Consider the following 57671-nt stretch of genomic DNA (forward strand, 5'->3'; position numbering starts at 1 on the left):
CGTTGCCAGGGAAGCCCCCGGAGAGCAGATCAGTCGTGACGCAGGTTGAGTGTACTCAGTGTGCGATCGCGGACAGTCTTGAGCAGCTCGGCATCGTCAATCAGGGACTGGCCGTAGGAGGGCACCAATTCCTTCATGCGGGCTTGCCATTGCGGGCTGGCCATGCGCTCCTTGAAGCAGCGCTGCAGGACATCGATCATTGCCTGTACCGCCGTCGACGCACCTGGAGAGGCGCCTAACAGTGCGGCCAGAGAACCGTCCTTGGCTGCGACGGTTTCGGTCCCGAATTCCAGTTTGCCGTGACCTTCAGCATCCTTCTTGATGATCTGTACCCGCATGCCGGCGTTCTGCAGAATCCAGTCTTCCTCTTTGGCATCGGGGAAGAAGTTGCGCAACGAAGCGACGCGGTCCTTGTGCGACTGAAAGGATTCGGCAATCAGATACTTTGTCAGATCCATATTGTCACGACCGACCGCCATCATCGGGGCGACGTTATATGGGCGCACCGAGGAAAACAGATCGAACACCGAGCCTTTTTTCAGGAACTTGGTGGTGAACCCGGCGAAGGGTCCGAACAGCAAGGCAGGTTCGCCGTTGATGATGCGCGTGTCCAGGTGCGGTACCGACATTGGCGGTGCACCAACCGGTGCCTTGCCATAGACCTTGGAGTGGTGCTGCTGGACGATCTCCGGCTTCTTGCACACCAACCATTGTCCACTGACCGGGAAGCCGCCGTAGCCCTGGCTCTCATCGATATGCGATTTCTGCAGCAGGGGCAGGGAACCGCCACCCGCGCCGAGAAACACGAAGCGGGCGTTGAGCTGCTTGTCTTCGCCGCTGTGTTCGTCTTTCAACGCCACGCGCCAATGGCCGCGCTTGCTTTTGCGCAGGCTCTTGACCGAATGGCTGAGCAGGAGCTCGAAGTTGTCCTGAGTCACCAGGTGCTTGATCATGCTGCGAGTCAGCGAGCCGAAATCGACATCGGAGCCGTGATCAACCCGGGTCGCGGCAACGGGCACGCCGTCTTTGCGATCGCGCATGACCAGAGGCATCCATTCTTTGAGCTGTTCCGGCGATTCGCTGTATTGCATCTCAGCGAAAAGAGGGTGTGCACTGAGCAGTTCATGACGTTTGCGCAGAAAGGCAACGTCTTCTTCGCCCCAGACAAAACTCTGATGTGCAGTGGGATTGATGAACTTGCCGGGCGCTGGCAGGATCTGCTGTTCGACCAGGTAGGACCAGAATTGCAGGGTCACCTCGAAGTTAGCATTGATCGACAGTGCGCGGTTGATCGTGATGTTGCCATCATCGGCTTGGGGAGTGTAGTTCAGCTCACAATAACCGGCGTGCCCCGTGCCAGCATTGTTCCAGCCATCCGTGCTCTCGTGAGCAACGTGATCCAGACGTTCGACCAGGGTAATAGTCATATTTGGATCGAGCTGTTTGAGCAACATTCCAAGCGTGGCGCTCATGACGCCACCACCGACCAGCAATACGTCTATATTTCTTGCTGTCATTTACATGTCGCCTCATACAAAAAACTGCGCGTATGATACCCGCTTTATCCGGCTTCGTGTCATAACCATTAGCATATGTAGTCGATGTGGCTGGGTAACTACCTGATGCTGGCGATGCAGCAGGCGTCAGTCTTCCAACCCCAGTTTCTTCAACCGGTAACGCAATGACCTGAAGGTCAGGCCCAGACGGCGGGCGGCGGCGGTCTTGTTCCAGCGGGTTTCTTCCAGCGCCTGAGTCAGCGCCTTGCGTTCGATGTCATCGAGGAAGTCTTCCAGCGAATCAATCTGCGTCAGCGCGGCTTCCTCGCCCGGGATCGGACTGGCGTTGAGCTGAATGTCGGCCGCGGTAATACTGTCGCCTTCGCACAGAGTGAAGGCGCGCTCCAGAATGTTCTCCAGTTCGCGAACGTTACCGGGAAAGCGGTAGTTGCTCAGGCGTTCCATGCAGTCCGGATCCACTGCGGGTCCCTTGACACCGGCGCGGTGGGCCAGTTGGCCGAGGATGCTCTGGGCTATCTGCGCGATATCCTCACGCCGCTCGCGCAGCGGAGGAACACGCAGTTCGATGACATTGATGCGGTAGAACAGATCCTGACGAAAACGCCCTTCAGCCACTTCCTGGGCGAGGTCCTTGTGGGTGGCGCAGAGTAGCCGAACATTCACGGGCTCTTCCTGCTGGGTGCCGACCGGGCGCACGGCTTTTTCCTGAATGGCGCGCAGCAGTTTGACCTGCATGCCCAGCGGCAGATCGGCAACTTCATCCAGGAACAGGGTGCCGCCGTTGGCGGCCTGGAACAGGCCGGGCTTATCGGCCACGGCGCCGGTGAAACTGCCCTTGCGGTGGCCGAAGAACTCGCTTTCCATCAGCTCTGAAGGAATCGCGCCGCAGTTCACCGGCACGAACGGATGGCGCGCCCGCGGCCCCAGCGCATGGATGCGCCGCGCGACCAGCTCCTTGCCACTGCCGGATTCGCCGCTGATATATAAAGGGGCTTCGCTGCGTGCGAGCTTGGCGATCTGACGACGCAATTGCTGGATCGGCGGCGATGCACCGAGAATCGGGTCATCGGTGTCATGCGCGGCCGGCTCCGCCGCGGGGCGATTGAGCAGCAGGGCACTATTGACCAGTTCGCGCAGACGCTGCAGGTCCACCGGTTTGGTGACGAAATCGAAGGCGCCGGATTTCAAGGCACTGATGGCGGTATCCAAGCTGCCGTAGGCCGTGATCATTGCAACCGGAGTGTTGGGGCAGTGCTGCTGGATATGACGCACCACGCTCAGCCCATCACCATCGGGCAGACGCATGTCGGTCAGGCATAGATCGAAGTGCTGCTGATTGAGCAGGTCCAGCGCCTGGCGCAGATTGCTCGCACTGCGGGTCTTGATATTCATCCGCCCCAACGTCATGTCGAGCAGCTCCAGTATATCGGGCTCGTCGTCGATGATCAGTGCCAACGGATTGTTCACGTGGTGCTCCATGCATGCGTGCAGCTCAGAAAAGACTAATCATACCAGCCGTTTGGGATGGGCGAAGATAATCCGCATACAGCTGCCGCGGGGTTCCAGTCGCTCGTACTCCAGCGTGGCTTGGTTGCTCTCACACAATTCACGGGAGATATACAGGCCCAGGCCGGTCCCGGCGGATTCAGTGGTATAGAAAGGCTCGAAAACCTGGCTCAGGTGCCGGTCATCAATCCCTGGTCCATGATCGATGACTTCCAGCGTCGGCAACCCGGTCTCGGTATTTTCATGCAATGTCAGCCATATGGTTCGATCACTACCTGAAGGGCCGCTGTAGCGAAAGGCATTCTGACACAGGTTGCCCAGCACCTGGCTGAGTTGGTTGGGGTCCATGCGAGTCAGAATGCCTTCTTTCTCAAAGGTGCATTCGATGGTGTCCGTGGCGGGATTGGCTTGCTTGTGATCGCGGATGAACTGAGCCAGCCACAGTGTCAGATCGACTAACTGGGGTTCACTCTGCCGTCGCCGTGACAGTTCCAGTACGGTTTCGATGACCTTGTTCATGCGTTTGGAGTGCTGCTGGATGATTTCAGTCAGGCGCCGATCTTCCGTGTGGATATGCTCCGACTCGATCAGTAGTTGCGCCGCATGACTGAGCGCGCCCAACGGGTTGCGGATCTCATGGGCAATACTCGCTGTGAGCCGTCCCAGGGATGCCAGCTTCAATTGTTGTACCTGTTGCGCCATCAATGCCTGATCATCCAGAAACACCAGGATCGACTCGCGGTTATCGGCGGGCAGGCGCTTGAAGTTGGCCATCAGCTCCGCGCCGCCTACGTGGTTGCGAAAGGGCTGGGCGCGGATTGACGGGTTGACCTGCCACTGACGTTGGCGCTGTCCCAATTCCGGAGCGAGACCGTCGAGCGTCATGCCGCGAATAATGGGTTTGCCCAGCATCTGCGCGGCGGCTTCGTTGGCCAGTAGTACTTGCAATGACTCGTCTATCACCATGATGCCGGTGCGCATGCGCTGGATGATCAGCTGGTTGAGCTTTTCCAGGCTGGCCAGGCTGGCGGCCTGTTGCTGAGCGAGATTTTCCGACAAACGAAGACGGCGGCTGAGTCGCTGTACGAACAGGGCAACAGCAAAATAGATGCAACCCAGCACGCCGACCTGCAGATAGCTCTGACTGATCGACGGGTGTGCCAGGCTGAGAAAGAATGTCAGATAAATCAAAGCCAGGCTGGCAAGTGCTGCCAGCAGCAGGCCGATGCGCCCATGCAGCAGAATATTGCCGGTTGCTACGGGAATGATCAGCAGGTTGCCCAGACCGCTGCTGGCGCCCCCGGCGGCATAAAACAGCACCGCCAGCAAAAATATGTCGATGAACGCTAGCACGAACAAGTGCAGATCCCGCTTGCCCTGGTGCAGCAGCAGCGTAATCAGCACGTTGGTGATCAGATAGATCCAGCTCGTGCTTTCGTATAGATCGGGGTTTTGCAGGTCGATCAGTCCGTCACGCAGGGCGGAGCTGGTGAGCAGGGTCAGGAAGAGCCCGAGAATTACCCGATAGACATTATAAATCCGCAGTATCTTGGGGCGTTGCGAATCAACCGTTTCAGTCTTGCTGATCCACATTGCGATGCTCACTGCAGCAATACCATTTGTCATCCTGACGTAGGGCCAGGTGTTCCGGCAGGTGTAGCTGGCACTGTGCGCAGCGGACCATTTTAGGGGGCTGCTGTGGTGGCGCCGCGCGGCGTTTATCCGCCTGGGCAGCTTTCATCTGTCGCCAGAAGACAAAAGCGATATATGCCAATACCAGCAGAATGAAAAGTTTGATCAGACCCATGACCGTTGCGATTCCCTGTGAAGTTGGAGCCAGTGTATCGCACATGGACAAGGTGCCAAACAAGTCCTTGGTGCTCGTTGCGGTGTCAGGGAGCTTGACCCACAATAAACACCTTTGAGACAGAGGATCGGCAATGACTCGCCGGCCCAGAAGAAGGGTAAGACCTGTACCGTGGAAGGGCCAGCGGTAGCGCTAACGGTCTGTACTGCTGCTGGGGCGGGACGCCGAGCGTCCCGGCAGGCGTTCCCACGCTGGAGCATGGGAACGATCGAAGTTGTTGATAGAGTAGCGTTTCAGATGGCTCCCATGCTCTGCGTGGGAGCCTGCGCAGTGGACGCTCTGCGTCCGAATTGGCCAGTCAGCTCAGTCAAACAGCCCGAAGCTCAGTCGACTCCAGATGGAGCGCTTGGCCTTCTGTTCCTGTTGCGGTGCCTTGATGTCGCGGGGCAAGGCGTTCAGAGCGTCCTGATACTGCTGCTCCATTTCCCGTTCCATCTGCGTGTCGCGGTTCATTGCAGGCGGCGTCATGACTTTGTCGAGCAGGCCGACCGTCATCGACTCGACCCAGCCAGTATCCTTTTGTGCGGGTTCAACATGATGCTGGAACTCGCCATCTTCCAAGCTCGGATGCTCGGGATAGTTGGTCTGCAGAGTCAGCAGCGCGTTGTTGGCCAGCTCATCCATGGCCAGTCGCTGATAACCTTCGACCATCAATGCCAGACCGTCGCCCACAGACGGCGTCTGCTGGAAGTTCTCGACGATATAGCGGCCACGGTTGACCGCTGCAACATAGGCGCCGCGCTTGAGGTAGTAATGGCCAACGTGGGCGTCGTACGCAGCCAGCAGATTACGCAGATAGACCATGCGCTGACGCGCGTCGGGCGCGTAGCGGCTGTCCGGATAGCGGCTGACTAGCTGAGCGAACTCATTGAAGGAATCACGTGCTGCGCCCGGATCACGACGGGTCATGTCCAGCGGCAGAAAACGCTCGAACAGGCCGCGGTCGCGGGTGAAGGAGGTCATGCCGCGCAGGTAGTAGGCATAATCCACATTGGGATGCTGCGGATGCAGACGGATGAAGCGGTCTGCGGAAGACTTGGCAGCCTCCAGTTCCATGTTCTGATAGTAAGCGTAGATCAGTTCCAGCTGGGCCTGCTCGGCGAAGCGCCCGAACGGATAGCGCGACTCCAGCGCCCGCAGAGAATCGATGGCCATGCCGTAGTTATTGGCGTCCAGATTCTTCTGGGCCAGGACATAAAGCTCAGACTCGCTGAGCGACTCATCCAGAACCGTTGCCTTGTTTGATGAACAGGCCGCCAGCAGACTCAGCAGACCGACCAGCAGGAGATGTTTAATCGACATGTTTGACATCCGGATGGACGACCCCGCGCTGTTGCCATGACAGCCGTCCTGTTATAGTTGAGCTCAGTTGCGCGGCACAGCTTGTGCCAGGCAAAGAAGCCGTATTTAACCACAGCGCCGGGCCGAAACCAAAAGGGATTGCGCGTTACCGGTGCGTTCCAGTGAGCCCTTGATGTCAGAACGAATTCGCTTGTCTGCAAAGGTTACCCCAGAGTGTGGTGGCCAACGCCTTGACCAGGTCGCCGCCCAATTGTTCCCCAGCCACTCGCGATCACGCCTGCAGGGCTGGATCAAGGACGGCTGTCTGACAGTTGATGGCAAACAGGTCCGCCCCCGCGACACCGTGTATGGTGACGAACTGCTGGAGTTGGACGCTGAACTTGAAATACAGGGTGACTGGCAACCCGAAGCCATCGACCTGGATATTGTCTACGAAGATCACGCTCTGCTGGTGATCAACAAGCCGGCCGGGTTGGTTGTTCATCCCGCGGCGGGGCATCAGGATGGCACCTTGCTCAATGCCCTGCTGCACCACGCCCCGGAACTGGCCAAGGTGCCACGTGCTGGTATCGTGCATCGTCTGGACAAGGACACCACCGGTCTCATGGTGGTTGCCAAGACACTGGAAGCTCAGACCGATCTGGTAATTCAGCTGCAGAATCGCAGTGTCACCCGTGAATACGAGTGCGTGGTAGTGGGAGTCATGACGGCTGGCGGCAAGGTCGACGAGCCGATCGCCCGCCACGGTAACAACCGGCAGAAGATGGCGGTAGTGGCCGGCGGCAAGCAGGCCATCAGTCATTATCGAGTGATCAGCCGTTTTCGCGCTCACACCCACGTCAAGGTCAAGCTGGAAACCGGCCGCACGCATCAGATTCGCGTGCATATGAGTCATATCAATTTTCCGCTGGTGGGTGATCAGACGTACGGCGGCCGGCTGCGCATTCCGCCGGGCGCGACGCAGGAAATGATCGCCATGTTGCGCGGCTTCCCGCGTCAGGCGCTGCACGCCAGACGACTGGAGCTGGAGCACCCGGACGATAATCGCCCGATGCGTTGGGAAGCGCCATTGCCGGCCGATATGCAGGAACTGCTGGCGCTGTTGCGCCACGACGGTGAGCTGGAAGAATGAAAGAGCATTGGCTGCAGGCCGACTGGCCAGCCCCCGAGTGGGTCAGAACCTGCGTGACAACACGCCAGGATGGTTGCAGCCAGGGTGTATTCAAGGGCTTCAATCTGGGAACCCACGTCGGTGACGATCCGAATAACGTGCTGGCCAATCGGGCGGAGCTCGGGCGCATGCTCGGCTGCCGCCTGGCCTGGCTGGAACAGACCCACAGTACCGATGTGATTGACGCTGCGCCCGGGTTGGTAGAAGAGGCTGACGCCAGCTGGACGCAGGAATCGGATGTGGCCTGCGTGATCATGACCGCCGATTGCCTGCCGGTGCTGTTCTGTGATCGGTCTGGCACCCGGGTGGCCGCAGCCCATGCCGGCTGGCGCGGACTGGCCGCAGGCATTCTCGAGAACACCATCAGTGCGCTCGGGGTGCCGCCGGAAGAGCTGCTGGTCTGGTTGGGGCCGGCTATCGGTCCCGACGCCTTCGAAGTCGGTCCCGAGGTGCGCGAGATATTCAGCAGCGTCGCGGCTGCAGAATGTTTCAAGCCGTCCGAACGTGCCGGTCATTATCTGGCAGATATTTATCAGCTGGCCAAGCTGCGCTTGAATGCTGCGGGCGTTACAGCGGTCTACGGCGGTGGGCTGTGCACGGTCAGCGACCCCATCCGTTTCTTTTCTTATCGTCGTGACGGGCAGACCGGGCGCTTCGCTTCGATGGTCTGGCTGGACTCTGCGACAAAAAATTGACACGAGTCAGTGTCGTCCCCTTGAAAGCGTAGTAATAATCCTCATCTATCATTCATCTAAGTGAATGTTGCTGGAGCTCCGGTTCCGGCCTGCCGATAAGGATTGCTACTCATGCGTATTGACCGCTTAACCAGCAAGTTGCAAATGGCCCTGTCCGACGCGCAGTCGTTGGCGGTCGGCCGTGACCACAACCAGATCGAACCGCTGCATTTGATGCTGGCGCTCATTGATCAGCAGCAGGGCTCCATCAAACCGTTATTGCTGCAGGTCGGTTTCGACCTCAATAGCCTGCGTAAGCAGATCAGCGATTCCGTTGATCAATTGCCGACCATCTCCAGCCCCACCGGCGATATGAACCTGTCGACTGATCTGGCTCGTCTGCTGAACAAGGCCGACGGGCTGTCGCAGAAGCGCGGGGATCAGTTCATCTCCAGTGAGCTGGTATTGCTTGCGGCGATGGATGATAACACCCGACTGGGCAAGATCCTGCTGGCGCAGGGCGTATCGAAAAAGGCTCTGGAAACCGCTATCGACAACCTGCGCGGCGGCGAGAGCGTGAACGACGCCAATGCCGAGGAGTCCCGTCAGGCGCTGGACAAATACACCGTGGATATGACCAGGAAGGCCGAGGACGGCAGGCTGGACCCGGTGATCGGTCGCGATGATGAAATCCGCCGCACCATACAGGTACTGCAGCGCCGCACGAAAAATAACCCGGTACTGATCGGCGAGCCCGGTGTGGGCAAGACCGCCATTGTCGAAGGGCTGGCGCAGCGCATCATCAATGGTGAAGTACCCGATGGGCTGAAAGGCAAGCGCCTGCTGTCGCTGGATATGGGCTCGCTGATCGCTGGCGCCAAGTTCCGCGGTGAGTTCGAGGAGCGTCTGAAAGCCGTACTCAACGAGCTGGGCAAGCAGGAAGGCCAGATCATCCTGTTCATCGACGAGCTGCATACCATGGTCGGTGCCGGCAAGGCCGAAGGCTCCATGGATGCGGGTAACATGCTCAAGCCCGCTCTGGCCCGCGGTGAGCTGCACTGCGTGGGTGCCACCACCCTGGATGAGTACCGGCAGTACATCGAGAAGGACGCGGCGCTGGAACGACGCTTCCAGAAGGTGCAGGTGGATGAGCCCAGCGAGGAAGACACCATCGCCATCCTGCGTGGCCTGAAAGAGCGCTATGAGGTGCACCACAAGGTGGCGATCACCGACGGCGCGATTATCGCCGCGGCCAAGCTGTCGCATCGCTACATCACCGACCGCCAGCTGCCGGATAAGGCTATTGACCTGATCGACGAAGCGGCCAGCCGCATCCGCATGGAAATCGACTCCAAACCCGAAGAGCTGGACCGTCTGGATCGCCGACTGATTCAGCTCAAGGTCGAGCGTGAAGCGCTGAAGAAAGAAGATGACGAGGCGACCATCAAGCGCCTGGAAAAACTGCAGGAAGAGATTGTTCGGCTCGAGCGTGAGTACGCTGATCTCGAGGATATCTGGAAGGCGGAAAAGGCCGAAGTGCAGGGTGCTGGGCAGTTGCAGGAAAAGATCGAGCAGTCTCGGACCGAGTTGGAAGCTGCTCGCCGGAAGGGTGACTTGGCACGCATGGCCGAGCTGCAATACGGGATCATCCCGGATCTTGAGCGCAGCTTGCAGATGGTTGATCAGCACGCCAAGACTGAGAACCAACTGCTGCGCACCAAGGTTACCGACGAGGAAATCGCCGAAGTTGTATCCAAGTGGACCGGCATTCCGGTGTCCAAGATGCTGGAAGGCGAGCGTGACAAGCTGCTGCGCATGGAAGATGAACTGCACAAGCGGGTGATCGGACAGCACGAAGCAGTGGTTGCTGTCTCCAACGCGGTGCGTCGCTCCCGTGCCGGGTTATCGGACCCGAACCGCCCGAGCGGTTCCTTCCTGTTCCTCGGCCCGACCGGGGTGGGCAAGACCGAGTTGTGCAAGGCACTGGCCGAGTTCCTGTTCGATACCGAAGAGGCGATGGTGCGAATCGACATGTCCGAGTTCATGGAGAAGCACTCGGTGGCCCGACTGATCGGGGCGCCTCCGGGCTATGTCGGCTATGAGGAGGGCGGTTACCTGACCGAAGCGGTACGCCGCAAGCCGTACTCGGTGATCCTCATGGACGAAGTTGAAAAGGCGCACCCAGACGTGTTCAACATCCTGTTGCAGGTGCTGGAAGATGGCCGCCTGACTGACAGTCAGGGGCGTACCGTGGACTTCCGCAATACGGTGATCGTCATGACCTCGAACCTGGGGTCGGCGCAGATTCAGGAGCTGGTCGGCGACCCGGAAGCGCAGCGTGCGGCGGTGATGGATGCGGTCGGCCAGCACTTCCGCCCGGAATTCGTCAACCGGATTGATGAGGTGGTGGTGTTCGAGCCGCTGGGTAAAGAGCAGATCGGCGGCATTGCCGAGATTCAGATAGATCGTCTGCGTCAGCGCCTGGCCGAACGCGAGCTGAACCTGGAGTTGACCGACGAAGCGCTGGAGAAACTCGTTGCTGTTGGTTACGACCCGGTCTATGGCGCGCGCCCGCTCAAGCGTGCAATCCAGCGTTGGATCGAAAACCCGCTGGCACAGCGTATCCTTGCCGGCGATTTCGAGCCGGGAGTCACCATCAAGACCAGTGTGGAAGGCGAAGACTTCATCTTCACTCGGTAAGTGCAGCGCAAAGCCCCGGCCATTGGTCGGGGCTTTGCGTTTGGTTGCGTGCTGCCGAGCGGTTGTCGACCTGTGTTAAACTCGCCAATCTTTGCACCTGTGTCATCACCCTCCGTTATAGGCGGAGATCCACTGGCGGGCCATCCACGGGCCTTGCCATTCAGCAAGACCGACAACGAGAGTCCTGATGCAACTGGCCTTTCTGCTCTACAAATATTTTCCCTTCGGTGGTCTGCAGCGGGACTTTCTGCGCATTGCGCGGGTCTGCGAGCAGCGCGGTCATGCTGTGCGTGTCTATACCGTGGAGTGGGAGGGAGAACGGCCGAGCGGGTGGGATATACGGCTGGTGCCAGTCAAGGCCTTGTCGAACCATAGCCGCAACGAGAAATTTTCCAAATGGGTGCAGTCCGATCTGGCCCGTGACCCGGTTGACCGCGTAGTCGGCTTCAACAAGATGCCGGGCCTGGACGTCTACTATGCCGCCGATGGCTGTTATGAAGACAGGGCACAAAATCAGCGCAGCTGGCTCTACCGGTTCGGTCCGCGCTATCGGCATTTCTCCGCCGCTGAGCGTGCGGTGTTTGCACCGGAAGGGCGCACCGAGATTCTGATGATCTCCGAAGTACAGCTACCGCTATTCATGCAGCACTACCGCACACCGATCGAACGCTTTCACCTGTTGCCGCCGGGCATCACCACTGATCGCCGTGCACCGGCCAATGCCGCCGCGATTCGTGCCGACCTGCGGAAAGAATTCAGCCTGACCGACGATGAACTACTGCTGGTACAGATAGGTTCCGGCTTCAAGACCAAGGGCCTGGATCGGACCCTGGAAGCCGTTGCTGCGCTGCCGCCAGCGCTGCGTCAGCGTACCCGGTTGATCATAATCGGCGCCGATAACCCGGCGCCGTTCCAGCGCCAGATTCGTACTCTGAATCTGGAGGACCGGGTGCAGATATTGGCAGGGCGCGATGACGTGCCGCGCTTTCTGCTGGGCGCCGATCTGCTGATCCATCCTGCCTACAATGAAAATACCGGTACCGTCCTGCTCGAAGCGCTGGTCGCCGGCTTGCCGGTACTGACGACCGAAGCATGCGGCTACGCCCACTATATTGAAGAGGCCGATTGCGGCCTGGTGGTGCCGCATCCTTTTGAGCAGAAGACCTTGAATGAATGGCTGGCGCGCATTCTGGATGATCCGGAAACACGTCAGGAATGGCAGGAAAATGCATTGGATTACGCCGAGCACGCTGACCTCTACAGCATGCCGGAACGGGCGGCTGATGTGATTCTGGGAGAGTTGGCGTGACGCTGGTGCTGAACGAACCTTTCAAGACCCTGTGGGCTGGCCGGGACGCCTTTGTCGAGGTGGAAAAGCTGCAGGGCGAAGTATTCCGCGAGCTTGAAGCCCGGCGCACCCTGCGCACTGAAGTGGGCGGGCGCGGCTACTTCGTCAAGATCCACCGGGGAGTAGGTTGGGGCGAGATACTCAAGAACTGGTCCACCCTGAAAAGACCAGTGCTCGGGGCTGATCAGGAATGGGAAGCCATTGCGGCATTGACCCAGGCCGGCGTGCCCACCATGACCGCGGTGGCTTATGGTGAGCGCGGCGCGAACCCAGCCAACCGACACTCCTTTATCATCACCGAGGAGCTCGCTCCGACCATCAGCCTGGAAGACCTCAGCCATAACTGGCCGAGTCATCCGCCGGAGCCGGCGCTGAAGTACGCTCTGATCCATAGAGTGGCAGACATGACCGGGCGTATGCACCGTGCCGGCGTCAATCACCGCGATTGTTACATCTGCCATTTCCTGCTGCATACCGACACGGAACCGACTGCGGACAACCTGAAACTGTCGCTGATCGACCTGCACCGCGCACAGATTCGACCTGCTGTTCCGCGCCGCTGGCGCGACAAGGATCTGGCTGGATTGTATTTCTCGGCGCTGAATATCGGGCTTACCGAACGCGACAAACTGCGCTTCCTGCGCACCTATTTTCAGCGCCCCTTGCGCCAGATTCTGGCAGAAGAGGCGGTCCTGCTGAGTATGCTCGAGCGCAAGGCGGCACGCCTGCAGACACGCTTCGAGCGTAAATACGCGCCCGGCAAGCCGCAATGAAGAGCTGGGTACTCAACCCTGCCTTCGCGGGCGGGGAAGCAGCTCAGCTGTTTGCTGACCTACCCAGCGTATTCGCCTTGCAGGGCGAGAGCATCACCACTGACGATATCAGTGAAGTGCACCGGCTCTGCATGGACGGACGCTGCTACTACATCAAGCGTTATGTCGAAGCGGGAAAGAACCTGCGTCGGTTCATCGGCCGTCCGCGGATACGCGCCGAATGGGAAAATCTGCTCAAATTCCAGCGCTGGGGCATTCCGACAGTACCGGTGGTGGCTTATGGCATGGAGCGTTCCGGCCTGGGCTTTGGTCGGGGCGCGCTGATCACGCTGGGCATCGATGACACTGATGACCTGGCCCATCTGGCGAGGAGTAATGATCCGCGCCTGCACGACCGAAGCTGGCTGGCCGCCGTCATGGCTCAGGTGGCCCGCGGCACGCGGATCATGCATGAGCATGGGTTTGCCCACAATGATCTCAAGTGGCGCAATATCTTGGTCGACCGCACGGCGTCCTCCCAGGTCTACTTCATCGACTGCCCTGCTGGCAGGAAATGGCCGGGCCCGCTGCTGCATTACCGCATCGTCAAAGATCTGGCCTGTCTCGACAAACTAGGTAAATATTACCTGCGACGTGTGGATCGCTTGAGATTCTATTTGGCGTATACGCAACGCCAGCGTCTGACGGCAGCAGATAAGAAGCGCATCAGAGCCGTATTGGCATTTTTCGAGGGGCGCGAATGAGCACCACAGCCAGACTGCGTGATGCCGGCCGTCATCCTCCGGCGCCATTGAGTGTGCAGATTGATGGCGAGCCGCTGACCATTCAGCAATGGCTGCGTGTGCTGCCGGGCAAGCGATTGGTCGGGCAAGGTGAGTGGCAGGACCAGCGAGTGCTGGCCAAGCTGTTCATCGCCACAGGGGCCGAGCGTCATTGGCAGCGGGAAAGCGCTGGCATTCAAGCCTTACAGCGTGCCGGTCTGCCGACTCCGGACCTGCTGGGCAGCGGCGACCTGCCCGGTGGCGGTTACTATCTGTTTACCGAATTCCTGACAGGCTCACAGAGCCTGCAACAGTGCTGGGATCAGCTTGCGGATACAGGGCTGGACAGCCCAGCCGCCACTGCCATCCTTGAGGAAGCATTGCAGGCCATTGCTGCCATGCACAAACAGGGGCTGGCACAAACCGACCTGCATCTTGGCAACTTCATGCGGCACGAGCAGCAGATCTATGTGATTGATGGTGACGCCATTGAGGTGACTGAGCCTGGAAAGCCGTTACGCCAGAGCGCTGCGCAAGCCAATCTGGCCCTGTTCTTCGCCCAGCTTGAGCCACAATGGGATAAACGAACTGACTCGTTGTTGCAGAGCTATCTCAGCATCAACCCACTATCGACGCTGAGCGGCGAACAATTGAACCTCGCCGTTCAGGCAGAGCGCCAGCGGCGGTTGGACGACTTTCTGAGCAAAACACTACGCGACTGCAGCCAGTTCGCTGTCACCAAAACCTTTCAGCGCTACAGCGTAGTACTACGTTCTGAGCAGGAGGCGCTGGCCCCTCTGCTTGATGACCCGGACAGCGTGTTCACTGGCATACCACTGCTCAAGGACGGCGGCAGCAGCACGGTCACGCGCGCTACCGTCGGTGGCCGGGACGTTGTTATCAAACGCTACAACATCAAGGGCCTCGGCCACTGGCTGCAACGCTTCTGGCGTCCGACCCGCGCCTGGCATTCCTGGCTGGCCGGCTGGCGGCTGAACTTTCTCGGCATTGCCACTCCACAGCCGCTGGCTATGATCGAGCGGCGGATTGGGCCGTTGCGTCGCGAGGCTTGGCTGGTTACTGAATACTGCCCAGGTCAGAACCTGCTTGAGCATTTGGGGGAGACGGGTGACGCTATTCCTGATGAGCAGACGGCTGAGGCAATGCTGCGTACCTTCAACCAATTGGCTGAGGCGCGAATCAGTCATGGTGACTTCAAGGCCACCAATCTGCTATGGCAGGGTGGTCAGGTGGTACTGATTGACCTGGACGCCATGACGGCGCATCGCAATGAGGGCGACCGACGCAAGAGCTGGCAGAAAGACAGGGCACGATTCATTCGCAACTGGCCTGCAGACTCAGCTCTTGCGCAATGGCTGGAATCGGTCATGCCGAAATAGCTGTTGGGTGCCCCTCAGTACAACACTTGACTGCGCCGGAATGCTTCTCGGGTCGCCAAGCGCCGCTCGACAACGGCGTGTGTTTTTGGTTTGTCGAGCGCCTGCTCGACGATGGGGTTTTGCGGTGCTGCTTGTCTGCAGTCGCGCTACACCCCGAAAAGCGAAGCTGAACACTCACTGAACGGATCGCAGAAACCCCGGAGTGAGGCAGCTGCCTCCCATATATTGCCCCATTATTTTCAGGGGGCAGGAATGACTCATTCGGTTTTTATTGCAAAAAATGCGCACGATACGTTGCGACGCCATCAGCTCGACAGCTTCGAAGCGCTGTGGAAAGTGGAGGCGGAGCTGGTAGATGAGCCCAACCGAGCTCGTGGCGGATACAGCAGCGTCAGTCGGCTGACCCTGAAAGATGCCAACGGTAACCCCCAGGTTTTCTATCTCAAGCGCCAGAGCAACTACCTGATTCGCAATATGCGCCATCCGTTGGGTGAGCCGACTGTTGCACGAGAGTTCTACAATATAAAGCGCTATGCAGAGTTGGGCATTCCAGCACTGGAAGCCTCCTTTCATGCCAAACGACAGGTAGAAGGGGAGTTGCAGGCGATTCTGTTGACCCGCAATTTGGATGGCTATGTGCCGTTGGATCACTGGTTTGCCAGCTGGCATACGCTGGGGTACTGCCAGAAGCGGGATCTGTTGGCGGCAGCAGCGAAGCTGGTCGCGCTGCTGCACGCAAGCTCGATAGTGCACAACTGCCTGTATCCCAAGCATATCTTTCTTAAGTTGACGGAGGATGAGATAGAGGCTCGCTTGATTGATCTGGAAAATAGCCGTGCGCATCTATTCTCCCCGTGGGGACGCTTGCGCGATCTGGAAGCTTTGTATCGACGCAGCCAGCCGCCCAGCCGCAGCCAACGGCTACGTTTTCTGCTGGCGTACCTGGGCAAATCAAAGGTAGATGCGCAGGTGCGCTATTGGGTTGCCAGGGTACTGCGCCGCTCTGCCCGCAAGCGTGCCAAGCATGACAAGCGCATGGGGCAGAAGTGAGTATTACGGGGCTTTGTGCAACTCCGGACGCACACCACCGATAGATATCGATGTACTGCTTGGCTCACCACTGAATGAAGCCGTGCCGCCATAACAGCGCTTGAAAGCATCCATGGACGCTCCATTCACTAGCTGTCAGCCACTGGCCGCATGGTGTTGCATATTAGTGTAGAATCGCGATGTGTTTTTGCTGTTTGAGAGGCGGCGAACTGACCATTAACGCCGAATGCTCCAATGTCTTCGGTTTTTGTCGCTACGAGGAAAAGTGCAAGGGTCAGGTACTGGGGCGCCGCCGTACTGATACGACCTGATGGTCGACAGGAAACCTGGCCGACAACGGTGCGCCGCTGAACACCTCGCCCAACCTTCGTGGTGAGCCTATTGTTTTTTCATTTTCAGCCAGACATGGGTATCGGCTCTTGGCTGTGGTACGAGTATCGGCAGAGTGCGCGGAGTAGAGATGGAATCAGTAATTAAGTATCGAAAGGACATTGACGGTCTAAGAGCAATTGCAGTCTTGTCGGTAGTGCTTTTTCACCTTGATGTAGGATTGATATCGGGTGGGTTTGTAGGCGTAGATGTGTTCTTTGTTATTTCTGGATTCTTGATTACCTCGATACTCTATCGCGATATAGGTTCTGGAAATTTCAGCTTCGGTCAATTCTTCGAGCGTCGCATTCGGAGACTATTACCGGCCTTATTCACGATGCTGGCCGTTTCTACTGTAATCGCCTGGTTTGTTTTTCTGCCCGTCGATTTTCGTGCCTTTTCTGAAGGGCTGGCAGCTGCCGTAATTTTCTTGGCCAATATACATTATTGGGACAAGACGGATTATTTCGGCGACCCTGTCGAAATGATTCCGCTGCTCCATACCTGGTCACTTGCGGTGGAGGAGCAGTTTTATATATTCTTTCCGCTGCTATTACTTTTCCTGACCAAGTACCTAGCTCGGCATGTCCGGATCATTCTTGCCATTCTCGCGGTAATGTCACTTTTCTCTGCGCAATACATGCTGACGAACTCCCCAGAGGCCGTTTTCTATCTTATGCACCTGCGTGCATGGGAAATGTTGGCGGGCAGTTTGCTTGCGTTGGGGGCCATTCCAGCGATCCGTAACCGCTGGCTGGCTGAATGGACTGCTGCGTCAGGGCTCCTTTTAATAATAGCCAGCGCCTTTCTTCTTACCAAGGAGACACTGTTCCCGGGTGTCGCGGCAGTCCCGGCTGTGGCGGGAGCGGCGATGGTCATTCATGCGGGCTCGTCTACCGTAACATGGGCATCGCGGTTACTGAGCTTTAGGGTACTGGTCTTCGTTGGCTTAATTTCTTATTCACTATATCTATGGCACTGGCCGTTGTTCGTTTTTGTTCGTTATTATTTGATAGAGCCGCTTCAGGTATGGCATCAGATTCTGCTTTCTATAGGTGCGTGTATATTAGGCTGGTTGTCTTGGAAGTTTATTGAGACGCCTTTCCGCGGATCTGAGAGACGGTTCATGCAACCTAGAAAACGGCTGTTTCAGCTCACAGCCTGCCTGAGTCTACTCGCTATCGTTGTCTCGCTGCCGGGGATGATAACGCGTGGCGCTGCGTTTCGTCTGCCTGATCAGGTTGCGAATATAAGTGCTGTAACGAAGGAAACAATTCCGTTTCGGCGCCCATGTTTCGGCTTGACTCCTTCGGAAATTGACAAGGATGACGCTGTCTGCTTTTTGGGTACTACTGCTGATCCGTCTTTTCTTCTATGGGGAGACTCCCATGCGCTGTCACTCGCTCACGGAATGGATCTGGCCGCGCGGTCGGCTGGGGTCTCTGGCGGATTCCTGGGGAAATCTGTGTGCCCCCCGGTGCTTGATACGCAGAACTTTAAACCGTCCGATGTCGATTGCTCCGACTTCAATAGTGCCGCGGTTCGTTACTTGGAACGCCATCCATCTATAACGAGGGTAATACTTGTGGGTGTCTGGTCGGCATATGATGCCCTGTCCACCGAGGGTTATGATAGAAGCTTCGCTGCGGGTCTGGAACGTACCATGGACTTGATGCGAGACATGGAAATTGATGTCACTTTCATTAATGAAGTGCCAAAGATTCGCTATGACGTTCCTTCAGTGCTAGCGCGTGTGGAGTATTTCAACAGGCCTCTCGATATTCGTACACGAAAGCATTCCCACCTCCAGCGCAAGGAGGCCTTTGACAGCTATCTTGAAGACTTGTCCGGAAAGTACGTATTCAATGTGGTTGATCTCGATAGTGTCTACTGTGATGATGCCTTCTGTAATGTCATCACGGATGGACGCGTATTGTACCGTGACTCACACCATTTGAGTGCCTGGGGGTCTGAGCAAGCCAAGAACGAACTGATGATGATGATTTCTGACCTTTCCTTAGGAGGCCGTCATGCAGCAGTCAAATAGAAATGATCAGAAGGGGGTGAAGATCAGTGTCGTTATCCCTGCGTATAACTATGCCCATATATTGCGACGCGCTGCAGAGTCTGTGCTCTTACAGTTAGGCGGAAGCGCTGAGCTCATTATCATTGATGATGGGTCCACGGATAATACACCGGCTGTGATCGAGGCTCTCGAGCGGGATTTTTCTGACTGTTTCAGAGCGGTTCGGCAGGATAATGCAGGGCTGGCAGCTGTTCGCAATAAGGGGCTGGATATTGCACAAGGTCAGTATCTGATATTTTTGGATGCCGATGATGAAATGTTGCCGGGTGCATTGGCGGCCTTGAATGAACATATTGACCTGAGACCTGATACCCAGCTGGTGATTGGTGGGCATGTCTCACGATATCCTGATGGTCGTGAGGATGAGCATCTTCCTGATCCCCTGCCGCCCGATGCTTATACCCGTGTGCGTAACTATCTTATAGAGAGGACATTGGGCGTATCGAATGGTGCATGTGCGATGCGAAAAGATATCTTTTCTCATGGAAGGTATCCCGAACGATTTCGCAGTGCCGAGGACATACCAGTTTTTGCCCAGGTGTTTGCCCATGGCGTGTGCACTAATCTCGATCATCTGCTGACCCGTATTTACAAACATGATGATAGTATGCGACATGATCTCAAGGCTGGACTGAAGGTTGGCGATCAACTGGTAGGGGAGATCTTTGATGGTGGACGCCTGCCTGCAGAAATGAACGAGATGCGTAAGCTATTCGCTGCACAACGTTATTTGTCTTTGTTTCGGACTGCCCTCGCTGCCGGTGAGGACGAAAAGGCGAAGGAGCTGTATAAACAGGCATTGTCTGCTGACTGGCGCGCCATTTTTCGGACGTCTTACACTCGAAAGGCATTGCGATTGTGGGTGGGGATGAGTGGTTGAGAGTCAGTACGTCACTGCGGGGGCGAGTGTCTGACGAGTGCTGAAGTCATGCGAGAAGTGGCTTGAGCCAAATACATGATGATGGGAGAGGAAAGATGCATGAGGCACCAACTGCAGAATTTATCCTGAAGAAGCCGCACTGGGTACAGGACAGACTAGTTTTTGACATTGAAAGCTCCCGTGGGACTTTCAGTCCCTACTTCAAATGCGACACTCTGAAACTGCAGGAAAGTATTGAGGCCTCATTGCTTCTGAGTACGTTGCCTGCGATGTGCGACAGTCGGCGCTTGACGTCTGAAACCCCAGTATCAGAATCTCTTCTTCATAACATGCGCCAATTCTCGGAGATTTTTTCCAGTTGGTTCCCTGAGTATCATGCGCTGGAGCTAACAGACATTTCTGGCGACCAAGCTGTCTCCAGAAATACAGGTAGGGTAGGCAGTTTCTTCACTGGGGGCGTCGACTCGTTTTATACCTTTATCAAGCACCGGAGCGAAATCACAGATCTCATCTATGTCCATGGCTATGATCTGCAGCTTGATGACCTTTCAAGGCGAGAGGCGATAACGGAGATGGGCCGGCAGATTGCTGAAGAGGCCAATATTCGTTTTATTGAGATTGAAACCGATAGCCAGAAGTTGTTCCGTGCTTTTGGTGAGTGGGGCCTTAAAAGTCATGGTATTGCGCTGGGCGTCGCTGGACGTTTGCTTGCGGGGCATTTGGACAAGATTTACGTTCCATCCAGTTTTGCTGAGGAGGACCTCATGCCTTGGGGCTCGCATCCGGACACAGACCCTTTGCTATCAGACGAAACTGTTGAATATGTGCATGATGGTTGTGAGGCTTCTCGAGTCGAGAAAGTGCAGGTCATTAAGGACAGCGCGCTCGCGCTGGATCATCTTCGAGTCTGTTGGGAGCGTGTTGAAGGAGCATACAACTGTGGCGCTTGTGAAAAATGCCTAAGGACAATGACCAGCATGTATGCGATGGGCGTTTTGGCTGAGTGTAAAACCTTTCCTCACAAGATTGATGAGAAGCGCATACGGTCGTTTTTGCTGACAAGTAGCTCTGCGCGTAAATTCACCAATGAAAACCTCCGGCTAATGGAAAGCAGCGGGCTGCAATCTTCTTCAGTTTATGCTGCATGGTTAAAGATCTTGAGTCGCTCTGATTCCCACAACTGGCGTATCTGGCGTTATAGAAGAAGCATGGGGAAGCTGAAGCGTGCCATACATAAGGTTTTTCTGGGGCGGAAGGTTGAATAAGGTAAGTGCATGAAAACTGTCGATGAAGTACTGGAAGCTGCCCAGAACCACTACCAACGGATTTACTTTCGTCCGAACTCGGGCAATGCGGGTGATTCGCTGATAAATGTGGGTTTCTACTCAATTGCCGAGCGCACCGGGCTTGAGTACGAGGAGATCTCCGATTCTTTTGACTTCGACAGTTTGGGTGAGAGAGATCTAGTCATCCTGTCCGGGGGGGGCAACATCGTCCCATATTGGGAAGGAGGAAGTGATCTTATTCGAAGGCTCACGGCTTATCCATTCCCGCTGCTGCTCATGCCCCAATCTATTGAAGGCAGGCAAGATGTGCTGGGTCTCTTGCGCGAGAAGGATGTGCTTTTTCTTCGTGAACAATACAGTTACGACTACGCTTGCTCATTGGGTCTATCCTGCTCAATCAAGCTGGATCATGATCTTGCGTTTTCAGTAGATCGAGAAATGTTACGCGAGAGGGGAGGTATGCGGCTGAGTATAAAGAATATCCGTAGGATGGCTTATATCGCTTACCATTTCGTCAGGTCGAGATTTACTGGGGACCTCCAAGCTCTACGAACCGACAGGGAATCACGGATTGAGGGGAAGAAAAAGAAGATTAACGACATTTCACGACTGGCTAAATTTGGGACGCGCAATAGAGAGCTAAACCTGGTGTCATCCTATTGGTTATTGAAGGTGCTCTCTTGGTACGAACGGGTAGAAACGGACCGTCTCCATGTTTTTGTTGCCTGCGTTCTGGTTGGCACGAAGGTCAGACTTCGTGAAAACTCGTACTATAAGATTCGAGGTGTCTACGATTTTTCCATCAAGTCCAAACCGGACTACAGCAGGCTTGTTGACTTCAAGAAGGCGTAACTCCGTACTTGACTGAGCAGTCACCGGGGTCAGAGAGTAATCGGGGTCAGATGAAAGTAAGTATAGATATGTAAGCCGGCGACCTGCTCATAAGACTTTACTGAGTAGGTCGCGGCTCCTAAAGCACCGTCTTCTATACGAACCGGATGGGTCCTTTATACTTAGCCACCATGCTGTCATGTGTCAGCAGCTCCATCCCTTCTTCCATGGCCTGTGCTATCAGAATGCGATCAAACGGGTCTTTATGGTGGTCTTCCAAGGTTATAACCCGTGCGGTGTGCTCGCTGGTAATGACTAATTCATGATAGTCAGCGTCCAGCAGGGCCCGGCGTAGTACGGAGGGGTCGAGTTTCAAGCCGCCGCTGCCGGTCTTAATGGCCACCTCCCAAATACTAGCTGCACTGAAATACAGCTCATGCGACGGTGACTTGATAATATCGGCAGCTTCGGTTGGTAGTCGATCAGGGTCTACTGCCGCCCAGATCAGGAGGTGGGTGTCGAGCAAAAACTTCAAGGCTGGCCACCTGTGAACAGCGACTCGATCTCATCCGCCATCATGGTGTCGAAATCCTCGGGTATCTCACAAATGCCTTGAAGCATCCCGGTCCGGGGCTTCTTGTGGATGCCCGTGACTCGAGCCACGGGTTTGCCAGCTTTGGCGATGATAAACGAACCGCCTTGAGTGCTGATGTGATCAACCAGCTTCGACAGGTTGGTCTTGGCCTCATGCATGTTGACGGTTTCTACGTTCATAGCTGTATACCCGGTTAAACTAACGTTGTTAGCTAATTTTAGTGCGAAATACTAAAAAACGCTAATGAGGTAGCTTTGGTGGTTTTGCAGCAGGCAGCTGCAACAGCAGTCTGGAGCGGAGGCGACAACGGTACGGTGTTAGTCGTTCACGTTCTGCTGAACATGAACAAGGTCCCAATGCTCGGATTCACCAGCTCCCAATCACTCTCATAGCGCAGCAAATGCTGATAGTTCCTATCTCGCATCCGTCTGGATAGCGGTCGGCCCAAGCAGCGCATATCCGAGATGTCGATCAGTCCCAGCTCATTGTCTGGGGTCAGGACGATATTACCCATATGCAGCGAGCGGAAGTACACACCCAGGTCATGCAGTTTGGTGATGAATTCAGCCAGACGGGCAAAGAGCTCAAGCTGGTCGAGACTGGTGTCGTTGTGCAGCAGTTGCCGAAGTGTTTCGCCTGCCAGTGGCTCGTAATGTACGACGGAGCGGTATGGGGTGCTCATCTGGTAAAGCTGGATGACCTGGGGGCAGGGGATACCGAGGCGCTGCAGTTCTGCGGCGTTTTCCGCGAAGCGCTTGGCCGGTGGATGGAAAGCGCTTTTTGAGAACCAGCTTTTGCGCCGGAACAATTTGAGAAAAGTACCATCGGCCAGGCGCAGGACCTTTTCGCCATGACCATCTTTCTCCAGTATCTGCGCGTCGGTGCGCCAGATATCGTACTGTTCCCTGCTGAGTGGCTGCATTGACACGATCCTGAAACAAAACGGCAGTTTACCGTAACTACAGTTTTGCTTCATGTGCAGTATCGTTCAGATGCAGAGGCCTTTGGTCGTGTCGGGGTTGCCGGCGGTGCGCTGTGATAAACTCCCGGCCTGATTCCATTTCGCGAAGAGCTTATGTCGGATTCTCAGAAAGAAAGCTTTGCCCGCTCCAGTATTCGCATCTATGCGCGCCTGCTTGGCTACGTCAAACCCTACTGGCTGCCTTTTGCGGTCAGTATTTTTGGCTTCATGATCTTTGCATCCAGCCAGCCGGCTATGGCCGGGATGCTGAAGTATTTCGTTGATGGTCTGACTGAGGGGGATAGCGCGCAGTTCCTCGGTGTCCCACTGATCTGGGGTTTTCCGCTGTTCATCATACTGATCGCGGTGTATCAGGGGATAGGCTCCTTTCTGGGTAATTATTACATTGCTCGAGTGTCGTTGGGGGTGGTGCATGACCTGCGGACCGCGCTGTTCGACAACCTGCTAACTCTGCCCAACCGCTATTTTGACAACAACAACTCGGGCCATCTGGTCTCGCGCGTCACCTTCAACGTAACGATGGTAACCGGGGCCGCCACCGATGCGATCAAGGTGGTGTTTCGCGAAGGCATGACGGTGATCTTCCTATTTGGCTATCTGCTATGGATGAACTGGAAGCTGACCCTGGTCCTGATGGCGGTTCTTCCGCTGATTGGCTTGCTGGTCAACAGCACCAGTAAAAAATTCCGCAAACAGAGCAAAAAGATCCAGACTGCCATGGGCGATGTTACCCATGTGACCTCCGAAACCATCACCGGTTATCGTGTGGTGCGTAGTTTCGGCGGCGAGACGTATGAGAGTGAGCGATTTGAGAAGGCCAGTGAAAACAATCGTTTACGCGGCCTGAGGATGGTGCGTACGGGCGCGGTATTTACGCCCATGTTGCAGTTGGTGACCTACGGCGCGATGGCTGGCGTGATGTTCCTGGTGCTGTTTCTACGTGGTGATGCCACGGCGGGTGACCTGGTGGCCTATATCACTGCGGCCGGTATGTTGCCAAAACCTATCCGTCAGCTATCCGAAGTCAGCGCCAATATCCAGAAAGGTATCGCCGCGGCCGAGAGTATCTTCGAGCAGTTGGACGAGGAACCCGAGAAGGATACTGGCAACATAGAGCGCGACCGCATCAGCGGACGTATCGAAGTGAAGAATCTGTCCTTCCATTATCCCGAGACGGACAAGGTGGTGTTGCAAAACATCAGTTTTTCCGTCGAGCCGGGGCAGATGGTGGCATTGGTTGGGCGCTCGGGCAGTGGCAAGTCGACGCTTGCCAATCTCATTCCCCGTTTCTACAGTCATGACGAGGGTGAGATCCTGCTTGATGGCGTTGAGGTGGAGCAGTACCGCCTGCGCAATCTGCGACGGCACATCGCGCTGGTGACCCAGCATGTCACTCTATTCAACGATACGGTGGCTAACAATATCGCCTATGGTGATCTGGCCGGTGCGCCGCGCGAAGCCATTATCGAGGCCGCTGAAGCGGCCTATGCGCGCGAATTCATCGAGGAGTTACCCCAGGGTTTTGATACGCTGGTGGGTGAAAACGGCGTGCTGCTATCCGGTGGTCAGCGTCAGCGCTTGGCTATTGCCCGCGCCCTGTTGCGCGACGCGCCCATTCTGATTCTGGATGAGGCTACGTCTGCGCTGGACACTGAGTCTGAGCGGCATATCCAAGGCGCATTGGATCGCGTCATGGAGGGGCGGACCGCCTTGGTGATTGCCCACCGTCTGTCGACCGTTGAGAAGGCCGACATCATTATGGTGATGGACAAGGGCCAGATCGTCGAGCGAGGCAGTCACGTTGAGCTGATGGCGCAGAATGGCTATTACGCGCGGCTGCATAGCATGCAGTTTCAGGATGAAAAGCCTGTTGTCTGAGACGTTATTACCCAGACCAAAGGGTCGGAACCAATATAAATGAGTGATGCAATGAAACTGACCATGCCCCGTTTTGACTCCGCGCCGGTTCTGGTGGTGGGTGATGTGATGCTGGACCGCTATTGGCACGGCCCCACCCACCGTATTTCGCCGGAAGCGCCGGTACCAGTGGTCAAGGTTGATCATATGGAAGATCGTCCCGGTGGCGCAGGTAACGTGGCGCTGAATATTGCAGCGCTGGGTGCCCCTGCCTGGCTGGTAGGCGTGACGGGTGCCGACGAGGCCGCCGACAGCTTGCGGCAGCGTTTGAATGCGGCTGGGGTCTATTGTGCCTTTCAGGCGCATCCGGAGCAGCCGACGATTACCAAACTGCGGGTGATGAGTCGACATCAGCAATTGCTTCGTCTCGACTTTGAGCAACCCTTTGAGACCGATGGTGCTGCCGTGCTGGAGACAGTCAAGGGACTGTTGGATCAGGTCAAGGTGGTTATTCTCTCCGACTACGGCAAGGGTGCGTTGGTCAACCATCAAGCGCTGATCAGGTTGGCCCGGGAGCATAATCTGCCGGTGTTGGCTGACCCCAAAGGCAAGGATTTTTCGATCTACCGTGGCGCGACCCTGATCACTCCCAACCTGTCTGAGTTTGAGGCGGTGGTGGGTGTCTGCTCCACCGAGCAGGAGCTCGTCGACAGGGGTATGGCACTGATCGAAGAACTGGACCTGGAGGCGCTGCTGGTGACCCGCAGCGAGCACGGCATGACGCTGCTGCGACGTGGTGAGGTGGCGATGCATTTGCCGGCCCGTGCGCGGGAAGTGTTCGATGTGACCGGTGCCGGTGACACTGTGATTTCTACGTTGGCTACCGCACTGGCGGCCGGAGAATCGATGTCCAATGCTGTGGGCTTGGCCAACCTGGCTGCGGGTATCGTTATCGGTAAGCTGGGCACCGCTGCTGTCAGCGCACCTGAGCTTCGTCGTGCCGTGCAGCATGAGCAGGGGGCGGGGCTCGGTGTGCTGTCGGCTGAGCAGCTGATCGTGGCTGTGGAAGATGCCCGTGCCCATGGCGAGCGCATCGTCTTTACCAACGGCTGTTTTGACATTGTCCATGCCGGTCATGTCGGTTATCTGGAGGAGGCGCGTAGCCAGGGTGATCGGTTGATCGTGGCAATCAATGACGATGCTTCAGTGACCCGCCTGAAAGGCCCAGGGCGACCGATCAACGCGGTTGAGCGGCGCATGACGGTGTTGGCTGGGTTGGGTGCTGTGGATTGGGTGGTCAGTTTCCCCGAAGACACACCGGAAGTTCTGTTGGAGCAGCTGCGGCCGGACGTATTGGTCAAGGGCGGAGACTACGGCATCGATCAGGTGGTGGGCGCGTCCATAGTGCAGGCCTACGGTGGTGAAGTGAAGGTATTGAAATTCGTCGATAGTTGCTCGACTACGGCCATTGTTGAAAAGATTCGTGAGCAGAGTAAGGAGGCTGGCTCTCCCGGAGCCATTTAAACACTGCGGTGCTCCAGTCTGATGGCTCCCACGCTCTGCGTGGTAGCCGCGCCGTGAACGCTCCAGCGTCCGAACGATCAGTTATGAGGTCAGCGCTCGGTTCTGCGGACGCGCACTAGCTTATGGCCTGAACGCATTTCGGGCATGGCAATACATCTTCCCTGCGCTACTTCCGCCATTGCACTTGGTACCGAACCATTGTCTGGCCGCCTTGCGGCAGTTGCGATAAGCGATTGAGCCGCTGCGGTGATTACTGCAGACGCTGGCAAAGTCCAGCGTGCTGCCGTCATGTTGGTAATACATGCGGTATTCGGTTTCCGTGCCTCGGGCGTCGAGCCACTTCACTTTTTCCGTTTTTCTTTCAATCTTCGGAGCCTCGACTGGCCCGTTTCGCTCCTTGTCTGCCACCACTGAGAGCATGCTGTTTACGCTGCGCCTGGGCGTATAGTTGTGGTCGCTGAATACGGTTTGTCGTTCGACCCTGCGATCGCTGGCATGGGTGGGCAGACTGATGCTCATCATTGCTGATAGGAAAATGATGGTGCTGAAGACTGACAGGCGACGCTGGCATCCGTTTCGGGTTTGGCTGGCATCCATGATGAGCCCCGGGCAGTTGGTGGGTTCAACGTGCAAGATAGCAAGGGTGGCCAACGAAGGAGTTGCGGCAGTTCACAATATTGCGCAGAGGGCGTGAGTAGAAGAGGGTTTTGTGACGCAAGGCATATAAGACTCTGCTCCGCAGCAATCCTTGGCAGCTGCGGAGCAGGGTGATCAAACTGATGAATCAGCCAGCGGCACGCATGTGGCCGAATTCTTCCAGGTTAAGGTGCCATTCGACAGCCTCGCGCAGCAGGTGCGGGGTGTGGCCGCCCTTGTCGCAGGCGCGGTCGAAATAGTCGTTCAATGCGTCGCGGTAGTCCGGATGCACGCAATTGTCGATTACCTGACGGGCACGCTCACGAGGTGCCAGACCGCGCAGGTCGGCCAGACCCTGCTCGGTAACCAGAATGTCGACGTCATGCTCGGTGTGGTCCACATGGCTGACCATGGGCACGACGCTGGAGATGGCGCCGCCCTTGGCAATCGACTTGGTGACGAAGATCGCCAGATTGGCGTTACGGGCAAAATCCCCCGAGCCACCGATGCCGTTCATCATTTTTGTGCCACCGACGTGGGTCGAGTTGACGTTGCCGTAGATATCGAACTCCAAAGCGGTATTGATGCCGATGATACCCAGGCGGCGGACAATTTCCGGGTGGTTGGACATTTCCTGCGGGCGCATGACCAGCTTGTCCTTGTACTTCTCCAGGTTGCCGAACACGCGCTCGTTGCAACGACCGGACAGGGTGATGGAGCAGCCGGAGGCAAACTTCATCTTGCCGGCGTCGATCAGCTCGAAGGTGCAGTCCTGGAGTACTTCGGAGTACATCACCAGGTCTTCAAATGAGGAATCGACAAAGCCGCAGATGACCGCATTGGCGATGCTGCCGATACCCGCTTGCAACGGCCCCAGGTTCTTCGGCAGGCGGCCGGCTTCAACCTCCTTCTCGAAGAAACCGATCAGGTGATTGGCAATGCCCTGGGTTTCTTCATCCGGCGGAGTAACCGTGGAGTAGGAGTCGGGTTGGTCGGTAATGACAATCGCAGCGATCTTGGCCGGGTCGATCGGGATGGCTGTGCTGCCGATGCGCTGATCGGAGGTGACCAGGGGGATCGGTGTGCGGGTCGGCCGGTAGGTCGGGATATAGATGTCGTGCAGACCTTCCAGGTTCGGGTTGTGTGCGAGGTTGATCTCGACCACGACCTGCTTGGCGAAGATGGCGAAGCTGGCGGAGTTGCCGACGGAGGTGGTCGGTACTATGTGACCTTCCTCGGTGATGGCAACGGCTTCGATAACGGCAATATCGGGCATCTTCAATTGATGGTTGCGCATCTGCTCGACGGTGTCGGACAGGTGTTGATCGATGAACATGACCTCGCCCTGGTTGATCGCCTTGCGCAGGGTTGCGTCCACCTGGAAGGGCATCCGGCGAGCCAGTACACCGGCTTCGGTCAAGTGTTTGTCCAGATCATTGCCCAGGCTGGCTCCGGTCAGCAGGCTGATTTTCAGCGGCTGTTCACGGGCGCGTTCGGCCAGTGCCTGTGGCACTGCCTTGGCTTCACCGGCACGGGTGAAACCGCTCATGCCGACGGTCATACCATCTTCAATCAATAATGCAGCGTCTGCCGCGCTCATGACCTTGTCATGCAGCGCAGCCATGCGAATACGACTTTTATACATGGATTTGATACCAGTGGGTGATTACGAACAGCCGGCAGTCTAGGGAAGTGCGGGCCATCATTGCGATCCGACCAAGGTCTAAGGAGCCCGAGCATGCGTGGATGCACGTCGGAGACCTCCTTTAGCAATCCGTGGAAAAACTGCTCATTACTGCGTTTTTCAACGACCTACTAGGGTGACCTATGCAGAGTCAGTCATCGTGACCGAGTGGTCACGATGCAGCTGGCAATCTTACCACCTCATGCCGGCCCAAGGCCATTCGGCCAGGCGCAGTGGGAGTCTGCCACCACCCAGCCAGTCTGCGGCGCAAAGGCTTCGCTGAGCATGAGGTGAGGGTGCTGCTGTTCGATCAATGTGCCTTCCACCAGGGTAAATACTCGACCGCTGGCCGCGCCGTCGAGGAGTTCGGCCAGATACAGGTCCGGTTGCTGATGGTCCAGTTGAGCCTGCAGCCGCCCGCTCTGTAGGTCCAGCGATTCGTCGGCATGCAAGGCACTGAGGTCGGCGCAGCGGGGTACGCTGAGGTGCATGTGGTAGACCAGTTGCAATGAGTTGGTCGGCAGGTGCACGTAGGCTCGTGGGCGTTCGAGCAGATTCAGTTCCCGGCAGAGCACGGCCCTTGCCGCGCCCTGATGAGGGCCGAGGGTATACCAGCGGTTGCGGTCAGGTAGCAATGTGTCGGCATAGGGCGTGGGCAGCCAGATATCCTGATAGCGGCCGGGAAGCCAACCCTGGTCGGTTTCCAGCAGGAGTTCTTCGGCGAGTTCGGTCATCAGCGTCAGTAGAGGCAGGCGCAGCTCGTGAGCAGGCACGTACCCGGACAGCAGCTTCAGCACGTCATCACCCCGATCGGGGCGCTGTTGTCTGACCAGCAGACGGAAGTCACGCTGTTGCCAGCGGAAGGTGATATCGGCAGATACACCGAGGTTGGCAGCAGTTAATTCGAAGGACTCCGGGTCGTCCACCTGCACCGGCTGGCGCAATTCAAGCATCTGCTCGAAATTCAGCGGGTTGCCGACCGGTGTATAACGCAACACTTCAGGACTGGCCTGGATGTGGATGGCCTGGGTCTTGAACGCCACAGGGTCGTGGCGGGCAATGATGGTGACCATGATGCCCCCTTTCTTCCTGGCGTCGTGCTCAGGTATTCAGAGCGGATTATTCCAGGATGTTGGCTACAGTGATGACGTTCTGCGTCAGATGCGCCGGGTTGATGGTGCCGATGATGGCGCTGCCGACCGCGGCATGGCTGAATACCAGCTCGAATCCGGCGCGGACCGGGTCTTCGCCTTCAAGACAGATATGTCCGCTGGCGAGTGCTTTTTTTACCAGAATGCCCTTGTTGTGTGACAGCGCAAAGTCGAGCACCGGAAGTTCGGTCTGCTCGCGCAGGTTCCAGGTGACCATGGCGCAATCACCCTGCTCCAGTGCCTGCAAACCGCCGGCGACGGTCTTGCCGGAAAAACCGAAGGCGCGAATCAAGCCCTCTTGTTTCAGCTGTTGCAGCGCTGGGTAGACCTCTTCAGCGAGCACCTGCAAGTCATCACCATTGGAGTGCACCAGTACCAGGTCCAGGTAGTCCGTGTGCAGACGTTGCAGTGAACGCTCCACCGAGTGGCGCGTGTGCTGGGCACTGAAATCAAACCAGGACTCGCCGTTCTCGAACTCTTCACCAACCTTGCTGCACAGGACCCATTCCTGCCGCTGACCTGACAGCAGCGGACCCAGGCGTTGCTCGCTGATGCCATAGGCTGGCGCGGTATCCAGCAGATTAATGCCCAGGTCGCGGGACAATGCCAGCAGCTCGCGCACTTGCTGATCATCCGGCAGCTCGAAGCCGCTGGGGTATTTGACCCCCTGATTGCGGCCGATCTTGACGGTGCCAAGGCCGAGCGGGGAAACCGTCAGGCCGGTGCTGCCCAGGGGGCGATGATATTGATGTAGCGTTTTCATCAGAACAACGTATCCCAGACGGGGGTGGCAACCGGTGGCAGTGGCAGGTCGCTGCTTGGTTGTGGCAGATCAGGTTTGACTGCCTGACGGCCCAGCTCGGCGATAGCCTGGTCGCTCAGATCGGGAGCCAACGCCAGTTTGGTCGGCCAGCAGATCAGCGCATTGCCTACCGCTTGCAGGTAGGCATTGTCTGGACGAACCAGTCCGCTCTGCGCCGGCTCAGCACGAGTGACTGGCAACGTGGTCCATTGGCAATTCTGCAAGTCGACCCAGGGCAACAGCTCGCGCAGTTCTTTTTGCGCCTGTTGGATCAGCGTGTCGGCAGGCATGTTGGTACCCTGTTCGGCTAGCTCGCCACCGAGATACCAGCACCATTGCCCGTCGCTGCAGGGGTGGGTAGTCACGGTCACGCGCGGTTTGGGACTGTTGCCCAGGCAGTGGGCATAGAGTGCCGGCAGGTTCGGCCCCTTGACCAGGACCATCTGCAGGGGCCGGCGCTGCATGGCCGGTTGCGTGATACCAGCGCTTTGCAGAAGGGCTTCGTTGCCTTCACCGGCGGTCAGCACGTAGCGACGGGCGATGATCTGCTGGTCGGCAACCTGTACCGAGCTGATGCCGGCGCTGTTGCCTTCGATGTGCACCGGGCCGCTGATCAGGCTGTCCCCACCGAGTGCTGCCAGATGGCGTACGACGTCGGGCACGTCCAGCACCAGTTCGGCCAGGCGGTAGACCTTGCCTTTGAAGGCAGGGTTGTTGAATACCGGCGGCAGCTCTTTGCCTTTGACACTGTCTACCCGACCGCGCAGTGCCTTGCTGGCGAAGAACCCGGCCAGATTGCTGATCAGATTGCCCGGTGACCACAGGTAGTGATGGGCGGAAAGCACTCTGGCTCCACGCAGATCGAGCTCGCCAGTGCCTTCCAGACAGGCACGCCAACGATTGGGCATGCCGGCAATGGCCTCTGCCGCGGTGGTCAGTTTGCCGTTCAGCGCATATTTCGTACCGCCATGAATGATGCCCTGGGACTTGCTGCTCTGCCCGCCGCCGAGCGCATGTGGCTCAACCAGCAGGGTGCTGAAACCCTGTTGCCGCAGGCGCGCGTTCAGCCAGAGACCGGCGACGCCGCCGCCCAGAATACAGATATCGGTGTGCAGGGATGTGCTCATGGGCTCCGCGGATTTCAAGGAATAAGGGGCTGGTTTTGCCCGCGTAGTATAGCCATTAGCAGCCGGGCAGGTCACTTCTGCTACTCTATGCCGCGTTTGTGCCGCTCGACCCGGTTCTGGAGAAGGGAATGCCGCGTTTTCTGTACAGTCTGATCTTTACCCTGTGTCTGCCGCTGATTCTGGCGCGGCTGCTGTACCGTGCCTGGCGCGCGCCAGCCTATGCGCGGCGCTGGCGCGAGCGTTTTGCCCTGGGTGGCGATCTGCGTGCCGGTGGCATCTGGGTGCATGCGGTGTCGGTGGGCGAGTCGATCGCGGCAGCGCCCATGGTGCGCGAGCTGCGCAAGCGTCATCCGGAGCTGCTAGTCACCATTACCTGCATGACGCCGACCGGCTCTGAACAGATCCGCAAATTGTTCGGTGACGAGGTGGGGCATGCCTATCTGCCCTATGACCTTCCCTGGCTGCAGCGGCGCATTATTCGGCGGCTGCAGCCACGCATCGCCATCATTATGGAAACCGAGCTGTGGCCCAATCTGGTAGCCGAGTGCGGACGGGTGGGTGTGCCCGTGGTGTTGGCTAATGCTCGTTTGTCCGAGCGCTCGGCCCGCGGCTATCAGCGAGTGTCAGGGCTGGTGCGGCCTATGTTTGCAGCGCTGGATTGGGTGGCGGTGCAGACGGCAGCCGAGGCTGAGCGTTTCATCGCGCTGGGCGTGCGCCAGACAGCGTTGACGGTGACCGGCAGCATCAAATTCGACCTCAAGCCGGGGGGGGAGCTGTTGGCCACGGCTGCGCAGTGGCGGGCTCAGTGGGGTGAGCGTGCGGTCTGGATTGCCGCCAGTACCCACTCTGGCGAAGACGAAATCGTGCTGGCAGCGCACCGGCAGGTTCTGCAACAACATCCTGATGCGCTGCTGATCCTGGTGCCGCGTCACCCTGAGCGTTTCGATGCGGTCGCCAGGCAGATAGAAGGGGCTGATCTGAACATGGTGCGGCGCAGTGCGGGCAACATGCCGACACCGAGTGATCAGGTGTTGCTGGGCGATACCATGGGCGAGCTGATGCAGTTCTATGCCTGCGCCGATGTGGCTTTCGTGGGCGGTTCGCTGATCCCCGGTGGTGGGCACAATTATCTGGAACCGGCGGCGCTTGGCCTGCCAGTGTTGTCCGGACCACATCGTTTCAACTTTGCCGAGATCAGCGAGTTGCTGGAGCAGGCCGGAGCGCTGGTTGAAGTGGCGGATGCGCAGGCCATGGCCGAGCGAGTCAACGGTTGGTTGAGTGATCGGTCGTCGGCAGGGGGCGCTGGAGAGGCGGGACGGGCAGTGGTTGAAGCCAATCAGGGGGCCCTGGAAAGGCTCCTCCAGGGTGTCGCCCGGCGGTTGTAGCAGCGTCCGGGCATGCATTCCCACGCCGGAGCGTGGGAATGATTGGAGTGGGGAGTCAGAGCTCGGTTTCTGATGGTTCCCACGCTCTGCGTGGGAACCGCGCCGTGGACGCTCCAGCGTCCGAACTGGCAGGCTGCCCCGCGTCAGATGCTCCGTGTAGGAGCGATCATGCCGTGAATCAGAACGACGTACGCATCCGTCTCTGTTGCTCGCTCATCGGCGGTTGTGGCTGGTTGCCGATGGTCATGCGTTGCATTTCTTCCTGGGTAAACGGTGGGATGAAGTCGCGGTCCGGATCGTAGTCAGCTTTCAACCAGGCAGACAGATCTTCCAGGTCCTGTGGGCTGAGCGTGCCGGCAGCCTGCTTCAGGTTCAGGTTGTCGATGATGTAGTTGTAACGGGCATCGTTGTAGTCACGTACCGCGCGATACAGGTTGCGTTGGGCATCCAGTACATCCACCACGTTGCGTGTGCCGACTTCATAGCCGGCTTGGGTGGCATCCACTGCAGCTTTGGAAGAAATGATCGACTGACGCCGGGCTTCCACTTCTTCCACGCTGGATGTGACCGTGCGGAACAGGTTGCGGGTACGCTCGACGATGCGTCGCAACTCGGCTTCGCTGGACTGTTCGGCCTGGGTCAGGCGGAAGGTTGATTCGCGAACCCGGGAAGTAGTGCCGCCGCCGGTAAACAAGGGCAGGGTCATTTCCACGCCGAACTGGGTCAGTTCGGTATCGCCATTGCCAGCGCCACCGATACCCGCTCCGGCACCGCCCAGACGGGCGCCGCCGTGGCTGTCGTTATAACGCACAAAAGCATCCACCGTCGGGGCGTAGCCGGCCTTGCTGCTGCGCAGTGCATCGCCAGCGGTGTCGATGGCCAGACGTGACGCCTGCAGTGACAGGTTCTGCGCTGCGGCAGTTTCAACCCACTGCTGCATGTCGGCAGGAGTCGGCGCCAGGACGGGCAGATTGTGGCTCATACCCAGCAGATCAGTATGATCGCGATTGGTCAGGCGGGTCAGCGCTTGATAGCTCACATCCAGGTTGGTCGTGGCAGTAATGCGCGTGGCGCGTGCGGTATCGAATCCGGCCAATGCTTCGAGCACATCGGTACGGGCCGAAAGGCCGACCTCAAAGCGCTCGCGGGCTTGTTCCAGTTGGCGTTCGAATGCGGCCTCCTCGGCGCGTGCTGTTGCCAGGTTATCGGAGGCTCGCAGCACGTTGAAATATGCTAATGCCACATCCAGGATCAATTGCTGCTGGATAGCGGAAAACTCCACACGGGCTTGTTCGCTCTGGGACTTGGCTGCCTGATAGTTGAACCAGCGATCAGCGCGAAACAGTGGCTGCGTCAGGCTGGCCTGGTAGTAATGCGTTGAGTAGTCGTCCGATCCTCTACCATCGACGTCGACTCGTTCCCGAGCGAGGCCGGCACCCAGGCCAATATTCGGCAGCAGCAGGGCGCGGGCCTGGGGCAGGGCTTCCTGGCGGGCGAGGGTATCAGCTTCGGCGGCAGCCAGATCGGCGCTGTTGAGCAGAGCTTCCTGGTAGATAGTCAGCAGATCGGATTTGGCCAGGGCCGGGCCGGACAGGCCTGCCAGCACAATAGCGACATAAAGAGGGCGCAGCATGCAGAGATCCTTCGCATGGAGGTAGAAGTCAATCCACCAAGGCTAAAGAGCTGCTGGCCGCTGGTCAAGCGTAACCGAAGCGGTTCGTCGGACCGTTGCTTGCGGTTCATCACATGACCATCTAAGCTTGCAATTCAACTTGACGGGGTGCCGGCGTTTTATGCCGGCTGAGACGACACCCGTTGAACCTGATCCGGTTAATACCGGCGTAGGAATCGAGATGCGCCGTTCTGCATTACCCCGTTCTGGGGTGGTGTTCCGTGCCGCTTCGGTTCCCTGTAATGCCTACAGTGGAGCACAATAATGACCAGCCGTTTGCCTGATACCGCCATTGCCAACTCTGGTGCCGATGGCGCCGCAACCCAGCCCCTGCCCAATTCCCGCAAGATCCATGTGATCGGTTCGCGCCCGGATATCCGCGTGCCCATGCGCGAGATCAGCCTGGCCGATACGCAGACCGACAAGGGCACGGAAAAGAACCCGCCAGTGTTGGTGTACGACACCTCCGGCCCTTATACCGACCCGGCAGTGACGATCGATCTGCGCGCCGGCCTGCCGGATGTGCGCACAGCCTGGATTGAAGAGCGCAACGATACCGAGATTCTGCCGGGGCTGACCTCGGAATTCGGCAGTGCCCGTCTGGCCGATCCCTCATTGGACCATCTGCGCTTTGCCCACCTTCGTACGCCGCGTCGGGCCAGAGTCGGCTGCAACGTCAGCCAGATGCACTATGCACGCAAGGGCATCATCACGCCGGAGATGGAGTTCATTGCCATCCGCGAGAACATGAAGCTGCAGGAGGCGCGCGCTGCCGGGTTGTTGACTGATCAGCATCCAGGCCACAGTTTCGGCGCCAGTATCCCCAGCGAGATTACCGCCGAATTTGTACGTGAAGAAGTGGCCCGCGGCCGGGCAATCATCCCGGCCAATATCAACCATACTGAGTTGGAGCCGATGATCGTCGGCCGTAACTTCCTGGTGAAAATCAACGGCAATATCGGCAACTCGGCGCTGGGCTCCTCCATCGAGGAAGAAGTCGAAAAGATGACCTGGGGCATCCGCTGGGGCTCGGATACGGTGATGGATCTGTCCACCGGCAAGAATATTCACGAAACCCGCGAATGGCTCATCCGCAATTCACCGGTACCGATCGGTACTGTGCCTATCTACCAGGCGTTGGAAAAGGTGGATGGCATCGCCGAAAACCTGACCTGGGAAATCTTCCGCGACACCTTGATCGAACAAGCCGAACAGGGCGTGGATTACTTCACCATTCACGCTGGTGTGCTGCTGCGTTACGTGCCGATGACGGCGAACCGGGTCACTGGTATTGTCTCGCGTGGTGGCTCGATCATGGCCAAGTGGTGTCTGGCGCATCATCAAGAGAACTTCCTCTATACCCATTTCGAGGACATCTGTCAGATCATGAAGGCCTACGATGTGTCTTTCTCGTTGGGCGATGGCTTGCGTCCCGGCTCGATTGCCGATGCCAACGATGCAGCACAATTCGGCGAATTGGAAACTTTGGGTGAACTGACCAAAATTGCCTGGAAACACGATGTGCAGTGCATGATCGAGGGCCCGGGACATGTGCCCATGCAGCTGATCAAGGAGAACATGGATAAACAGCTGGAGTGCTGTGACGAAGCACCATTTTATACGCTCGGGCCGCTGACCACGGATATCGCACCGGGCTACGATCACATTACGTCCGGGATCGGCGCGGCGATGATCGGCTGGTTCGGCTGTGCCATGCTCTGCTATGTCACGCCCAAGGAGCATCTGGGGCTGCCGAACCGGGATGATGTGAAGACCGGGATCATTACCTACAAGATTGCTGCCCACGCGGCGGACTTGGCCAAGGGGCATCCGGGAGCGCAGGTCCGCGACAATGCGTTGTCCAAGGCGCGCTTCGAGTTCCGCTGGGAAGACCAGTTCAATCTCGGCCTGGACCCGGATACCGCACGGGCATTTCATGATGAGACCTTGCCCAAGGAATCGGCCAAGGTGGCGCATTTCTGTTCCATGTGCGGACCGAAGTTCTGCTCGATGAAGATCACTCAGGAAGTGCGGGAGTACGCTGCCGCGCAGCGGATCGAGGCGGTGGATCTGGTTATGGAAGAAGGAATGAAGGCCAAGTCCTCCGAGTTTCGGCAGACGGGGTCGCAGTTGTATCAGAAGGTCTGACGGATAACTGCCTGAGCTCGCTCTGATCGTTCAGATCGTTCCCACGCTCCAGCGTGGGAATGCATGTCGGGACGCTCTGCGTCCCAGTCCGCCGCCGTGCAAGTGGCCAGCTCGGACGCTGGAGCGTCCACGGCGCATGCTCCCACGCTGGACATGGGAGCCATCTGAAATATCGCGCCCCGTTTGCTACTCCGACGGTTCCTACGCCGCAGCAACCGATCGTTCCCCTTCCGCACAGTCATCCTACCCCCGACGAGAAACCCTTGCCCGCCGCGCTCTGGATATGCGAGGTTAATAGCATGATCCTTTTTATCGAGAGTTATGCAATTGATTGATTTCAGCCGCGACGATGTGGAAATAATCCGCCGTGAAGCCGGTTTTCGGGGCTTCTACCAGCTGGATGTATTGACACTGCGGCATCGGCTGTTTGCTGGCGGCTGGGGGCCTGAGTTACAGCGTGAGTTGTTTGTCAGGCCGGATGCGGTGTGCGTACTGCCCTATGACCCCTGGCAGGATGCGGTGGTACTGATTGAGCAGGTGCGGGTTGGGGCGCTGGAAAAAAGTGACAACCCCTGGATGCTGGAACTGGTCGCGGGGCTGTTTGATGATGGGGAGGAGGCCGAGGAGGTCGCCCATCGTGAAGCAGAGGAGGAGGCCGGCTTGAAGCTGCTGAATCTCACGCCAATCACTCGCTACTTTCCATCGCCGGGTGGCAGCAATGAACAGGTGTATCTCTATTGCGCCACAGTGGACAGCCGGGGCGCGGGTGGTTTGCATGGGTTGGCCGAAGAGGGGGAGGATATCCGTGTCAGTGTTTGGTCGCGGACAGAGGCAATGACGGCCATGGCCGAGGGGCGGATAGATAACGCCGCCACCATCATTGCGCTGCAATGGCTTGAATTGCATGGTCAGGCGCTGCGTGACAATGCTGGCTCACCACCATGATGGCAGTGGGAAAGCGCCGTTACCGAGTCGACCTGTCCTCGTTGCAGGCCGTCTGCGAAACCAACTTTTTCCGGTTATATCAGCTAATGCCGGATCTGGCGGTGCAGGATGAGCGGCAGATTCTGTTGAGCGCAACGGATGAAACGGAGCAGCGCCTGCTCATGCGCGTCATCGAGCGTTGCCGTTACACCACGACGCTCACGCTTCAGCATGAGAGACGCCATGATTGGTTTTCGCCGCCAAGCATGGAGGTACGCATGTACCACGATGCGCGTATGGCAGAGGTGGTCGCAGCCTATAACCGCCGGCGCTTCCAGGGTGTTTACCCCTATCCGAATGAACAGATGCTGCAGCCCGATGAGAAGTTTCAGCTGAACAGCTTCCTCGGCGAGTGGCTCGGTTATTGCCAGCGTCACGGGCAAAGCGCCCAGCCGGTACTGATCAATCGATGACTCGATTCTGTGGTGAAGCGCAAGTTTCTGCCACCTGTGTCAGCTCATCACTGGATTGTCGGCATTTGTATTGCGATCATGGCAGGTAAATAACCTCTGAGAGAAGGCCAGATGCCGCCGACCGACAGTACTCTCTTCGCTGAGCCCGTCCATGTGGTCCAGCTGACTGACAGCCATATCTTTTCCAGTCCGGACCAGCGCTTGCTGGGGCTGGATACACTAGCTTCATTGCATGCGGTGATTGATCAGGTTCTGGAGCAGCAAACAGAAATTGACCTGGTGCTGGCCACCGGGGATATCACCCAAGACGGCGACGAGCCGGCCTACCGACGGTTCATCGAGACCGTGGCACGGATTCCCAAGCCCTGTCACTGGATGCCCGGTAACCACGACGATGCGGCACGTATGGCCGCACTCGGCGATGAACATGATCTCAATCGTGCCTGGGTTGATGTCGGGACCTGGCGCATCGTGTTACTCGATTCGAGCGTGCCGGGCACTGTGGCTGGCTATCTCGATGAGCATCAGCTTCTACGGCTGGATGAGGCGCTGGCGAGCGCCGGTGATCGTCATGTGATGGTCTGTCTGCATCATCATCCAGTGCCGATCGGCAGTGAGTGGATGGAGCCGCTGGGACTGGGCAATGCGGACCAGTTGTTTGCACGGCTGGATGTCGACCAGCGGGTGCGCGTGGTGCTCTGGGGGCATATCCATCAGAAACTGGACCAGCAACGTGGACATATCCGCCTGCTGGCGGCGCCATCCACCTGTGTGCAGTTTGCGGTTGGCAGCAGTGATTTCGCCACCGATATACAGCCGCCCGGCTATCGCTGGTTGCGGCTGTATAATGATGGCCGAATCGAAACGGCGGTGTCGCGCCTGCCGACAGGCTGTTTTGTACCGGAAGCAGGTGGGTCCGGATATTAGAGCAGGCACCGTCCAGCTCAGGTCCTGCAACGACTGGCAGCATGTCGTCGTGATGGATAGGATACTATGCTGATCTGTCCCGGCGGGACGCCGTACCCGCCTAGAATGACCAAGGAAACCCAGAGACAATATGTCCCAATCGTCCTATAACGCCGATGATATTGAAGTACTCAGCGGTCTGGACCCGGTGCGTCGCCGCCCGGGCATGTACACCGACACCACGCGTCCCAACCATCTAGCCCAGGAAGTCATCGACAACAGTGTCGACGAAGCACTGGCCGGACATGCTCGGACGGTCACCGTTATCCTGCATCAGGACAACGCGCTGGAAGTTGTCGATGATGGGCGCGGTATGCCGGTGGACATTCATCCTGAGGAAGGGGTTTCCGGGGTAGAGCTGATCCTCACGCGATTGCACGCCGGGGGCAAGTTTTCCGGCAAGAATTATCAATTTTCCGGCGGTCTGCACGGCGTCGGTATCTCCGTGGTCAACGCCTTGTCGCTGCGATTGGAAGTGCGCGTGCGACGTGATGGGCAGGAATATCTCATCGCCTTCGAGAACGGCGAGAAGGTCAACGAGCTGGAAGTCACCGGCACGGTGGGTAAGCGCAACACCGGTACGACGGTCAAGTTCTGGCCCAACGGCAGCTATTTCGACACGCCGAAATTCAACATCAACCGCCTGCTGCATCTGCTGAAAGCCAAGGCCGTGCTGTGCCCGGGTTTGCGCGTCGATTTTGATGACCGCCAATCCGGCGAGAAGATCAGTTGGTATTACGAAGATGGCCTGCGCGATTATTTGCTCGATGCCTGTTCACAGTGGCTGACCTTGCCGGAAACACCCTTTACCGGTGCATTGGCAGGCAGCAAGGAGGCGGTCGACTGGGCTCTGTTCTGGCAACCCGAGGGCGGCGAACTGGTACAGGAAAGCTACGTCAACCTGATCCCCACGGCGCAGGGTGGCACCCACGTCAATGGTTTGCGGACCGGTCTGCTGGAAGCCATTCGTGAATTCTGCGAATTCCGCAGCCTGTTGCCACGCGGGGTCAAGCTGGCGCCGGAGGATGTCTGGGAACGGGTCAGCTATGTGCTCTCGGTCAAGATGGCCGAGCCGCAGTTTTCCGGGCAGACGAAGGAGCGGTTGTCGTCGCGTGAGTCAGCCTCCTTCGTGTCCGGAGTGATCAAGGATGCGTTCAGCCTGTGGTTGAACCAGCATGCCGACATCGGCCAGCAGATTGCGGAAATGGCGATTGATCATGCCAGTCGCCGCCTCAAGGCCAGCAAGAAAATAGAACGCAAGCGGGTGACCCAGGGGCCGGCGTTGCCCGGCAAGCTGGCCGACTGCTCAGGTCAGGACAGTCGTCGCTCGGAACTCTTTCTGGTGGAGGGTGATTCCGCAGGCGGCAGCGCCAAACAGGCACGGGATAAAGAGTTCCAGGCAATATTGCCGCTGCGTGGCAAGATTCTGAACACCTGGGAAGTGGATTCCGGGCAGGTGCTGGCCTCCCAGGAAGTGCACAATATCGCCATCGCCATCGGGGTCGACCCAGGCTCACCGGACTTGTCCCAGCTGCGCTATGGCAAGATCTGTATCCTCGCTGATGCCGACTCCGACGGACTGCACATCGCCACCTTGTTGTGCGCGCTGTTCGTCAGGCATTTTCGCCAGTTGGTGGAAGCCGGGCATGTGTTTGTGGCCATGCCGCCGCTGTACCGTGTGGACATCGGCAAGGAAGTGTTCTACGCGCTGGACGATGCCGAGAAGACCGGCATCATTGATCGCATCGAGGCTGAAGGTAAACGTGGCAAGATTCAGGTCACCCGATTCAAGGGGCTGGGGGAAATGAACCCCTTGCAGCTGCGCGAAACCACCATGGCGCCGGACACCCGCCGGCTGGTTCAGCTGACCATGGATGACATGGAAAGCACCGAAATCTTGATGGATATGTTGCTCGCCAAGAAGCGGGCTTCGGATCGCAAGCAATGGCTGGAAAGCAAAGGTAACCTCGCCGAGGTACTGGGTTGATGCCGGTATGACCCAGGCGCCTCCGCCGGATCGGCGGCTGGGAACAGTGATGTTGGTGTTGGCCTGGATTGTCGGGCTGGGGCTGGCAGCACAGTGGTTTACGGGGTTGGAAGAGCGCAAGCGCAACCCGAACCAGGCGCCAGTGTCGTTGCAGGTCGGCACAGCGGTGGAGGTGCGCCTTGAGCGCAACCGCCACGGGCATTACCTGTCAGCCGGGCAGATCAACGGTCAGCCGGTGACCTTTCTGCTGGACACTGGCGCTACCTTTGTCGCCGTTCCTGCGTCATTGGCCGAGCGCCTGAATCTGTCGCGCGGCCGACCCGTCATGGTCAATACCGCCAACGGCCCGACTGAAAGCTGGAGCACCCGCATCGATACGCTGCAGTTGGGCGGTATCCGCCTGCATGATGTCAGCGCCGGCATAGTGCCGGGTATCCTCGGTGAAGATGTTCTATTAGGTATGAGTGCCCTGAAACAACTGGATTTCAGTCAGCAGGGCGGGGAAATGATTTTGCGCCAACACGCTAAAGTAGAGAGTGAGTATGAGTGACAGTCTGGATCTGAGCATGGAAGGCGTTGAACGCCGATCACTGTCGTCGTTTACCGAAGAAGCCTATCTGAACTATTCCATGTACGTGATCATGGACCGCGCGTTGCCGCATATCGGCGACGGGCTCAAGCCGGTGCAGCGGCGCATTGTCTATGCCATGAGCGAGCTGGGATTGTCGGCTCTGTCCAAGCACAAGAAATCCGCGCGGACTGTGGGTGATGTGCTGGGTAAATATCATCCGCACGGTGACTCTGCTTGTTATGAAGCCATGGTGCTGATGGCGCAGCCGTTTTCCTATCGCTATACGCTGGTGGACGGGCAGGGCAACTGGGGCGCGCCGGATGATCCCAAATCCTTTGCTGCCATGCGTTACACCGAGGCGCGTCTGACCCGGTACAGCGAGACGCTGCTGACCGAACTGGGCCAGGGTACGGTGGATTGGCAGCCGAACTTCGATGGCACCATGGAAGAACCCATGATGCTGCCGGCACGTCTGCCGAATTTGCTGCTCAACGGCACCACCGGTATCGCCGTGGGCATGGCCACTGATATTCCGCCGCACAACCTGCGCGAAGTGGCCGCCGCCTGTGTGCGCCTGCTGGATGAGCCAGCCGCCGGGCTGGACGAACTGATGGAACATATCCAGGGCCCGGATTTCCCCACCGAGGCGGAAATCATCACCCCACGCCGCGATCTGCTGAACCTGTATGCCACCGGCCGCGGCTCGATTCGCTGTCGAGCTATATGGGTCCGCGAGGACGGCGACATCGTTATTACCGCCTTGCCACATCAGGTCTCCGGCGCGCGGGTACTGGAGCAGATCGCTGCACAGATGCAGGCCAAGAAGCTGCCGCTGGTCGCTGATCTGCGAGATGAGTCCGATCATGAGAACCCTACGCGCATTGTCATCGTGCCCCGCTCCAACCGGGTGGACGCCGATGAACTGATGCAGCATCTGTTTGCCACCACTGATCTGGAGAACAGCTACCGGGTCAACATGAACGTGATCGGCACCGATGGCCGCCCGGCGGTCAAGGATCTGCGCAGTCTGATCAGCGAGTGGTTGGGTTTTCGTGTCACGACAGTACGCCGTCGTCTGCAGTTCCGGTTGGACAAGATACTGGCCAGGTTGCACCTGCTGGACGGTCTGTTGGTGGCCTTCCTCAATCTGGATGAAGTGATCGAGATCATCCGTAATGCAGAACACCCCAAGGCCGAGTTGATGGCTCGCTTTGAGCTGAGCGAACTGCAGGCCGACTACATCCTCGATACGCGTCTGCGACAGCTGGCGCGTTTGGAGGAGATGAAGATTCGCGGCGAGCAGGATGCGCTGGCGGCCGAGCGCGATAAACTGCAGAAAATCCTGGGCAGCGAGAAACTGTTGCGCAAGACCGTTCGTAACGAATTGATCGCTGACGCCGAAACCTACGGTGATGACCGCCGTTCACCGCTGGTCGAGCGTCAGGAAGCCCGAGCCCTGTCGGAGTCCGATCTGGTGCCGTCGGAGCCGGTTACTGTGGTCATGTCGGAAAAGGGCTGGGTGCGTTGTGCCAAAGGCCATGATGTTGATGGTGCGGCCTTGTCCTACAAGGCGGGTGACAGCTTCCTTGCTCAGGCCAGTGGGCGCTCCAATCAGCAGGCGGTGTTCCTCGATTCAACCGGGCGCAGTTATTCCCTGACGGCACACAGCCTGCCGTCAGCGCGCGGACAGGGCGAGCCTCTGACTGGGCGTTTCAGCCCGCCGTCAGGCGCCGAGTTTGTCGGAGTGTTGCTGCCGGAAGATCAGCAGCTCTATCTGCTGGCTTCGGATGCGGGTTACGGTTTTGTGGTGCAGGGCGCAGATTTGCAGGCCAAGAACAAGAACGGCAAGGCGCTGCTCAGTCTACCCGAGGGTGGCAAGGTCATCGCGCCGGTGCCGGTCAATCAGCGGGACAGCGATCAGGTCGTCGCCATCTCCAACGAAGGGCGCCTGCTGGTATTCCCCTTGAAGGACCTGCCACAACTGTCCAAAGGCAAGGGCAACAAGATTCTGTCCGTTCCTTCGGCACGGGTAAAAACCCGCGAGGAGTTCTTGCTGGCGCTCGCTGTGCTTCCGGAAGGCGCCAGTGTGGTGTTCACCGCAGGCAAGCGGACCCTGACTCTGAAACCGGCGGACTTGGAGCATTATCGAGGCGAACGTGGCCGACGCGGCAACAAGCTGCCGCGAGGCTTTCAGAAGGTGGATGCGCTGGCGGTGGAAGGCGGAGCCTGACCTTACCGGAGCCTGCGCTCGGTTCTCTCAGGTGGTTCACCCATCGAAGCCCGGACTACAGATGGCTCCCATGCTCTGCGTGGGAGCCCGCGCCGTGGACGCTCCCGCGTCCGATCTGGCCCGTTGACACTGATCGGTGTAGAAGAGGGGTCAGCCGTTCTGATTGCCCAGCGTGCCCAAATGCCGTTCCAGTTGACTCTGGTAAGGCTCCTTCAGACGCTCTACACAATAAATCCCTGGCTGGCTTGCCAGCCTGCGTACCACCACTTTGTCATTGAGCAGCCCACTGGTCGCCAGTTCGGCATCCAGCAGCAACAAATTGCGGCTGTGCTGCATGTGCTCCAACATTTGTGCACAATCAGGTGACTGGTCCTGCAGCTCATCCGGTGCAATGTCTTGGCAGGGTGTGTGACATAGGGCGATCTGCACATGCAGGGCAATACCAGTGTCGGCAATCTGGATCTGCAGTTCATGACCCAGCACACGCATCAGCTCGCCACAGAAAAGCGCGCCGCCAAGCTGATCAGCCTGCTGCGGATGAAAGAAGATCAGGCTGGTACCGTCCAGCAGGGTGTGCAGTTGTCCGCCACAGGCACGGCTGGCTTGGTCCAGCTGTTCGCGATAGCGCTCAAGCAGACCAAGCAGGCGCGGTCTCGGCAAGCGATGCAGAGTGTGCTGATTACCCAGACGGATCGCCAGAACAGTGCTGGCCGGCACCGGCGGCGCGGGTGTTTCCGGCAGCTCGGCCAGGTGCTCTTCAACGGTCGCGCCGTCCTCGGGGGCCGCGGTGTCCTGGGGCGACGCCAATGGTGTATCGGTAGGCGTTACCGGGCTCTCGACCTCGATCTCTTCGCTTTCATCTTCTCTCTGGCTGTCGATCAGCGGCTCGATGTCTTCATCGGAAAGGTTGTCCGGTTCCACAGCGGCGGATGGATCTTCCACAAGCGCATCATCAAGCACCTCATCGATGCTTTCAGGTTCGAGAGGTTCTGGCTCCGGCTCCGGCTCCGGCTCAGGTTCCGGCAGAGGCGGCAGGTCGGTGATGCGTCGCTCGGCCAGCCGTCTGGCCAGATCACCCAGCTCGTCGGACCGGCGTATGCCCGGCGGGGCAATACCTGTATCGCCATACCAGTTACCAAGCCCTGCAAGAACGCGGCGCATGCCTGCTCCCAGCCGCCAGGCAATCAGACCAGCGATGATCACCAATAGCGCCAGACTCCACAGCAGACTCCTCACCAGGCCGTCTGAGGGCGTAGTGAAGGGCGCGCGGGCGAGACTGAGATGCAATTGGCCGATAAGCTCATCCTGAAAGTGCACGGCAGCGACAAAGCGACCCTGACCTGGCGCCAGGCTGTCGGCTGCCGGTTTGCGTCCCGCTTCGGCAACGATGCGGTTTTCGGCTGACGTCAGGCTGGTATGCGCAATCATTGGGCTTTGTGCCCATTGGGCCAGAATGATGTTCAGACTCAGAGTGTCGTTTGCTGCCAGTGGATCAGCGACCAGCGTACCGATTTGCCGCGCCAGTTCGCTGCCGGTCTGATCCGCCTGTGTGGCTATATCGCGCTGCAGCTGGACCTGGCTGAACCAGAGGAGCAGCACAAATATCAGCAGTAGCGGAGCGAGCGCCAACAGCATCAAGGTCCCGGGCAGCTTCAGGTGCTTGCTGCGCAACGATGCATGGCCACGCAGAAAAAGATTGTCGGATGAATTCGGATTGTGATTCAAAATGGTCTCGATTGATGAACTGAGGGCTGAAGTGGCACCCTGAAACGCAAGTATAGCCAGTAGACGCAGCCGGAAGAAGGCTGCAGCTGTGATGAGCCGGACATTTGCGGGTAGAATAGCGAACTTTGTTTTCTGACTGGAGCGGCGCCTTGAAGGAAATTGTCCTGATCAACATTACCGGTCCCGATCGCCCTGGCCTGACGGCGGCCATTACCGGCATTCTGGCGCGGGCGAACGTCAATATTCTTGATATCGGACAGGCTGTTATCCATGACACATTGTCGTTTGGCATCCTGGTTGAAATGGCAGGTGAAGATGGTCTTTCAGACGTACTGAAAGACGTTTTGTTCCGCGGCTACGAGCTGGATCAGCAAGTGCGCTTCACACCGGTCAGCGCTGAAGAGTACAGCCGCTGGGTGACGGGGCAGGGCAAGCCTCGGCACATCGTTACTTTGCTGGCGCGCCGGGTCACCGCCGAACATATCGCCCGGGTCAGTGAAATAACCGCCCGCTATGGGTTGAATATCGATCACATCGACCGCCTGTCTGAGCGGATTCCCGAAGGTATGCCAGGTGATCAGGGCAAAGGCTGCATAGAATTCTCGGTGCGGGGCGAACCAGCCGATCCCGCAGCGCTGCGTACCGAGTTTCTGGCGATCTCCCAGGAACTCAACGTCGATATCGCCTTCCAGCAGGACAGCATCTTCCGCCGCAACCGCCGTCTGGTGGTGTTCGATATGGACTCCACATTGATTGACGCTGAAGTGATCGACGAATTGGCCAAGGCCGCTGGTGTTGGTGAGCAGGTTGCGGAGATCACCGAGCGTGCGATGCGCGGTGAGCTTGATTTCAAGGCCAGTTTCCGCGAGCGAATGGCATTGCTCAAAGGCTTGCCGGTCAGCGTGCTGGAAGAGATCGGTCAGTCGCTACGCCTGACCGAGGGCGCGGAAACCCTGATCGCACAACTGCGTCGACTGGGATACAAGACTGCCATCCTGTCCGGCGGCTTCAGCTATTTTGCTGAAGACCTGCAGAAGCGTCTGGGTATCGACTACGTCTATGCCAACGCACTGCCGACCGAAAATGGGCTGGTGACCGGTGAAGTGCTGGAGCCCATCGTGGATGGCCAGCGCAAGGCCGACCTGCTGCGCGAATTGGCGCAGCGCGAAGGCATCAGTCTGGAGCAGACCATCGCGGTGGGCGACGGCGCCAACGATCTGCCGATGCTGTCTATTGCGGGGCTGGGTGTGGCCTTCCGTGCCAAGCCTCTGGTGAAGCAGTCTGCCAAGCAGGCGATTTCCACCCTGGGGCTGGACGGTATTCTGTATCTGCTGGGATTCCGCGATCGGGAAGGGTTCTGATCAGCACGGCAGACTGATCTTCGGAGCGTTCGCTTATTACCAGAACGACCGGTGCCAGCTCAGTCTGGCACCGATCAGCTTGATTCTATTACCGCTCCAGCCTGTTACCTCGCCGCTGTACACGAGCCGTCAGCGGTGTACTCAGAGCCTGGGCCTGCTCATTATTCAGTACGGTATCAACCGCCTTCCGGTCATCGGCACCCAGGCCATTGTAGAAGTCGTGCGCTCGCTGCCACATCCACAAGTTGTAGGGAAATGCCAACCGCTCATCTTCCATGTCGCCCAGCCGATAGTGCAACGTGCCGATGGCGCGGGGAATCTCATTGCTGCCAGGATTGGCTTGCGTCCATTGTTCCAATAGTCGTGCGGTCTCCAGCAGCACCGGGACCTGCTCATCAAACATCCGAGCAATGATGGGTAACAGGGTGTCGGGTATCTGATCATCTGCCAGGTAGTCGCCCTTGTTGTGATGGGCGTCCGGACTGATCATGCGCTCCACCCAACTGGCTACATGGGGAGCGTGATCGCGCATCAGGCGGCCGGAGGCAGGGTCGCGGTACAGGTGCGCATACAGCGGACCGATCAGGCCGTAATCACCAATGCAGGGTTTGCCGCCAAGCAGGTAATCGTAACTGCTGAAGTGAACGTTCAGCTCATCCAGCAAGGCCAGATAACTGTGCTCGATGGCGGGGCGCGAATGGTCGGTTACGCCCAGGCGGGGCAGGGCGCCAGCAAAGGGACCGGATGCTTCCAGGCCGGCGGCATACTGCTCCTCATCACTGGCACCGGGCAAGCGGGTTCGGCCAAACTCCTGGATGGCAAATTCACGATTCTCGTCAATCGCCCAGCGATAGAGCATGGCGGGGTTGACCAGCCATTCGTCTCCATAGACTTCTAGTAGCAGCGCAACCAGCTTCTGACGCGAGCCTTCTGGATAAACTGATCTCTGCGGAAAAGCGCGCTCCAGGTGGTCGATGATATCGGTAGAGTCCTGAATCACCTGATCATCGGGCGTGACCAATACCGGAATATAACGAACCCCGGCGCGTGGAATGATCAGCTCCTTGTAGACCTGTGGTGTGGACAGGATTTCTTTGAAGGTGATGCCCTTGAACTGCAGGTAGCAGCGTACCTTGCCGGTGTAGAGTGAAACTGGTGCGCCGATCAATTGATACATGTGTGGCCCCTATTATCTTTTCACCCATTGTCTGGGACTCATAGGTTCAGAGCCAGACCCGAATAGGTGGTTGTATTATTTTTATGAGGTATTTATCTGGCGAATCGACCTTCTGACCACTTCGGGAAACGGGTAGGCTGTCTACGACTGAGACATTCTGAGCAACAATGCCGACCAATAAAAAATCCATCGAGGCGTGCCAATGCAAGAACTGGATTCTCCCCACGTATTCTTCCGCCGCGTGATCTTTGATGTCACCGCGACCACCTGTCGTGTCGCTATGGAAGATGAACATCATTATTTCATTCTGGAGCTGGGCCATGACGGGGAGCGTATTACCTCGGTAGCCAGCACCGCCCGCCGCACGCCCTGGACCCTCTGCCCGGAGGCCGAGCGGCAGCTACAGATGTTCGTCGGCCAACCCCTGCGTCAACGCATCGCCATCACTCTGCCGGAGATCGACAGCAAGCAGCAATGCACCCATCAATACGATCTGCTGATGGTGGCCCTGTCCCAGGCACTGCAACCGGGCAGGCGGGAATATGTCGCGAAAGTAATCGGCGCCATGCACGAATACCGTCACGCCCAGCTCTGGCTGGGTGATGAGAAACTACTCGACTGGCGCCTGCGCGGCACGGTGATCGACAGCCAGGATCAGTGCAACCAGCAAGACCTGCGCAGCATCATGCCCTGGGCGGACGAGCACCTGGACGACCAGATGTTGGAAGCCCTGTTCGTGCAGCGACGGGCGGTGATGGTGGCGGCGAGTAAAGGTTTCAATCTGGATCTGATTCCCAATGCCGGCGTAGCCATGCGCGCGCGGGCAGGGGCGTGTTTCGTATTTCAACCGGAGCGGGCTGAGAGCGCGCTGCGGATTGTGGGTAGTACGCGGGGGGATGTGCAGGGTGCAGAGGATTTGTTGGTGGAATGAGGTGGAGTGCCGGTTGAAAATTGACCGGATCGTCAGTTAAGCGGGTGCCATCCGCTCCGGAAATCATGCCGCTTGTCTGCGGCAGCACGCTTATTTACAGGATGCACCATATAGTGCCATCACTATCAGGAGGATTGTGATGGACAGAGTGAAAGGCTTCACGTTGGTTGAGTTGATGGTGACTATTGTGGTCGCAGCCATCCTATTGGGAATAGCGGTTCCTTCCTTTCAAACCCTTTCTCGGAACAATGCGGTCAAGGCCACGACCAATGATCTGATGTCCACGGTCAACCTGGCCCGCCAGCAAGCCATGAGCACCCGATCCAATATCGAAATACGGCCTGCTGCTGGCGGCTGGGATGACGGATGGTCGCTGGAATTCACCAACGATGCCATGGGCGAAGACGCTGATTTTCTGCCGAAAATGGGCGTGACGGTTGCGCGCACTGAAGGCAACGGCGCGCTGGCCTTTTTTGCTCGCGGTGGCATCCAGGGTGGAGGGGCTGAGTTTACCGTTTCCCATTCCGATACCAATATTACCAGCCGTGTTTTCTGCGTTTCCTTTTTTGGCAAGATCACGCAGGGAGGCTGCTCATGATCTATCCACTTTCTGGCCGCACAGCGCAGCGCGGCGTGGGCTTGCTCGAAGTCTTGATCGCACTGCTGGTTCTTGCCGTGGGAGTGCTGGGCTTTGCCGGCCTGCAAATGACCGCGCTGAACCAGAGCGATGAGGCCAATCACCGGGCGGCTGCTGTGCTGATCGCTCAGGATGCCATTGAGCGGTTCGAATTGAACCCGGGTAAGCGCGAAGCCTACTGGGCTGCCAATTGGAATGCGGGAACGGTCGGCGCAACGCCACCCGGGACTTGCGTCGATCCGGCAGAAGCTTGTACTGCAGACCAAGTTGTCGCTTGGGATATTGCCCAGCTGAGCTGGCAGGCAGCCAACCTGTTGCCAGGCGGGCGCGTGACGGCATCTGACTGCGAGTTCAATAACCTGCTGACCTGCGTGGTGGTGAGCTGGGATGAACAGGATCCAGCGGAGTGTATGAATAATGATGGAATATTGGTGGCAGCAGATAGCCGCTGCTTTGTCATGGAGATCGCGCGATGAAACGGAGTCAGTTTGGATTTACGTTGATCGAACTGATGGTAGCCATGTTGATTGGGCTGATCCTTACCCTGGCGGCACTGCAGCTTTTTTTGACCAATCAGCGCACTTTTGCCTTGCAGCAGGCTGTAGCAGAGTTGCATGAAGATGGACAACAGGCGATTCGTTACATGGTGGCGGACCTGCGTCAGGCGGGCCGCGGTAGCGCCATAGCCGGTGCCATCCCCCCTATTGATCTCGTCAATAGCAGCAATGGCACTAACGATACCCTCGCCATCCATTACTGGGGAACTTCGACTTGCGCAGGTGATATCTACCTGACCGAAAACGAGATCCACAATGTTTACAGTGTGAACAACCAGGTTCTGCAATGCCGTAGTGTATTGACCAATATCACGGTGGATCTGGTGAGCGGAGTTGAGAGTTTCCAAGTGCTTTACGGCGTTGATAGTGACAAGGACGGCGAACTGGGGGTAACTCAATTCGTTACTGCGAACAACCTGACTGCGGATTCCGTGGTGGTGGCCATCCGCTTTGCCTTGTTACTGTCCTCCGGCCGATTCCGCCAATCCCAATCCGCGAGTACCACGCATTGGGTTCTGGACCAGAAGGTCGATACTTCCGACTCGGACCTGCGGCGGGTTTTCAATTCCACGGTGCAACTACGTAACTACAACTGGGAAGGTGTTTGATGAAACGGAGCTCATGGACTAGGGCGCGTACTCCGCAACGCGGCGCAGCTTTGCTGGTCGCGCTGATTATTCTGGTGATGGTGTCGGTAATGGGAATATCGGCCCTGCGTTCAAGTATATTCTCCGGCAAGGTCGCCACTGGTATTCAGGCAGATGCTATGACCTTCGAGGCCGCCGAGACTGCTCTGGGAGTAACTTATCGGCATTTGAGCACCATGACGGATCAGGCTCTATATACTGCACTCGACGGCGGGGCGGTGGAGTTCTGTGTCGAGAATACCAATCCGGATGCCACAGGGGCGTGTGGTGCGAACAGTTTTATGGATGATCGGCAACTACTGCGAGCACGCTCCGTCAACTATCACGCAGGCTATTCCCCCATCGATGGCTCTCAAGTTAGTCTGACCGGTACCGGTAGTGTATTTGTTGATTACCAGGTCAATATGCTCGCTGAAAGCGATATGCCAAGCCTCAATCTAGAAAATCATCATCTACAGGAAGCGCTGAAGAGGGGAATTATGCCCGCTTCAGATATAAAATGAGGAGCAGGGATATGCGCACGCTCATACAGAATCTTGCAACCAGTCTGATGGTTGCCTCGGTATTATCCATGCCGGCGGTAAGTTATGCCGATGACACGGAAATATATTTCGCCAAGGCGAACGCGGAAAATTCCGAAAACAAGCCCTCTGCGAATGTGCTCTTTCTGATCGATACATCCGGGAGTATGTGTGATCCAAGGGCGGGTAACAGTTCTTCTCGTAACTGTAGCAATCAATACACCCCCATGGTGGCGCTGCGTAACGCGTTCTCTACGATGGTGGATGGTCTAGAAGAAAACGTAAAAATCGGCTTGGCCAAGTTCAACGGTGGGCACGACAGCTCTGGCTATGGCGGCTATGTTTTTTATCCTGTGACGGAGTTAGACAACACCAAGAAGGTGGATGTTAAAAACATCGTCAATAATCTGCAGGGAACAGCGAATACACCGGTGATGGAGGCTTATTCGGAAGCCGTCCGATACATGCTGGGAATGGCGCCCACCGATTACGCCAAACGGGGCGAGGCGGTAGAAAATAGCCCTCGGCTTGGAGTTAATATCGCTCTCGAGCAGCAATGCAATCGGTGGGGTTGGAGGGGGGACTGTACGAGCTGGGTAAGCACGCCAGTCAGCGCAGCGTCCTACGAAAGTCCGATGACAATGGCCAACCAATGCGAAAGCAACCATATCATTGTCATGACAGACGGTGCGCCTACTCAAGACTCCGATCATTCGAAGGTTACCGATATTTCTGGAGGTTCTTGTCAAAGCACATCCGGCTTTTTTGGAACGAGCCATGAGAAGAATAGCTTTGCCTGCCAGGCGAAGCTTGCAGAGTTCCTGCAAGGCGAGAGCCCGCGAGGTAAAAAGCCCATAAAAACCTGGCAGATCGCATTCGGAGTTGGTCAGGATTCCAACGAAGTCAAGAATATGCGCAAGGTGGCCAAGGCGGGCGGTACCGACGACGTCCGATACGCCGATGATGCCGACGAGTTGGCGCAGGCATTTCTCGACATTCTTGATCTTATCGATAAGGATTCCCGTACGATCTCTGCGCCCGGCGTCGCGGTCAATTCCATGAACCGCTTCCAGCATCTGGATGAGCTGTATTATGCGGTCTTTCAGCCAGCAGAAAGCAGTTTCTGGGAAGGTAACCTGAAGCGCTATCAGCTTGAAAATCAGCAGATTCATGGCCAGAACGGCCCAGCCGTTGATCCTACCACGGGGTTTTTCAGTCAGGACGCACGCAGCTTCTGGAGTTCGGAAGTTGACGGGGCTGACGTGTTCAAGGGTGGAGCGCGGGAGAGCGTCGGCACACGCAAGCTGTTTTATACTGACCAGGCTGGTGGCGCCAGCAAAGAGCTTTCCTGGACGAGTACCAATACGCCCAATAATTCCTTTTTTGGCCTGACTGGGAATAATGCCGTAGCAAGTCGCACTTTGATGTTCGACAGCCTGAAAACCGTATGGGGTGACCCCATGCACAGTGTGCCTTTGATGGTGAACTACGGTGAAGGCAAGAGCTACGTCTTCGTTTCCACCAACGGCGGCATGTTGCATGTTATCGACACCGACGATGGCAATGAGACTGCCGCCTTCATGCCGTACGAGCTATTCAAGGAAGCCAAAAAATTCACCATCGAGAAACCCGGCCTGACGCAAGAAAACCGGCGCCAGATCTATGGTCTGGATGGCAGTTGGGTAGCCTGGCGCAAGCCCGGTGAAACGCTTGAAGATGCGCCGGAGAGTGTCTATATCTACGGTGGTATGCGTCGTGGTGGCAAACATTATTATGCGTTGGATGTCACCACACCCAGTTCGCCAAAAATGAAGTGGCAGATTAGTAGCGGCGACGAAGGTTTTGAAGAGCTGGGGCAAACTTGGTCAACTCCGACGTTGACGAAGGTAAAGACGGCTTCGGGTGATGTGCCGGCCTTGATTTTCGGTGGTGGATACAGTCCTGACGACCATGATGGGCCAAAACATGTACGATCGGCGGGCGACGAGGAAGGTAACGCGGTCTATATCGTCAACGCTGAAACCGGAGATCTGATGTGGAGCGCTCTGGCCACTGCCGAAATGAAATGGTCGATCCCAGGCGGCATTTCGGTGGTCGATATCGACTTCGATGGGGTTGCTGATCATCTCTATTTCGGCGACCTGGGTGGCCAGTTATTCCGGGCGGACATGAGTGGCACCGGCCAGAAGCCTAGCGTCACCCGTATTGCTGATTTGGGCGGTACCGGTGCAGACCACCGTCGGTTCTTCGAGGCGCCCGCCGTCGCCTATGCGAAATCCGGCGTCAAGAATCTGCTGTACGTCGTAGCTGGGTCTGGCTACCGTGCTCATCCGTTGGACGAAGATACTGATGAAGGTGTATTTGTCGTTATTGATGATGGTGCGCTGCAGCAGAGTTCCTCCGAAGTGGCGACACTGGAAAACATGGCAAATGTGGTCACTAACGCGGTGGAGACCGACGACCGGGGTTGGTATTACATGTTCGAAGAAGAGTCCGAGCGCTTAGGCGAAAAAGCGCTGTCGTCACCTGTGATTTTCGATAACAAAATCATGTTCTCGACTTACGCTCCCACAGAGGATCAGGAGTACGAAAACCCCTGTGCGGTTCGCTACGGTGGCGCCTATCTCCATACGGTGAACATGCGCACCGGCGCGGCAGCGTCATTGACTGGAGACGCACCGGACAGTCGCAGTCAATCCCTGGACCAGAGCACACCGCCTCCAACACCGACACTGCTGGTGGATGAAGACGGTAACCTGGTTATCGTGGTAGGTCCGGAGGTGGTTGGAGAAGGTGATCTCGGCGATCCGAACTTGCGCAAGCGGCGCTGGATGCAGCTGCCCAAGGATGAAGCCAACAAGTTCCGGGCAATAGCCGAAGGGACGCTTGAGGAAGAAGATGCGGATGAATAAGGCATTGAAAATGGGGTCGCGGAGAGCCGCAGGTTTCACCCTGATCGAGCTGATGATCGTGGTAGTGATAGTGGCTATTCTGGCGGCTATCGCTTACCCATCCTATCAACGCTATGTCCAGCAAACCCGGGAAGCCGAGGCGCAGGGGCAGATCATGGAATTGGCAAGCACATTGGAGGCATATCGAGCGAAGAATTTTTCCTACAATGGTGCGACCGCTGCTCTTGCCCCCGAGCTGGATACTAATGAGCATTACGCCGCTGTGGTGAACCTGGGCAATTCCAATCAAAGCTATACAATCGTGGCTACCCCGCAATCGAGTTTGATGTCGGGAATGGGCGTTCTGTCTTATACAAGTGCGGGCGAGGCTTCGTGGGAGTAATTAATAAATAAGCTGATTGTTGAGAAGCCAGCCCATAACGGGCTGGCTTTTTTATAAGGAGTTTCGGCGACGCGAGCCTCGCCCGAGTCATTCCCGTTCATTCAGCAAAATAATCCACCCGCTTACCATTGGCCCGGCCCAGCAAGGTTGGATACCCTCAGACGACAACAACAATCACCCGGATTCGCTGTTATGAAAATTTCAAGATTAAGGGGGCTGGCTTTGACTACCGTTCTGCTGTCCACACCAGGCATTGCCGCTGAGCTACCCGACCCCGCTTCGGTACGTACCGACCAACTGCAATTGATGCAAGGCTTCCCGCCTGCTGCGGACAAGCAGATCACCCAAGCCGGTTTCATGCGCCCGTACCCCAACCCACGCTGGAGCTTCCATCACGCCCGGGAGCTGTTTCCGTCCCGGCGGGTCGCTCGTGGCAATGAGGGTGTCTACACCTTGCCCCGTGCCGAGGGCATGGAGCAGAAAATTGCCGATCTGACTTTCACTGCGCCGGGCGGCGAGCCGATGAGTTTCACCCAGTATCTGGATTCCACTTATGTGGATGGCGTGTTGATCATGCAGCACGGCAAGGTGATTTTTGAGCAGTACCAGGCCGGAGTGCCGGAGGATGGGCCGCATATTCTCTGGTCGGTGACAAAATCGGTGATGGGGCTGTTGGCGACGCAATTGATTGAAGAAGGCGAGCTGAATCCGGATGCACTGGTGACGGACTATCTGCCTGAGCTGGAAAGCAGCGGCTGGCAGGGCGCGACGGTGCAGCAGGTGCTGAACATGACTGCTGATATCGATTACAGCGAGGTGTATGCCGACCGTAATTCCGATGTAGTGAAGTATTCGCTGGCGGCGGGCATGAGCCCGATTCCCCATGATTATCCGGGTGCGCGGGATCTTTACAGCTATCTGCCGACGATTACAGCGGGGGAGGACCCGCATGGCAAGTCGTTCCGTTATCGCACAACACATACTGAGGTGCTGGGTTGGGTGCTGCGCCGGGTGACGGGCCTGTCTACGGCGGCGCTGATTGAGCAGCGTATCTGGCGCAAGCTTGGTGCCGAGCAGGATGCTTATATGCTGTTGGATTCCAAGGGCACCGAGTGGGCCGGTGCCGGGTTCAACGTGACGCTACGGGATCTGGCGCGCTTCGCGGAAATGGTGCGACTGGACGGTCGCTTCAATGATCAACAGATTATCAGCCCGGGCGTGGTTGAAACCATTCGTGCCGGGGCGGATCGGGAGATATTCAAGGCGGCGGGGCGGGATTATCAGCCGGGTTATTCCTATCGTAATCAATGGTGGATCAGTCATAACGATGACGGCGCCATCGAGGCGCTGGGTGTGCATGGGCAGATGATCCATATCAACCCAGCGGTGGGTATGGTGATGGTTCGATTGTCGTCGCACCCGGTTGCCAGCAGTGCGCAGACGATGCCGTTGACTATCCCCGCCATGGCGGCATTGGCGGATCTGTTGCGCGAGTCTGGTCGGTAGCTGGGTAAAAACCATAGGCATTTTCTGTTTGAACCAATAGTGACTGTGCATTTCTATCTTTATGTAGTCCCCTGAACGAACTAGGAGGTGGAAGACATGAAACAGCAACTGATTTATACCGCTTTATTTACCTTTGCCCTCGCCGCAGCGGCGCCTGTAGCCGTGGCGGATGGCGATGATGACGATATGCGCGATACCACACAGGATCAGAGGCAGGATTCCGGCTCTTACAACGCGACGGGTAGCGACTCTGACGCGCCACCAACCGATCCGGACAATCCGGCTGGCCCTGGTACTGGTGGTGGCGGCACCGGCACCGGCGGTGGTGGAGCTGGCACGGGTACCAGTGGTGGTGCTGGTAATGGTGGTGCAGGCTCCGGTGGCGCTAGCGGCACCGGAGCGGGCGCAGGTGGTTAACCGCAACAGTGCTGCAGAGGCCGGGCTTGTCCCGGCCTTTTTTTGTCCCTGGTCAGACGAAAGACGCATATCCGCTGATGGAATCCCAGCCCTGAACTAGACTGAAAGCGAACCAGTGGAACGAGAGGGCTATGAGGCTGCGGATATGGATTGTGATAGGTGTTGTCTCGCTGATGCTGATCTGCGTTGCAGGTTTCGAATTCCGCTACGCCTGGCTGCAATCAAAATGGATCAGCGATTACGCCAGCCGGCTCCATTATCAGATCGATGATGGAGCGAGCGAGGCAATCCGGTTTCCGGATGCAGGGCCTTTCAATGAGCGCCTTGGGTATAGCGCTATTCCCACACTGCAATCACAGCTGCAGCAGCAGGGCTACGGCGTCAGTCGTCAGGCACGTTTTTCCAGCGAGCTGATGGATTATGCAGAGCATGGGTTGTTTCTGCCTTATCGGGAGAAAACCCAGGCCGGCCTGCAGATATTCGATTATCGCGGTCAGCCGATATATCAGTTCGCCTATCCGCGTTTTCATTTCACCGAATTTGACGATATTCCGCCGCTGCTGGTGGAGACCTTGTTGTTCATTGAGAACCGACATCTGTTGGACCCGACGCTGGAGCATGCCAATCCGGCGGTGGACTGGCCCCGTTTGGCCAGTGCATCCA

Annotated in this window: 49 protein-coding genes and 1 riboswitch (1 of these 50 only partly in view); of the genes, 33 read left to right on the forward strand and 16 right to left on the reverse strand. The window is 57.5% G+C overall.

Features of this window, described 5'->3' with window-relative positions; genetic code table 11:
- Positions 1-29: 29 nt before the first annotated feature.
- The 5 genes from mqo to INT39_RS04750 form a co-directional block, all read right to left on the reverse strand.
- Positions 30-1517, reverse strand: coding sequence for a malate dehydrogenase (quinone) (gene mqo, locus INT39_RS04730; RefSeq protein WP_193072164.1), 1488 nt, complete (start codon positions 1515-1517; stop codon positions 30-32).
- Between the two features lie 126 nt (positions 1518-1643).
- Complete coding sequence (locus INT39_RS04735) at positions 1644-2984, reverse strand: sigma-54 dependent transcriptional regulator (RefSeq protein WP_319021321.1); 1341 nt, start codon at positions 2982-2984, stop codon at positions 1644-1646.
- 39 nt (positions 2985-3023) lie between these two features.
- A complete protein-coding gene (locus tag INT39_RS04740) occupies positions 3024-4616 on the reverse strand; it encodes a sensor histidine kinase (RefSeq protein WP_193073018.1) in 1593 nt (530 codons plus the stop codon).
- Positions 4597-4830, reverse strand: coding sequence for a PP0621 family protein (locus tag INT39_RS04745; protein WP_090273708.1), 234 nt, complete (start codon positions 4828-4830; stop codon positions 4597-4599). The genes INT39_RS04740 and INT39_RS04745 overlap by 20 nt, the downstream gene beginning before the upstream one ends.
- A gap of 363 nt (positions 4831-5193) precedes the next feature.
- Positions 5194-6192: an outer membrane protein assembly factor BamD gene (locus INT39_RS04750; RefSeq protein WP_193072168.1), complete on the reverse strand. Its 999-nt coding sequence runs from the start codon at positions 6190-6192 to the stop codon at positions 5194-5196.
- 172 nt (positions 6193-6364) lie between these two features.
- Here INT39_RS04750 and rluD point away from each other — a divergent pair, with 172 nt between their 5' ends.
- The 12 genes from rluD to INT39_RS04810 all read left to right on the forward strand — a co-directional run bounded on the left by rluD (position 6365) and on the right by INT39_RS04810 (position 21542).
- Entirely contained in the window at positions 6365-7324 is a 960-nt protein-coding gene (rluD, locus tag INT39_RS04755) for a 23S rRNA pseudouridine(1911/1915/1917) synthase RluD (protein ID WP_193072170.1), read from the forward strand.
- The gene (gene pgeF, locus INT39_RS04760) at positions 7321-8058 is read left to right on the forward strand and encodes a peptidoglycan editing factor PgeF (RefSeq protein WP_193072172.1); all 738 of its coding nucleotides are present in this window, start codon (positions 7321-7323) and stop codon (positions 8056-8058) included. Before rluD ends, pgeF begins: the two co-directional genes overlap by 4 nt.
- A 111-nt stretch (positions 8059-8169) precedes the next feature.
- Positions 8170-10737: an ATP-dependent chaperone ClpB gene (clpB, locus tag INT39_RS04765; protein ID WP_193072174.1), complete on the forward strand. Its 2568-nt coding sequence runs from the start codon at positions 8170-8172 to the stop codon at positions 10735-10737.
- Positions 10738-10924: 187 nt separating this feature from the next.
- Positions 10925-12046, forward strand: coding sequence for a glycosyltransferase family 4 protein (locus INT39_RS04770; RefSeq protein WP_193072176.1), 1122 nt, complete (start codon positions 10925-10927; stop codon positions 12044-12046).
- A complete protein-coding gene (gene rfaP, locus INT39_RS04775) occupies positions 12043-12858 on the forward strand; it encodes a lipopolysaccharide core heptose(I) kinase RfaP (RefSeq protein ID WP_193072178.1) in 816 nt (271 codons plus the stop codon). The genes INT39_RS04770 and rfaP overlap by 4 nt, the downstream gene beginning before the upstream one ends.
- Positions 12855-13601, forward strand: coding sequence for a lipopolysaccharide kinase InaA family protein (locus tag INT39_RS04780; protein ID WP_193072180.1), 747 nt, complete (start codon positions 12855-12857; stop codon positions 13599-13601). Before rfaP ends, INT39_RS04780 begins: the two co-directional genes overlap by 4 nt.
- A complete protein-coding gene (locus tag INT39_RS04785; RefSeq protein ID WP_193072181.1) occupies positions 13598-15019 on the forward strand; it encodes a lipopolysaccharide kinase InaA family protein in 1422 nt (473 codons plus the stop codon). Before INT39_RS04780 ends, INT39_RS04785 begins: the two co-directional genes overlap by 4 nt.
- A gap of 252 nt (positions 15020-15271) precedes the next feature.
- Positions 15272-16069, forward strand: a complete 798-nt coding sequence (locus tag INT39_RS04790; RefSeq protein ID WP_193072183.1) for a lipopolysaccharide kinase InaA family protein — start codon at positions 15272-15274, stop codon at positions 16067-16069.
- A gap of 460 nt (positions 16070-16529) precedes the next feature.
- Positions 16530-18485 (forward strand): acyltransferase family protein, encoded by a 1956-nt coding sequence (locus tag INT39_RS04795; protein ID WP_193072184.1) that lies wholly within the window; start codon positions 16530-16532, stop codon positions 18483-18485.
- Complete coding sequence (locus INT39_RS04800; RefSeq protein WP_193072185.1) at positions 18469-19404, forward strand: glycosyltransferase family 2 protein; 936 nt, start codon at positions 18469-18471, stop codon at positions 19402-19404. Before INT39_RS04795 ends, INT39_RS04800 begins: the two co-directional genes overlap by 17 nt.
- Before the next feature lie 95 nt (positions 19405-19499).
- Positions 19500-20669, forward strand: a complete 1170-nt coding sequence (locus tag INT39_RS04805) for a hypothetical protein (RefSeq protein WP_193072186.1) — start codon at positions 19500-19502, stop codon at positions 20667-20669.
- A 9-nt stretch (positions 20670-20678) separates the two neighbouring features.
- A complete protein-coding gene (locus INT39_RS04810) occupies positions 20679-21542 on the forward strand; it encodes a polysaccharide pyruvyl transferase family protein (protein ID WP_193072187.1) in 864 nt (287 codons plus the stop codon).
- Between the two features lie 133 nt (positions 21543-21675).
- On the opposite strand, the gene INT39_RS04815 is transcribed toward INT39_RS04810, so the two are convergent.
- The 3 genes from INT39_RS04815 to INT39_RS04825 form a co-directional block, all read right to left on the reverse strand.
- The gene (locus INT39_RS04815) at positions 21676-22056 is read right to left on the reverse strand and encodes a type II toxin-antitoxin system VapC family toxin (RefSeq protein WP_193072188.1); all 381 of its coding nucleotides are present in this window, start codon (positions 22054-22056) and stop codon (positions 21676-21678) included.
- Positions 22053-22295, reverse strand: coding sequence for a type II toxin-antitoxin system Phd/YefM family antitoxin (locus tag INT39_RS04820; RefSeq protein WP_193072189.1), 243 nt, complete (start codon positions 22293-22295; stop codon positions 22053-22055). The genes INT39_RS04815 and INT39_RS04820 overlap by 4 nt, the downstream gene beginning before the upstream one ends.
- A 146-nt stretch (positions 22296-22441) precedes the next feature.
- Complete coding sequence (locus INT39_RS04825; protein WP_193072191.1) at positions 22442-23038, reverse strand: lipopolysaccharide kinase InaA family protein; 597 nt, start codon at positions 23036-23038, stop codon at positions 22442-22444.
- A 153-nt stretch (positions 23039-23191) separates the two neighbouring features.
- Between INT39_RS04825 and msbA the strand changes: the two genes are divergently transcribed.
- Together msbA and hldE are read left to right on the forward strand one after the other, a co-directional pair.
- A complete protein-coding gene (gene msbA / locus INT39_RS04830; RefSeq protein ID WP_193072193.1) occupies positions 23192-24976 on the forward strand; it encodes a lipid A export permease/ATP-binding protein MsbA in 1785 nt (594 codons plus the stop codon).
- Positions 24977-25027: 51 nt separating this feature from the next.
- Entirely contained in the window at positions 25028-26479 is a 1452-nt protein-coding gene (gene hldE, locus INT39_RS04835) for a bifunctional D-glycero-beta-D-manno-heptose-7-phosphate kinase/D-glycero-beta-D-manno-heptose 1-phosphate adenylyltransferase HldE (protein ID WP_193073019.1), read from the forward strand.
- A gap of 120 nt (positions 26480-26599) precedes the next feature.
- Here hldE and INT39_RS04840 read toward each other — a convergent pair whose 3' ends face one another.
- From INT39_RS04840 to INT39_RS04860, 5 genes are all read right to left on the reverse strand, one after another.
- Entirely contained in the window at positions 26600-27076 is a 477-nt protein-coding gene (locus tag INT39_RS04840) for a hypothetical protein (RefSeq protein WP_193072195.1), read from the reverse strand.
- Between the two features lie 187 nt (positions 27077-27263).
- Positions 27264-28760 (reverse strand): acetyl-CoA hydrolase/transferase family protein, encoded by a 1497-nt coding sequence (locus tag INT39_RS04845; protein WP_193072197.1) that lies wholly within the window; start codon positions 28758-28760, stop codon positions 27264-27266.
- Between the two features lie 239 nt (positions 28761-28999).
- A complete protein-coding gene (locus INT39_RS04850; protein ID WP_193072199.1) occupies positions 29000-29872 on the reverse strand; it encodes a metal ABC transporter ATPase in 873 nt (290 codons plus the stop codon).
- A gap of 46 nt (positions 29873-29918) precedes the next feature.
- Entirely contained in the window at positions 29919-30713 is a 795-nt protein-coding gene (locus INT39_RS04855; RefSeq protein WP_193072201.1) for an aldo/keto reductase, read from the reverse strand.
- Complete coding sequence (locus tag INT39_RS04860; protein WP_193072203.1) at positions 30713-31879, reverse strand: NAD(P)/FAD-dependent oxidoreductase; 1167 nt, start codon at positions 31877-31879, stop codon at positions 30713-30715. Before INT39_RS04860 ends, INT39_RS04855 begins: the two co-directional genes overlap by 1 nt.
- A gap of 128 nt (positions 31880-32007) precedes the next feature.
- Between INT39_RS04860 and waaA the strand changes: the two genes are divergently transcribed.
- Positions 32008-33264 (forward strand): lipid IV(A) 3-deoxy-D-manno-octulosonic acid transferase, encoded by a 1257-nt coding sequence (waaA, locus tag INT39_RS04865; protein WP_193072205.1) that lies wholly within the window; start codon positions 32008-32010, stop codon positions 33262-33264.
- 178 nt (positions 33265-33442) lie between these two features.
- On the opposite strand, the gene INT39_RS04870 is transcribed toward waaA, so the two are convergent.
- Positions 33443-34897, reverse strand: a complete 1455-nt coding sequence (locus tag INT39_RS04870) for a TolC family outer membrane protein (RefSeq protein WP_193072207.1) — start codon at positions 34895-34897, stop codon at positions 33443-33445.
- A 133-nt stretch (positions 34898-35030) separates the two neighbouring features.
- A riboswitch (TPP riboswitch) is annotated at positions 35031-35129 on the forward strand.
- 71 nt (positions 35130-35200) lie between these two features.
- Between INT39_RS04870 and thiC the strand changes: the two genes are divergently transcribed.
- The 7 genes from thiC (at position 35201) to parC (ending at position 44235) form a co-directional block, all read left to right on the forward strand.
- A complete protein-coding gene (gene thiC / locus INT39_RS04875; protein WP_193072209.1) occupies positions 35201-37084 on the forward strand; it encodes a phosphomethylpyrimidine synthase ThiC in 1884 nt (627 codons plus the stop codon).
- Positions 37085-37405: 321 nt separating this feature from the next.
- Positions 37406-38029 (forward strand): NUDIX domain-containing protein, encoded by a 624-nt coding sequence (locus INT39_RS04880; RefSeq protein WP_193072211.1) that lies wholly within the window; start codon positions 37406-37408, stop codon positions 38027-38029.
- A complete protein-coding gene (locus INT39_RS04885) occupies positions 38029-38481 on the forward strand; it encodes a DUF1249 domain-containing protein (RefSeq protein ID WP_193073021.1) in 453 nt (150 codons plus the stop codon). Before INT39_RS04880 ends, INT39_RS04885 begins: the two co-directional genes overlap by 1 nt.
- A gap of 111 nt (positions 38482-38592) precedes the next feature.
- Positions 38593-39408 (forward strand): 3',5'-cyclic-AMP phosphodiesterase, encoded by an 816-nt coding sequence (cpdA, locus tag INT39_RS04890; RefSeq protein ID WP_193072213.1) that lies wholly within the window; start codon positions 38593-38595, stop codon positions 39406-39408.
- Between the two features lie 130 nt (positions 39409-39538).
- The gene (parE, locus tag INT39_RS04895) at positions 39539-41434 is read left to right on the forward strand and encodes a DNA topoisomerase IV subunit B (protein WP_193072215.1); all 1896 of its coding nucleotides are present in this window, start codon (positions 39539-39541) and stop codon (positions 41432-41434) included.
- A 7-nt stretch (positions 41435-41441) separates the two neighbouring features.
- The gene (locus INT39_RS04900; RefSeq protein ID WP_193072217.1) at positions 41442-41984 is read left to right on the forward strand and encodes a TIGR02281 family clan AA aspartic protease; all 543 of its coding nucleotides are present in this window, start codon (positions 41442-41444) and stop codon (positions 41982-41984) included.
- On the forward strand, positions 41977-44235 hold the full coding sequence (parC, locus tag INT39_RS04905; protein WP_193072219.1) for a DNA topoisomerase IV subunit A: 2259 nt from the start codon (positions 41977-41979) through the stop codon (positions 44233-44235). Before INT39_RS04900 ends, parC begins: the two co-directional genes overlap by 8 nt.
- 150 nt (positions 44236-44385) lie before the next feature.
- Here the strand turns inward: parC and INT39_RS04910 are convergent, their stop codons facing one another.
- The gene (locus tag INT39_RS04910) at positions 44386-45960 is read right to left on the reverse strand and encodes a hypothetical protein (protein ID WP_193072221.1); all 1575 of its coding nucleotides are present in this window, start codon (positions 45958-45960) and stop codon (positions 44386-44388) included.
- Positions 45961-46109: 149 nt separating this feature from the next.
- On the opposite strand from INT39_RS04910, the gene serB reads away from it, so the two are divergent.
- Complete coding sequence (gene serB, locus INT39_RS04915; RefSeq protein ID WP_226944558.1) at positions 46110-47321, forward strand: phosphoserine phosphatase SerB; 1212 nt, start codon at positions 46110-46112, stop codon at positions 47319-47321.
- 88 nt (positions 47322-47409) lie between these two features.
- Here serB and INT39_RS04920 read toward each other — a convergent pair whose 3' ends face one another.
- Complete coding sequence (locus INT39_RS04920; RefSeq protein WP_193072225.1) at positions 47410-48498, reverse strand: glutathione S-transferase; 1089 nt, start codon at positions 48496-48498, stop codon at positions 47410-47412.
- 202 nt (positions 48499-48700) lie between these two features.
- On the opposite strand from INT39_RS04920, the gene INT39_RS04925 reads away from it, so the two are divergent.
- The 10 genes from INT39_RS04925 to INT39_RS04970 all read left to right on the forward strand — a co-directional run.
- Complete coding sequence (locus INT39_RS04925; RefSeq protein WP_193072227.1) at positions 48701-49429, forward strand: DUF2889 domain-containing protein; 729 nt, start codon at positions 48701-48703, stop codon at positions 49427-49429.
- Between the two features lie 139 nt (positions 49430-49568).
- Positions 49569-50027 (forward strand): GspH/FimT family pseudopilin, encoded by a 459-nt coding sequence (locus INT39_RS04930; protein WP_193072228.1) that lies wholly within the window; start codon positions 49569-49571, stop codon positions 50025-50027.
- On the forward strand, positions 50024-50542 hold the full coding sequence (gene pilV / locus INT39_RS04935; RefSeq protein WP_193072229.1) for a type IV pilus modification protein PilV: 519 nt from the start codon (positions 50024-50026) through the stop codon (positions 50540-50542). Before INT39_RS04930 ends, pilV begins: the two co-directional genes overlap by 4 nt.
- A complete protein-coding gene (locus INT39_RS04940) occupies positions 50539-51231 on the forward strand; it encodes a PilW family protein (RefSeq protein WP_193072230.1) in 693 nt (230 codons plus the stop codon). Before pilV ends, INT39_RS04940 begins: the two co-directional genes overlap by 4 nt.
- A complete protein-coding gene (locus tag INT39_RS04945; protein ID WP_193072231.1) occupies positions 51231-51773 on the forward strand; it encodes a hypothetical protein in 543 nt (180 codons plus the stop codon). The genes INT39_RS04940 and INT39_RS04945 overlap by 1 nt, the downstream gene beginning before the upstream one ends.
- Positions 51774-51784: 11 nt before the next feature.
- Positions 51785-54703, forward strand: a complete 2919-nt coding sequence (locus INT39_RS04950; protein WP_193072232.1) for a PilC/PilY family type IV pilus protein — start codon at positions 51785-51787, stop codon at positions 54701-54703.
- Complete coding sequence (locus INT39_RS04955) at positions 54696-55085, forward strand: type IV pilin protein (protein WP_319021322.1); 390 nt, start codon at positions 54696-54698, stop codon at positions 55083-55085. The genes INT39_RS04950 and INT39_RS04955 overlap by 8 nt, the downstream gene beginning before the upstream one ends.
- 222 nt (positions 55086-55307) lie before the next feature.
- Positions 55308-56591: a serine hydrolase domain-containing protein gene (locus tag INT39_RS04960; protein WP_193072233.1), complete on the forward strand. Its 1284-nt coding sequence runs from the start codon at positions 55308-55310 to the stop codon at positions 56589-56591.
- A 96-nt stretch (positions 56592-56687) separates the two neighbouring features.
- Entirely contained in the window at positions 56688-57008 is a 321-nt protein-coding gene (locus INT39_RS04965) for a hypothetical protein (protein ID WP_193072234.1), read from the forward strand.
- A 131-nt stretch (positions 57009-57139) separates the two neighbouring features.
- Positions 57140-57671, forward strand: partial view of a transglycosylase domain-containing protein gene (locus tag INT39_RS04970; RefSeq protein WP_193072236.1) — the beginning only. It continues 2441 nt past the right edge of the window; the window shows 532 of its 2973 coding nt (coding positions 1-532); its start codon is at positions 57140-57142; its stop codon lies beyond the right edge, outside the window.

The organism is Pseudomonas sp. FME51 (genome assembly GCF_014897305.1).

What these genes read in the sequence shown, in the direction of transcription:
- clpB (WP_193072174.1), top strand. Translation starts at nt 8,170, where the DNA reads ATGCGTATTGACCGCTTAACCAGCAAGTTGCAAATGGCCCTGTCCGAC.
- INT39_RS04805 (WP_193072186.1), top strand. Translation starts at nt 19,500, where the DNA reads ATGCATGAGGCACCAACTGCAGAATTTATCCTGAAGAAGCCGCACTGG.
- INT39_RS04800 (WP_193072185.1), top strand. Translation starts at nt 18,469, where the DNA reads ATGCAGCAGTCAAATAGAAATGATCAGAAGGGGGTGAAGATCAGTGTC.
- INT39_RS04930 (WP_193072228.1), top strand. Translation starts at nt 49,569, where the DNA reads ATGGACAGAGTGAAAGGCTTCACGTTGGTTGAGTTGATGGTGACTATT.
- msbA (WP_193072193.1), top strand. Translation starts at nt 23,192, where the DNA reads ATGTCGGATTCTCAGAAAGAAAGCTTTGCCCGCTCCAGTATTCGCATC.
- INT39_RS04950 (WP_193072232.1), top strand. Translation starts at nt 51,785, where the DNA reads ATGCGCACGCTCATACAGAATCTTGCAACCAGTCTGATGGTTGCCTCG.
- INT39_RS04785 (WP_193072181.1), top strand. Translation starts at nt 13,598, where the DNA reads ATGAGCACCACAGCCAGACTGCGTGATGCCGGCCGTCATCCTCCGGCG.
- INT39_RS04855 (WP_193072201.1), bottom strand. Translation starts at nt 30,713, where the DNA reads ATGAAAACGCTACATCAATATCATCGCCCCCTGGGCAGCACCGGCCTG.
- hldE (WP_193073019.1), top strand. Translation starts at nt 25,028, where the DNA reads ATGAAACTGACCATGCCCCGTTTTGACTCCGCGCCGGTTCTGGTGGTG.
- rluD (WP_193072170.1), top strand. Translation starts at nt 6,365, where the DNA reads ATGTCAGAACGAATTCGCTTGTCTGCAAAGGTTACCCCAGAGTGTGGT.
- INT39_RS04795 (WP_193072184.1), top strand. Translation starts at nt 16,530, where the DNA reads ATGGAATCAGTAATTAAGTATCGAAAGGACATTGACGGTCTAAGAGCA.
- INT39_RS04850 (WP_193072199.1), bottom strand. Translation starts at nt 29,872, where the DNA reads ATGGTCACCATCATTGCCCGCCACGACCCTGTGGCGTTCAAGACCCAG.
- INT39_RS04925 (WP_193072227.1), top strand. Translation starts at nt 48,701, where the DNA reads ATGCAAGAACTGGATTCTCCCCACGTATTCTTCCGCCGCGTGATCTTT.
- INT39_RS04820 (WP_193072189.1), bottom strand. Translation starts at nt 22,295, where the DNA reads ATGAACGTAGAAACCGTCAACATGCATGAGGCCAAGACCAACCTGTCG.
- INT39_RS04745 (WP_090273708.1), bottom strand. Translation starts at nt 4,830, where the DNA reads ATGGGTCTGATCAAACTTTTCATTCTGCTGGTATTGGCATATATCGCT.
- waaA (WP_193072205.1), top strand. Translation starts at nt 32,008, where the DNA reads ATGCCGCGTTTTCTGTACAGTCTGATCTTTACCCTGTGTCTGCCGCTG.
- INT39_RS04965 (WP_193072234.1), top strand. Translation starts at nt 56,688, where the DNA reads ATGAAACAGCAACTGATTTATACCGCTTTATTTACCTTTGCCCTCGCC.
- INT39_RS04870 (WP_193072207.1), bottom strand. Translation starts at nt 34,897, where the DNA reads ATGCTGCGCCCTCTTTATGTCGCTATTGTGCTGGCAGGCCTGTCCGGC.
- INT39_RS04740 (WP_193073018.1), bottom strand. Translation starts at nt 4,616, where the DNA reads ATGTGGATCAGCAAGACTGAAACGGTTGATTCGCAACGCCCCAAGATA.
- INT39_RS04955 (WP_319021322.1), top strand. Translation starts at nt 54,696, where the DNA reads ATGAATAAGGCATTGAAAATGGGGTCGCGGAGAGCCGCAGGTTTCACC.
- INT39_RS04840 (WP_193072195.1), bottom strand. Translation starts at nt 27,076, where the DNA reads ATGGATGCCAGCCAAACCCGAAACGGATGCCAGCGTCGCCTGTCAGTC.
- INT39_RS04860 (WP_193072203.1), bottom strand. Translation starts at nt 31,879, where the DNA reads ATGAGCACATCCCTGCACACCGATATCTGTATTCTGGGCGGCGGCGTC.
- pilV (WP_193072229.1), top strand. Translation starts at nt 50,024, where the DNA reads ATGATCTATCCACTTTCTGGCCGCACAGCGCAGCGCGGCGTGGGCTTG.
- parE (WP_193072215.1), top strand. Translation starts at nt 39,539, where the DNA reads ATGTCCCAATCGTCCTATAACGCCGATGATATTGAAGTACTCAGCGGT.
- INT39_RS04750 (WP_193072168.1), bottom strand. Translation starts at nt 6,192, where the DNA reads ATGTCGATTAAACATCTCCTGCTGGTCGGTCTGCTGAGTCTGCTGGCG.
- INT39_RS04845 (WP_193072197.1), bottom strand. Translation starts at nt 28,760, where the DNA reads ATGTATAAAAGTCGTATTCGCATGGCTGCGCTGCATGACAAGGTCATG.
- INT39_RS04770 (WP_193072176.1), top strand. Translation starts at nt 10,925, where the DNA reads ATGCAACTGGCCTTTCTGCTCTACAAATATTTTCCCTTCGGTGGTCTG.
- INT39_RS04810 (WP_193072187.1), top strand. Translation starts at nt 20,679, where the DNA reads ATGAAAACTGTCGATGAAGTACTGGAAGCTGCCCAGAACCACTACCAA.
- INT39_RS04920 (WP_193072225.1), bottom strand. Translation starts at nt 48,498, where the DNA reads ATGTATCAATTGATCGGCGCACCAGTTTCACTCTACACCGGCAAGGTA.
- parC (WP_193072219.1), top strand. Translation starts at nt 41,977, where the DNA reads ATGAGTGACAGTCTGGATCTGAGCATGGAAGGCGTTGAACGCCGATCA.
- INT39_RS04880 (WP_193072211.1), top strand. Translation starts at nt 37,406, where the DNA reads ATGCAATTGATTGATTTCAGCCGCGACGATGTGGAAATAATCCGCCGT.
- INT39_RS04900 (WP_193072217.1), top strand. Translation starts at nt 41,442, where the DNA reads ATGACCCAGGCGCCTCCGCCGGATCGGCGGCTGGGAACAGTGATGTTG.
- INT39_RS04780 (WP_193072180.1), top strand. Translation starts at nt 12,855, where the DNA reads ATGAAGAGCTGGGTACTCAACCCTGCCTTCGCGGGCGGGGAAGCAGCT.
- INT39_RS04885 (WP_193073021.1), top strand. Translation starts at nt 38,029, where the DNA reads ATGGCAGTGGGAAAGCGCCGTTACCGAGTCGACCTGTCCTCGTTGCAG.
- thiC (WP_193072209.1), top strand. Translation starts at nt 35,201, where the DNA reads ATGACCAGCCGTTTGCCTGATACCGCCATTGCCAACTCTGGTGCCGAT.
- INT39_RS04940 (WP_193072230.1), top strand. Translation starts at nt 50,539, where the DNA reads ATGAAACGGAGTCAGTTTGGATTTACGTTGATCGAACTGATGGTAGCC.
- INT39_RS04825 (WP_193072191.1), bottom strand. Translation starts at nt 23,038, where the DNA reads ATGCAGCCACTCAGCAGGGAACAGTACGATATCTGGCGCACCGACGCG.
- INT39_RS04945 (WP_193072231.1), top strand. Translation starts at nt 51,231, where the DNA reads ATGAAACGGAGCTCATGGACTAGGGCGCGTACTCCGCAACGCGGCGCA.
- INT39_RS04790 (WP_193072183.1), top strand. Translation starts at nt 15,272, where the DNA reads ATGACTCATTCGGTTTTTATTGCAAAAAATGCGCACGATACGTTGCGA.
- cpdA (WP_193072213.1), top strand. Translation starts at nt 38,593, where the DNA reads ATGCCGCCGACCGACAGTACTCTCTTCGCTGAGCCCGTCCATGTGGTC.
- pgeF (WP_193072172.1), top strand. Translation starts at nt 7,321, where the DNA reads ATGAAAGAGCATTGGCTGCAGGCCGACTGGCCAGCCCCCGAGTGGGTC.
- mqo (WP_193072164.1), bottom strand. Translation starts at nt 1,517, where the DNA reads ATGACAGCAAGAAATATAGACGTATTGCTGGTCGGTGGTGGCGTCATG.